The sequence below is a fragment of the Clostridium sp. CM028 genome (genome assembly GCF_030585565.1).
Lineage (GTDB): Bacteria > Bacillota > Clostridia > Clostridiales > Clostridiaceae > Clostridium_AD > Clostridium_AD estertheticum_B.
Window position 1 is genome coordinate 749,731 of record NZ_CP077766.1, and the last position, 57,671, is coordinate 807,401.

Below are 57,671 nucleotides of genomic sequence, written 5' to 3' on the forward strand. Positions count from 1 at the left end.
TAATTGCATTCGCTATTTTAGATCCATTTATGTTAAAATTACTTCCAAAAATATTAGAAAAGCAATTACAAGGAGATTTAAGTTCACTTTTTATTGCTACTCCTAAGAGTGCGATTAATAATTATATTAAAGATCTTTTTCAAATTGGAAACTTATTCATAATATTCACATTGGCAAGTACTTTAAATGATGAGATAAATGGCGAAAAACTCGTGTTTCCATATTCTAAGGGAAGTAATCCAGTTGGTATAGTGCTTGCTAAAATAATTCATTATACTATTGTGGTAACCATATTGACCTTCATAGGATTTTTGACTTGTTTTTACTATGGAAGTATTTTATTTAAAGGAGAAAAAGTTGCTTTATCAGGTGTAATGAACTCGGCTATTCTAATGTCTGTATACTATTTTTTTAATATTGCCTTGGTGACACTTTTTAGCAGCTTTGTGAAAAAAGGTGTAACAGTAGGTTTTATAACGCTTATGATAACTTTTTTGAATGCTGCACTTGTAAATTTGAATACAATTGGAAAGCTCATGCCATACAAATTAGTGGAAGGAGCAAATTTATTTACATTAGATAGCTATTTATATACTATAGGATTTTCAATTTTTTGTAGTGTAATATTTATAATAGCCACTATCTTTAACATGAGCAAAGTTGAAGTAATTTAATGGTTTTTTTATGAAAACAAGTAAAAACATTTTAAAATTTATAGGTAAGAAGGGGAATTGCCATGTTAGTAATTAAAAATTTTTCAAAGATATATAAAGGCGAAAAAAGAGCTGTTGATCATTTTAATCTTACAGTGGAACCTGGAGATATTTATGGATTTATTGGTCACAATAGAGCTTGAAAGAGTACAATGATAAAAGCGATTGCAGGGGTACTTGATTTTGAAGAAGGTGAAATTTTTGTTGATGGTAATGATGTTCAAACATCCTCGGTAATCACAAGCAGATTTTTATTGATGTATGGAATGAATGTGATTTTTTCCCTTGTTATTATGCTTCAAATGGGGGTTGCTTATTGTTTGTTATCGTGTCCCCAAATGATATTTTATGGGATGTGGCTTATCGCTATATTTATAACCCCTTTAGTGTCAATGACAATAGCCGCAGTTCTTGGTGCACTTATTAGGGCAATCTCCTCTAAATTCAAAATACTCATTATCGTTTTCACTTAATTCTTTGTAATCCATGGAATAAACTATTTCTCTTGGTTCACCTTTTACTAATTTATACCTAAACCCGGACATTTCCTTAAGAATCCAACCTTCTTTTGCCCTTTGACACAATTTTTTCATAGCTCTATCTTCGTCAAAGGCAAATCCCATATTCAAAATATACCTATTCTTCTTTTCCATCAGTATCATCCCCCTCTAAATGTTTTAAAGCTTCCTCTCCATGTCTTACCATCGTTATTCTTCTCTTAATGTCTTTTTTTAATATTTCTTTCCCCTTAAAAGTCAGTGTATAGGTTTTACGTCTCTCTTCATCATCATCTACTAATTGGATTAAATCTGCATTTTGCAATTTTTTTATAATTGTATAAAGACTTGCTGGACCTATTAACATTTCGCCTTTTGAAAATCTTTCAATCTCCTGCATTATCCCATATCCATGCATAGGTCTTACTAAGGTGAGTAAAATACAGTAGGTAGAATCCGTTAATATATCCTCGTCTAAAGCTTTTCCCCTAGCCATTTTCTTCCTCCATTCATTTGTCATTACATATATCATTAAATGATATATCTTTTAATGATATAATATTCTATTTAAGTAAAATTGTCAATATTTCATAAAAATATTTTTTTTCTTAGTTATATATTAGTTAGTACATCCTAGTTAGCATATAAATAGGGATAAAAATAAACCCTTGAAAATCAAGGGTTTATACATACTTTCTATTTACCTAAAACCTTTATATAAAAGCATCACAAACCTGGTTACATCCACCGAATTCACAATATTTGCACTGCGCGCTATATAGTTCACTATTAAAATCCAAACTAAAATCATAATTGTCTAATGAATGCGTAATCTCCATAATTTTATCTTCGTGAATTTTATGATTACTCTTTGAATAATTAATAGTAATAATATCATCTTTAAACTGAGGCTGCCAAAAATTCATACTTATATTTTCTAGGGGTATATCTTTATCAAATATTTTCAAAGAACTCTCACCCAATATATACATATAAACAATAGTTTGCATTCTTTTACACACTTCTTTATAGTCAAGTTTTCTATTTTCGGTCTTCCAGTCCCATATTTCTATTTTGTTATTTGGCTTAATAATTATCAAATCATACTTTGCCTGAATCCTGATGTTATCTTTTCTCATTTTTATTTCATATTCAGTAAAATATATATTTTCATCTAAAAGAGTAAATTTTCCCTTTAATGAATTGAACGAATTCATTAAATCGATATTGCTATTATCAATACCAGCAGGAATATTTGAAAAATATCTTTCACAAATGAGATGAAAATCGAGTCCCATATTCATATTTTCATAATAATCCTCATTATCTATTGAATCCTTTTTCCACTTAACATTATCTAAATACTTGATTTTGAATCTTAAAGGGCATTTATCAAAAGTGTTTAATAAATTTTGACTATAGTAAACGTGTTTTAATTTTCTAATATCTAACATTTACCATCGCCCCTTTGGCTGTTTATGTAGTCTTGAAGCACATAAAAGTACTTTGAAGGTTTACTTTCATTCCATTTACCTTCATTACACTTAGATGCCATTAAAATTAAATATTCTTTAGCTCTTGTTATTCCTACGTATAAGAGCCTTATTTTTTCATTTATTATCTGTATTTTCGCTTCCCCAATTGGATCCTCGCAAATATTATTACCAAGAATTTTTGCAATTTCAGCTTTACAAAGAACTGTAGGGTTTTTAAATTGTTGTTTCAAGTAATAGTACTCCCTAAATTTATCCGTTGTCATATATGGGTATTGGTAAGATGTGATGCTTAATATAAATACACAATCCCATTCCAGTCCTTTTGCTTTATGACAAGTAGAAACTGTTATTCTATCTGAGGAAGGTTCATATCCTTCTAGGTCATAAATTATACCTGAAATATGATTTAATATACCATTTTTTTCATCTAGCAACTGATCCACTATATGCTTTAAACAAAAGTCACTTTCATCTTTTGATAGAAATCTAATATACGATGCAACTGCATCTGCCATCGCTCTATCCTCAAGACTGAAATTTAAAACATCACTAATATGCAAAATCAGTCTATCTAAATGTGTTTGGGGATATTGAAATATTATTTTAATCTGCTGCATGCACTTTATAAATTTTTGATAGACCTCTGAACCTAATATTTCGCGAGGAACATCTTTCTGATCTATGACTCCTCCATTGGGATACATTAGCTTTTCTACTTTATAATCTTGTATGAAATCAAACAACCTTTCACTTTCTTCGTTGTTTTCTTCTATAAACACATTCTTTACTAAATCTTTGAATTTAAAACTATCATGTGGCTCTGAAATAAACTGCAATATATATCCTAATGTAAATGCAGCCTTACATCTTTTATCTGATTTATTTGACAATTCATCACACTCAATATTTAACTCTCTAAGTTTATCCGCTATTTCTTTAACTTGATTATTATACGGAACTAATATGGCACAGGTTTTATTAGGATATTTTTCTTTGAATTTCATTGTTAGCTTAGTAGCTTTATTAATTTCATCCTGATTTGAACTACAAACCATAGTGCTTATTCCGTAAATGTCCACATCCTGCTTTTTTAGTTTAAAAAACTCTGGTACCGTTTTAATTTCTTGATTTACTAATGCACACCTACATTTTTCTTCACCATGATGATTATTGATATGTCGAACTAATTCGTTTGCTAAATCAATAATATGTTTTGTGCTACGTCCTGCCATATACATTTCAAACTTTTTATTTGCATTTTCACAAAATTCTCTGAAAAATTTTGGATCTGAAGATGTAAATGTACCTGTTATACTTTGATTAACATCCCCTACCCTAACTAAGTTTCCGTTTTTTCCAGAAATTAAACCCAATATTCTTCCCTGAATTAAATTAGAGTCTTGGCACTCATCTTCAAATACAAAAGTATATTTTACATTTAATTTTTCGCGAAGCACATCATCAGTTTTTAGAAGCTTATATGCAAGAATTAGCAAATCGTTATAATCTATATAGCCCTCTCTTTTTAGGGTTTTAGTGTATGAATCATAAATTTCAGATATATAATTTAAAATGCTGTCTTGGTTTAAATTTTTCACTTCATCCTTTAACTTTTCTGGAGAAATATCATTTATCTTTAATTCCCCAATAATTGTATCCACCGTCGTGAAAAAATCATTCCACCAATCATTTTGTTTTCCTGGGTATTTATTTAGGGATTTATCTAATATCATAGCCTTAAATATATTTTCTCCACCGTTTCTTCTCCAATGCATAATGCACTTATTTAAATATAAGCTTTTATTTACATCATCTAATATTTTAAATTCTTCATTAACTCCCACTACATCCGGTCTATCTTTTAAAATCTTTAGTGCTAAACTATGAATAGTCATAACTTCATAATCATTACTCGCTGTTATTCCCTTATTTTGTAAAACTATTGAAATTCTATGTTTAAAGTTATTCACTGCACTATTCATAAAAGTAACTATAAGTATTTTCCCAGGTTTATGAATTTTATCTTCTATAAGTTCACATACTAGATTACATATTATGAAGGTTTTCCCTGCTCCTGGAACTGCTGGAACCGCCATGGTTCCTCCTCTATATTCCATTATATGCAATTGATCATCCCTATAACTTATTTTTACCTCTTCATTACTCATATCCCCTATCATAATTTTCACCTCTTCCGCTTAAGATTTCTACAAGGATATCCGCAAATATACTTTGTTGTTCATATCCATTTAGAGAATACTCACTGCCATATATGTATAATTTGCCCCTACATTTTCTTAAAAGGCCATCAACAACGGACATTAAAATTCTATATATATTATTGTTTTCTGTTTCCTGCGTATAGATATCATTAATATTCCAATTACTTCTTAACACGTAATAATTTGATAATTCCTTTATATTTCTTGAACACCACATATTACTGTTAATATCTGCCCATATCTGAACCACGCTACTTAAATTTGAAGTTAAATATGTATATGGCGATGTGAAAACTATACTATTCTCTTGTAATAGCATTTCTTGAATATCATTCAACGAATAAAAATCTTTTCCATCACGCCTTATAAATTCTATAAATCTCTCCTCAGATGACTTCCCTTTAAATTGTAATTTATCTAAAGTATTTACGAAGCTTTCACAATTTTCATATATACTTATATAGTCACCTACATGTTGTTTAACTTTAGGTATTGTTATAAGAACTTCTAAGAATGCTTTTCTAAAAAATTCTCCTAGTGGTATATTGCATTCCAAGTTACTTTCTTTATAATCACTTATCCATTTTTTTAATTCATTATAATTACTTGCGACCTCAATGCCTACTCTATCTTGGATGGCTTTATTAATATCTCGCATCTCTCCACTCGAATTTACTAAATCAGAAAGTAGCGAGCTCCTGATTATATCTAGCTGTAACATAAAAGAAAAAAAGTTTTTATAATCTTCACTTGTTAACTTTATGCTTGTAAAAGAATTACACAATACTGCTAATATAATTAATGGCTGTAAATATTCATTGTCAATAAATCTATATTTTTTAGAAGTCTCCATGACTGATATACCTAATTCTTTTGTTTTTTTCTGTAGTTCATGAGAAATGACAAAATCATTAAATGGACATATTACAGCTATATCCTTAGGCTTAACTCCATGATTTATTAATTCTTCAATTTTAAATGATATTTTTTCAACCATTTCGCATCGAAGCTGTGAAGTCAAATCTATATAAGCTGGTAGGTTGTCGCTTATTTTCTCCTCTTCGTAATTATTATGTGCTCGGTTTTCTATCGCACGCGAAAAATCAATAAATTCATCATTACAGCAAAAATGCTCATCTAGAATAATTTCATCATAATCAATATTTAATTTTTGTCTCAAATAATTAGTATTAGCCCCATAATAACTACAAAATCCACCGCTTGGGTTGTAAAACAAGTATGCCTTGTCTACATTATCAATAAGCTTAAATATCAGATCTAGCTCTGATGGTGAAGCCTGATCTATATCGTCTACTATAAGATATTTTATTTTATTCATATTAAAGTATCTTGCATCTTTAAGTAAATACTTATTATACAAGTAAAAACACAATCCATAATCTACAACACCATTTCCCAATAATTTTGAGATATAATATTGAATTACTTCATCCAATTGATTATATGTTTCTTTTGCACAAAAATCCTTTACCTCTAATGAATTATATAGCCTAGTTCCTATTTTATTAAAAGGCACTAATGATAGTGCAGCATTATTAATGTTAGAAATCAAATCTGAAGCTATTTTAGAAGAAGTTGATGTAATATCTATAAAGTACCCTTTAGACGTTCTAAAATGCTCCACTAGTGCTTTCATAGCATAATTTGTAGCATCAAAAGATGCGAATTCAGGTTTCAACAAACTAATTTTTAATTCCTTGCAATTTTCTACTACATATGGCCAATAAAGTGATAGTTCTTTTCTGATAAATCCATAGTAAGAGTTTTTTCGAATCTCACTAGTCATGTTAAAATCCATCTCTCTTGTCCATGTTATATTTTGATATTTATTCATAAATAAGCATAATATATTTGAACTTTTTATATTTTCATTTTCTATCATATTCTTATATTTAGAAACTGCCATAGTTGTTTTACCACTAGCAGATTTCCCTTTAACTAATATGCATCGGTGGATAAAATTATTTCCATTTATTTTGTTGTAGACTTCCGCATATTTAATAGTATCACCTCCATATAATCCATTATTTTATATTTTACCATATTTATTATGAATTAAACAAAAGCAAAAAAAGAAAATAAAAGAGAACATTTCTGTTCTCGATGTTTAACGACATTTCAGAAGGAAAGTCTCCCACTTCTATAAGTGGGAGTTACATACCTTAACAAATAGAAAACTTCAGTGGGAGTATAAATCTCCTTCTGAAGTCGTTAATGTTTCAGCTCCGCAGGAGATGATTTAATCTTTTTAATTTTCTATAATAACAGACCACTCTCCGTTATTATCTTTTAAAATATTTATATTTGCTATTTTATCTCTACTAAAATTTGACGTAAATTCTTTGCTACGAGTACTCTTGTTGTTTTTGTCTTCAAATTCCACTTTATAAGTACAATTTTCTTGTACCCCCATATCAAAATATCCATGCTGGTTAGCCTTAAGATGACTAGCTATAATATTAACTTTATCAACCCTTTGAATTACTATATCACTAATAATTTCGGAACTTTTATTTCCTATAATGAGATTATTCTTCATGTTTTTTTTACCACAAGCAGATATTAAGATGGTAACAATTATGCATCCCAGTAAGATTATATATGGTACTTTTTTCAACTTAAACCACCCCTTAAATTAAAATTAAAATATCTTCACCATCTATTAATATATTTTTTTCTGAAAGGTCGTTAAAACTGGTTATAAATTTCATTTAGTATATCTATTAACGTATCTTTATCAACACCTATATAATGTGCCTCTATAATTATTTTCTTCATATGTTCTTTTATTTCTCTCATCTTTTCTTCATTCATGATAGGTTTGAAATTTTCTACTACAAATGTTCCTTTTCCTCTTATAACTTCAATTGCCTTCATTCTTTCTAGCTCATTATATGCTTTGCTTATAGTATTAGGATTGATTGTTATAAGCGATGCAAGTTCCCTTACAGAAGGCAATTTATCTCCCGGTTCTAATATTCCTTTTATTATATTTTCCTTTACTTTCTCAATAATCTGTTCATAAATAGGTTTACCGCTTCTGCTATCAAGGTTTCACCTTCTCTCAAATAATTAACTCTTCACTATTTGCACTATGTGTACAGCGTGTACTATTGTTGTAGTACACTATAAATATAATACTATATACTTATACTGTCAAGTACTAATTAAATCATCTCCTGCGGAGCTTCAATATTAACATTTTTAGATATAGTGAGAATATAAAAAACCAGTAGGATAATTTATCCTACTGGTTTGTGGCTTTCTAGTTTTATTTATCAGAAACCTTTTTTATAAATTTTACTCATCCGAAGCATTAATAGTAGCATTACCTGAAGTTGTATTTATTTTTATTATTTTATTTCCATTACCTACATCCCCTTTTATTTCATGCTTGTCAGCTTCTCCTGTCACTGTTATAGGAAAATCATTTCTAAGATCACCTGATGTACTGTCAAAGTCTAATTTAAATTCTGATTTTTTAGGAAGTTTTAATTCCACATCTCCTGAAGTAGAGTCTATATTAATATCATTGTTAAAGTCTTTATACTTAAACTTGAACCAACCTGAAACTGATTGACCTAATATATCTCCTGTAATATTTTCTATTTTTGTGTCCCCTGAAGTTGTCTTAAATTCATTCTTCTTACTTAATAAGGATTTTACATTTACTTTGCCGGAAGTACCCTCAAATATTGTTTCATTAGTTGTTAATAAGTTTATCTTAGCATCTCCTGATGTTGTTTGAAATTTAAATTTATCTAATCGTAGGTCTCCTATAATAACATCCCCTGATGTTGTATTTATTTTTAAATCCTTTTTATAGTCTTCCGGAACATATATATCTAAATTTATTTTTGTGTTTATATTTATACCAAAAATTTTACCTGGATATTTAATTAAAACATCTAGATCATCCCCATTTGCAAATGCCTCTAAATGTGGTGCTGACTTTTTCGAATTTGAATTACCATAAAAATGAACTCTTATTTTATCTTCCTTGGTAGTGATAATGTTTACGTCTGTGCTTACTGTTTCTACATTTATGGTTTTAATATTCCCTTTACTAAATTCCTTTGTAGCCTCTATATTAAACTTATCATTAGATGTACTGCTTCCTTGTGTTATATCATTGTTAGATTTTATAATACCTAATTTATACTCAAGTACGTACCCTACTCCTCCTAGTATTATTGAACACATAACTACAATCATCAACCATTTTACAACCTTTTTTTCATTAAATTTTCTCATAGTCTTGCTCCTCTTTACCATTAATTATTTTGATATTTGTTTTTAAATATTTAATAGTTACTTTATATAGCCATTTTGTTAGATGCTTACATCCTATAAACATTAAAGCTCCTACAGCACTAAGCCCCATGCCAATTGCAATACTTATAATCCAATTTACATCCATGGATATATAACTTGGAAATATTAATTTAAGAAACGTGCCTAAAACTACCACTATTCCACTTATAGTAAATCCAAACGCCGTTGCATACAATCCTATGAGCACCCCAACAATACCTATAAACGGTCCTAACAATATTATATTAAAAAAACCTAAACCGACTGCTGCAATTATAGCTCTACCAATATTTCCTGAAGATTTTGTATTTTGTGCTTTCTCAATCATATAATTTGCTCTTAACTGTTTTGCAATAGTTCTAGGCTCTCCAAGAGATATGGCTATGTCTTCTTCACTTCTTCCTTTTTCTGCTCCTATGGTAAAATATTCATCATAATCAGTTAAAATATCTTGTTTTTCTTCTTCGCGAAGATTAGATAAATTTCTTGAAAGTTCTTTCATAAATTCATTTTTATTCATATCCTCATCTCCTTTTTCTGTTCTATCTTTAAAACTTTGCTCACTGTGATTACAAAATCCAACCACTCATCTTTTAGCTCTTCTTTTGTATTCTTACCCAGTGTCGTAATGCTGTAATACTTCCTTGGTGGCCCTTCTTGTGATTCTTGAAGATAAGTAGTTACAAATCCATCACTTTTTAATCTCCTAAGCAAAGGATATATTGTTCCTTCAGATATATCTATATCTTGTGAAATTTCATTTACAAGCTCATATCCGTAGCAATCTCTGCCATCAAGTACAGATAATACACATAATTCAAGAACGCCTTTTTTAAATTGTACATTCATTAATTCACCTTCTCTTAGATTATTTACCTTTATTATATACTAGCACATGCTATTGTACATTGCAAGATACTGATTAAAGTTCGTTACCGTTTTATACTTAGTACATATTAAATTATCTCCTACCTATATCACTTACCCCTAAGTTTCATATACTATAATTAGTATATATAGTTTTTAAGGGGGTTATTATTATATTTAAAACAATAAATTCATGTCACCCCAGAAAAGCCTTAGTAGATGGAATTAATAATGCTATCTTCAAAGCAAAACTAAAAGATATTAAATTTAACACATACCCAGCCATAATAGGTTGTATAATAGGCTGTATATTGCTAAAACCAGATTATGTATATGCTAAAGACACTGTACAAGAAAGTACAGAAGTCATTAATTTTTTATCTAAACTAGGACCACCAACATTACTTACAGCAGTAGAAATTTTTAAGGTAAGAGCTTACATTAAAAATTTAAAATCACACTTACATGAACCGTCCATATCACCATAATTATTTAAAACAAAAGAACATTCCATAATTAGTCCAACTAATTATGGAATGTTCTTTTTTACTATATTTCAACTAACGTATATTTATATTTTTGGTTTATGCAATGATTGTTATATCTATTCTATGCATATTAATGTAATATGGAATTCCTTTACTTTTTATAGAATTTCTTAATAGTTTCACAAACAAATTCTACTTCTTCCTCAGTTATCTCTGGGTATATAGGAAGTGCAATGATATCATTTGCTATTCTTTCAGATACTGGGAAATCGCCTTTTTTATATCCTAAGTATTCAAAACATTTTTGAAGATGAAGAGGTATTGGATAATAAATACTATTTCCTATTTCATTAACTTTTAGATATTCGCAAAGTTCATCTCTTCTTTCGGCTAATATATTAAATACATAATACACCGGCTTTAGATTTCCTTTAATTTTAGGTATTTTAATAAACTCACAATCTTGTAATCTATCTATATATAATTTTGCAATATGATTTCTCTTTTGAATTGCTTCGTTTATATATTTCATTTTCACTTGTAATATAGCCGCTTGAATTGAATCCAATCTTGAATTATATCCAATGTAATCATAATGATACTTCTTAGAAGCCCCATGAACCCTGTACATTTTAGTAATACGTGCTAAGTTTTCATCGTTAGTTACTATCATACCAGCGTCGCCATAAGCTCCTAAAGTCTTGGTAGGAAAGAATGAGAAAACACCAAAGTCTCCTATTGTACCTGCATGTCTAAAGTCTGATCCATTCCCTTTCCATCTCATACCAAACGATTCCGCAGCGTCTTCTAAAACCTTCAAATTATTTCTACTGGCTATGTCCATAATTTTATCCATATCACCCATTTGTGAAAATAAATGAATTGGAATAATCCCTACGGTATCCTTTGTTATTTCTTCTTCTATTTTGCCTACATCTATACTAAAAGTTTCTTCATCAATATCTACAAATACAGGTTTTGCCCTATGCTTTGCAATGCAAGATGTAGAAGCTAAGAAAGTAAAAGGTGAAGTTATTACTTCTTTCCCATCTTTAAAACCTAGTATATCAGAAGCCATTACTAAGGCATCTGTACCCGATGCAACACCAATTGCATATTTAGCTCCAGTAAATTTTCTAACTGCTTCTTCGAAGTCAGTTACCTCTGTGCCTAGCATCGATATTCCTCTTTCCATAACTCCTAGAACAGCATTGTTAAATTCCGACTTTTTATTAGTATATTCTCTTGTAGATGTATAAAATTTAACCTTCATAATAGGACCTCCTTTTATATAGTTGGCAATGTCAGTTAAATTTGAGCTTTATCCCATTATCTCTTCTACGCATCTTATTACTTTTTGCACCACATACTCTGCATCTTCTAACTTAAGCGTTGAGTATACTGGAAGTGTTATTTCATTTGCATATTGATTATATGCATTTGGATAATCCTTTATAGAATACCCAAGATTCTTATAAAGTGTAAACATTGGCAAAGGTGTAAAGTGAACATTTGTAGCTATGCTTATATCTGCAAGTTTTTGGATTACCTCATCTCTTTGCATATCATTAATTCCTTTTACTCTTAAAGGATATAGATGATATGATGTCTCTCTATTTTCATCCTTTATAAAAGGGATAATCGCCCACTGTTTAGTTTCAAGAGCTTTGGTATACACATTAAAAATATCTCTTCTTTGCTCAATCATTCCTTCATATCTTTGAAGTTGTGAAATCCCTATAGCTGCACTAATATCTGTCATATTACATTTCATCCCATCTGTTATAATATCATATTTCCAAGCTCCTGCTTTCATCTTAGCAAATGTATCCTTTGACTGACCTTGATAAGACGTTATTTTAAACTCTCGCAATAAATCTTCCTTCCCCTTAAATTTATTATCATTAAAAACAATTGCTCCCCCCTCTGATGTTGTTAAATTCTTCACCGCATGGAACGAAAAAACATTAAAATCAGCCTGTGTTCCAACTTTGTTTCCTTTGTATATTGCTCCAAATGAGTGAGCTGAATCTGATATAAATATAATATCTTCTCTATTTTTTTCCCTAAGTACTTCTTTTATAGCATCATAATCTACAGGAACCCCTGCAAAATCCACAGTTATTATAGCTTTCGTTTTAGGTGTAATTGTCATACCTAATTTTTGCTCATCTATTAAAAAACTGCCTTCTTTAACATCTACAAAAGTTGGCTTAACTCCCCTATGGATTATTACACTTGCTGTAGCTGTATATGTATAAGGTGTTGTAATAACTTCGTCACCCTCGCAAATGTTATAAACCTTTAATATAAGTTCTAAGCCTGCACTTGCACTTGAAAGTGCTACTGCATTATTTGCATGACAATACTTAGCAATTTGATCTTCAAATTCCATAGCCTTAGGCCCACTTGTAATCCACCCTGAATCTAGCACCTCCATTACAAGCTTTTTTTCTGTATCAGTTATGTCTGGAGGTGAAAAAGGAATATTCCTTATTTTCATTCATATCCTACCCTTCAAATTAAATTTTATTTTAATGTTTAACTATTCTAATTTATTTTTACTTAAATCTATAATTTATTCACAAGAATTTGCAGATATAAATCACTATAATTACTAAATGTCGTTAAATCTATTTTATCATAGTACTGCAGTATTCTTAAGGCAACACCTACTTTTTTTAAAAATTCATCAGTAGTGAAAAAAAATGCGATTCATTATTTTTCAATGTGATCACTTCTATATACGGACGCCATATGATAAAATATACTAACTATTTTCTCTATAATTATATTATCTTACGTTATACATTAATTTCTTAAATATTAAAACAACCTTTTAAAAATTATTATACATTACTACCAATAAAAAAACTAAGTGATTATGAATTTATCTTCCATAATCACTTAGTTTTCATTAAATCATCACTTTTGCAGCTACAATATTAAAGCATTTCCTGCGGAGTTGCTCATGTTCTTATAATCTGAATTAAAATATCGTTAACATTTTCCAATCAATTCTTTCCTGTCAACATTAGAATTATATATTAGCCCAAATAGAATTAATAAGCCACCAATAATTTTCCCTTTTGAAATAAAACCCATTCTGAAATAATCAATAAGTATACCAGTAAAAAGCTGACCCATAAATATCAGCAAAGTAGTATAAATAGTAGGAATTTTAGGAATTACAATGTTCGAACTTGCAACAACTATTACTCCTAGTAACCCCCCTAAAAAAGCCCATGCTGGTATTGTAGTGTAACTACTAAGTGATGTGTTTACAGTGGTTTTCACTATAACTATAAGTAATATGGTACTTAATAATCCTACAATATAGTTTATAAGGGTTCCTTGAAAAATCCCTATTTCTTTAGCTAGATGTGAATTTACAATCATGGATATTATAGTAATACAGCCACATAAAATTGCTAAAATTATATACAACATACTTCCCCATCTCCCATTTAATATATTATCATTGTGACTAGCCCTAAAAATATTATAAAAAAACCGACAACTTTTTTCTTTTTAAACTTATAAATATTTAAACCAAATAGACCATAATGGTCTATAAAGCAGGCTAATACTAATTGTCCAAATATACCTAATGATAAAGTTAGAGAAGCGCCAAGTAAATTGAAGCATAAACTATTTAAAAACACCATAAAAACTCCTATGAATCCACCGCTAAACAAATATAATGGAGTGTTTTTGGGAATCTTAAACTTTTCTTTTTTAAATAATAAAACAGTAATAACAGCAATAAGTCCAACTATGTGAATTATTAATATTGATACATACTGATCTGTATAATTTGCTAAAATCCCATTAAAAGTCACCATTATAGCAATTAATATACCTATAAATACCGCAGATGCTTTATACATTTAATTTCCTCCACTCTTTAATTTGTTCATATGTCCCTTTTATAAGGTTACCATAGAAATTAAAAAAAACACACCATTTCCAATCTAAATACAAGTGCATTAGAAAAACTTGCAGGGGATTTATACGAATAAAGGGTATATATTTATATATAAATATATACCCTTCTTGCATATATTCCTATAAGCTTATTCACTTATAATATTATATACCTTTTATTCCCAAATGGAGCTGCACAGATGATTATTAACTTAACTTCAATTAGTTCATTATTATTTATAAAATAGCAATGCTATCTATTCCCATTCATTTTACCCTTTAATGCCTTAACTCTCCCATTTACATAATTTATAAGCTCACGCATATTGTCTTTTATTTCAGTTGGGGCACTAGTAACCATGGTAATTATATCTAATTTATTACCTTTTATTTCTTTGGCAACTTCATAAGCTAAGCACTTATTTTTCATTTTCCAATATGTAATGTTAAATTGATCTGCTTGGCGCTTATTATAATATCCTTTTTCAATACCAAATTGAAATAAATCTGCTGCTGATTCTAATTCCTCTAAATCTTGAACATCTAAAGTCTCATTTACTAAATCTTGAAATGTTTTCATTATAGCTCTCCTTTTTAACAAGTAATATTATTGATAATTTATATAATACTTAATATTACCTAGTTGTTTGTTTTTTTTAAGTTACCTTGACGAAATCTTTCCCACAACTTTTATATTTTAACACATATTAAAGAGTATTTAAATTGTATTTAAAAACAATTTTATAACTCTATGTTTAATCTATAACATTAAGATATATATTATCGCGTGAAGCTCACATGACTGAAGTCACATGCTTCTAAGATTGCTCTTAGATTTTCCCACATCATCGTCCTCGTTACCTACTAACTCCATGGGTGTTAAATTTCGGATACTTCCTACCCGCTTTGTTTATATTATATTAGCAAACTTCTTCTATATCTCACTTACTGTTGCAGCGAAATATGAAGGTCTTCATAAATGGCCTCCACATAATTTCTTCTTTAGTATTATTCCATATTCTTTAATTAATAATCTAGCCGATACTCCTTTTAATGCTTTCATTATATCAGGAATATATTGTTGAGTAATGAATTCTATTAATAAATGAATATGGTCTAAGTCACCACTCATTAAAACTACAGTAAATCCATTATCTTCAGCCATTTTATACGCTATCAAACAGAAAACTTCAGTGGGAGTATAAATATCCTTCTGAAGTCGTTAATACTTCAGCTCCGCAGGAGATGATTTAATATAAAAATGAGGTGGATAATTAGATTATCTACCTCATTTTGCATTCTATAGTATTAAGTACTATTTGTTTGCTTTTTCTACCCTAATTGTTTTTCCCTTTATTGTCCCGTTTTTAAGGGCTTCTAATACTAACTTGCCTTTTCCAGCCATGATATCTACATGAGAGAAACTATCTTGAATATCTATAATACCTATATCCTCAACACTAACACCCTCAATATTGCAAATAGTTCCTACAATATCTACATTTCTTATTTTTTTCCTTTTACCTGCACTGATATATATTTTCATTATATCGCTACTAAAATTAGATGCTTTAGTCTTTTTAATAATAGGCTTGGCATCATTTTTTTCATAAAATGCTTCCCTATATGGCTCAGACTCTTCCTTTGATGGAATTGGTTTTTTAGGTATCTCCATACCAATATAGTTTTCTATGTTTTGTAAAAATCTTTTTTCATGACGCGTTGTAAAAGTTATAGCTTTTCCCTTTTTGCCTGCACGTCCTGTTCTTCCTATTCTATGCACGTAATTTTCTTTTTCTAAGGGTAAATCATAATTTATAATATGAGTTATATCTTCTACATCAATACCTCTAGCAGCAACATCCGTAGCCACTAGAAATCTAAATTCACCTTTTTTAAATCTTTCCATAGCATCTAATCTATCATTTTGAAGTAACCCTCCATGTATCTTAATACATGAATAATGGCGATTTTTCATTTGATTTGTTATTGCATCAACATTTTCTTTTGTTCTACAAAATACTATACATGAATCTGGATTTTCAACATAAAGCGTTCTCTTAAGCAAACTGAGCTTCTTATCTTCCTCTACTTCATAGCAAACTTGATCAATTTTTTCAACGGTTAATTTTTCAGGGTTTATTTCTATTTTAACAGGATTCACCATGTATTTCATGCAAATTGCTTCAATAGATTCTGGTATTGTAGCTGAAAATAACATAGTAACTCTATTTTTAGGAACAGCTTTGATAACCTCTTCTACTTGTTCTATAAATCCCATGCTAAGCATTTCATCTGCTTCGTCTAATATTAAATATTTTATCTTGTCTAAATTAATAGTTCCTCTTTCAATATGATCTAAGGTTCTTCCTGGCGTACCTACTACTACGTGCACTCTTTGCTTTAACTGTTTCTTTTGCATTTCTATAGGTTGTTTACCAAAAACAGCTACGGCTCTAATTTTCTTATATCTACCTATTTGTGTTATATCCTGGCTCAATTGAAGAGCTAGTTCTCTAGTAGGTGTTAATACTAATGCTTGAGGCTCTGTTTCCTCTATATCTGCACTTTCACAAAGTGGAATAGCAAAAGCAGCTGTTTTCCCACTACCTGTTTGTGATTTTACTATGATATCATTACCTTTTAGGGCTATAGGTATTACCGCAGCCTGAACCTCTGAAGGATTTTTATATCCTAAATTATTAATTGCTTTTAATATTTCTTCACTAATATTAAATTCCTCAAATTTTATGTTACTCATTTTAACTTCCTTTCTTTTGTTCCATATATAATTTTTAAGTATAACTTAAATATATTTTCAACTCATAAGTTTATATTATACCATGTTTAAGCTTATAATTTCTATTATAAGTTTTAATATTCGACAAATTTATTTATTTGCATGCGACTAGTTTTAATAAAAAAAGAGATAATGAAGATTAAATCTTCATTATCTCTTTTTATAGTTACATAGTTATTTTACTCACATGGAAATAAATAATTAGCTGCAATACGTACGTCTACTTCTTCTGGCTCTTCAATATCATCTGGAAGTACAAACACAAGTTTACGTCTAATCGTACCACATTGATTGCATTCATCCTCTTTACATAGTATTGTAGTAAACCCTCTAAAAGTGATTATTCTACCAGCATTATCATATATAATACATGCAACAGCTACTGTTTTGCCAAAGCATACGTTATTTACTTGTATTCTTACAGTTAATAATTTTGCACCATGTTTTTCTATACTTACTGGTTCTGCATTAATAGAATGACATAATTCACATTCACAGTTATTATTATTATTATTTTCATCTCTACTCATTTTATAAAACTCCTTTTTGTATAAATTTAGAATAAGACGATACACACAGATACCGATTTATAAGTTATTCATACTTTTATAGATACATATATCACTAAAATATATTGTGGTCATAATTTTTATGCGTTGATATATGTACTAATAAATCGGATTCATAGTTGAATTTGTCTTTATTATAAATTTACAATTTGTTTTATTAATGAGCTAAATATACTATATAATTCATATTTTTTATTATACTATACTATATTCACTGGTGCAGATATTGGTTAATAAAAATTACAATTTTTAAGAAAATTTTTCTTAAAAAACAACAAAATAGTAATTAATAAACCCTTAAGGAGTTATTAATTACTATTTTGTTAAGATTAGCTTACTTATTAAGTAAAATAATTCTAACTACATTTTCACTAGCTCTTTCAATATTTTCCGGACCTTTTTCAAGTGCCTTATCAATTGTTTCAGCTTCTGATAATATGCCTATTATTGAATTTATTCCATGTGCATATAAAGCCTCTGCTCCATCACCTATTCGTCCTGCAAATGCAATAACAGGTATATTATATTCTTTAGCTATTAAAGCCACTCCAAGAGGTGCTTTTCCATAAAGTGTTTGTCCATCTATGCTTCCTTCTCCAGTAAATACATAATCTGCATCTTGCATTTTTTCTTTGAGATTAGTATGCTTCGTAACTAAATCTATTCCCCTTTTAAGTTCTGCGCAGAAGAAAGCAAGAAGCCCTGCACCTAGTCCCCCCGCTGCTCCTGCTCCAGGAATACTTTCAATATCTAAGCCTAACTGTTCTTTTATAATTTTTGCATAATGACTTAAATTATCATCTAAAATTTTAACTATTTCACCTGTTGCACCCTTTTGTGGTCCAAAAATATAAGAAGCACCATTTTTGCCTGTTAAAGGATTAGTAACATCACAGGCTACTTCAATCTTAGTATCTTTTATCCTCTTATCTAGTCCATTTAAATCTATCTTATGAAGAAGATTTAAATATCCACCGCCTAAATTAATCTCTTCATTATCCTTTGTTAAGAGCTTTCCACCAAGTGCTTGTATCATTCCCGCACCGCCGTCATTTGTGGCACTACCGCCTATTCCTATAATCAGATGGTTAACACCTGCATCAAGAGCCGCTTTAATCAATTCTCCCGTACCATAAGTTGTAGTCAAAAGAGGGTTTCTTTTTTCCCTAGGCACAAGATGCAACCCACTGGCGCTAGCCATCTCAATTACTGCTGTTTTTTTATCTCCAAGCACTCCAAATGTAGCTAGAACTTCATCACCAAGGGGTCCTTTAACCAGCGTTTTGTATAGTTCACCTTCTGTTGCATCTACAAGAGACTGCACCGTTCCTTCTCCACCGTCAGCCATTGGAACCTTCACACATTCCGCATGTGGAATGATTTTTTTGATTCCTCTCTCCATGGCCTCCGCTACTTCTTTTGCTGTCATACTTTCCTTAAATGAATCTGGTGCTAACACAAATTTCATATATATCTATCCTTTCCAAAGTGAATTACTAATTTAAACCTGTGAGATATTCTTTATTATTAATTGTTATAATCAATTACTTAGAGCTCTATTTCATTATTCCAAATATTATAGTTGACACTAAAGTCATAGTTAAACCTACTAATGATTCATATGGTATAAGTTTTAATCTTCCCTTCATATCCATAAATATACTTCCACCTGTTGCATGAAAAAAACTCCCGTGTGGAAGATGATCTAAAACTGTTGCTCCACTATGAATCATTGCCGCTGCTGAAAGAGGTGAGATTCCTAGTTCTAATATAGTTCCACCAAATACTGTACTTGCTACTGCAGTACCAGATGTAGTTGATGCTGTAGCCGCAGACATTAATATTCCTGCTATAGGCGCTAATGCATATGCAGGAAGGCCTGAAGCACTAAGTCCTTGCACAATTACATCTTTTAACCCAGAATTAGCTATAATTCCTGCAAGCGTTCCTGTACCAATAAGTAAAATAGCTACTCCACTCATTTTTGTTAACCCAACAATTGAGTATTTATTTAAGTTTTTTATTTTTCCCATAGCAAGAGCTCCAACGGTCCCTCCGATTGGTAATGCTATTAGTGGATCTATACTAATTTTGAATAAAGGTCTAAGAGAAAGTAATACAATAGCAACTATTGGTCCAACAATTGCTGATAAAAAGCTTGGTTTTTGCTCAACTTCACAATCAACTTCGCCTTTTTCAACAAAATTTCCTTTTTTAATTAGCTTTTTCGCTATTATACATGTAACAATAAGGCCAAATACTGCTGGCACTATACCTGCTGCCATAACTGATGTTAATGGCACTTTAAATGCATCCGCTGCTGCTATAGCATTAGGATTAGGAGACATAATATTTCCTGCTTTTCCCCCACCTATCATAGCAATAAGAATCGATGATTTAGATAAATTAGCACGAATGGCAATAGACATCGCTATTGGTGCTACTGTAATAACTGCTACGTCTACAAAAACTCCTACAGATGTCAGTACTAAAGTTGCGAGTGCTAGTGCTACTAGAGAATTATTTTCTCCTATTTTATCTACAATAGTTTCTGCAATCTTTGCAGCAGCACCAGATTCTATAAGGACTCCTGCTAAAACTCCGGCAGTAAGTATTCTAAGGATTGCCGGCATTATACCTTTTGCACCATCAATCATAAATACTACAGTGTTTGTTAGTCCTACTCCACCTACTAAACCACCTATTAATGCACCTAATATAAGGGCATATGCTGGATGAACTTTTTTAATTATTAAAAAAATTGCTAATATAAGTGCAATAATTGCGCCTAATGCGGTTACTTGCATATTAACTCCTCCTCTGTTGTTCTCTTTTTTATATTGTAAACGAATTCAAAAAAATAAACATTAGGCATTTGTTTAATAATCAAACTATAATTTTTGTGCATATGAACAATTATAGTTTGGATAAGATATACGCAGTATATAATTGGAACAAGTCAATAAAGTTTTTTGGGTTTTTCCCAGTAACTTCTTCAACTTTATCTAACCTATAATTCAATGTATTTCTATGAATATGAAGTTCCTCAGAACTTTTATTTACTTGTCCATTCATATTTATATAAGTACTTAATGTCGATAGTAAGTTTAATTGATTCTCAGCTTCTAAATTCTCGATTATTTTTTTCATATCATTATTTCCTTTAAAACTTGATAACAATGAAATAAAGGCTATATCTTTGTATAAATAAATTTTTCTTTTGCTTTCAATTTTTTTCCCAATTCCAAGTGCCTTCGTTGCTTGCTTAAATGATGTACCGAAAATATTTTCACTATATCCTATTCCTATTTGAAAGCAACAGTCCTCTTCTTTGCATAAGAACCTTTCTAATCTCTTAGTAACAAAACTATCGTAATACATAAAAGTTACTATAGTAGATGGATTTAATTTCAAATAAAATTCATCATTCCTTAAAAAATTCATTAATTTACTCTTTACTTTCCCCATGTAGTCCTCTCTAAAAGTTAAAACCACAGCTACCCTTGGAATAGATACATCAATTCCCAAAGAATCTCCTCTTTCTTTAAAATCCTGACTATAGTCATTGTTTAGATAAATTAATTCATATAAAAACTCCTCTTTTAGCTGTTCATTAATTTTTCTTTGACATAAAACGTACTCCTGATTTACTAGAAGTTCCGCAGTTATTCTAACCAACTCAACAAAAGGGCGAACCTCCTTTGGTACACCTGTAATCCCTATAACGCCAATGATTTTGTCTTGAAAAATTATTGGCGTATTTACTCCTGGTTTTGTACATAATCCACCTTCTGAAATTGCAATCATCTTTTTATTAGATATAGCTTCCATAGCTCCCTCATGCAACTTATAAAGTCTATTTTTATCTCCACTTCCAATAATCATTCCCTTATCATTCATTATATTTACGTTATATGGTATTACATTCATCATTCTATCCACTATACTTTGTGCTTGTTGCTCTGTCAGCGTAATCATATGTTTATCACTCCATTCTTAAAATATATACTGATATTAATATTTTACACCAATTTTCAATGTTATTCTAAAAATCAAGACCTAAAATTTAAATTTCTAATGTAATTTTAACGTTCTACTAATAAATCTTTAATCCTCCAATCTTATAATGAAAACATAGAAAACAAATAAAAACGAGGAGGAATTAAAATGTCAATAAATTTAGAACAAATTGATGAATTAAGAAAAAGAGCTAATGTAAGTTATGAGGATGCTAAAAACGCCTTAGAGCAAAGTGCCGGAGACCTTATTGAAGCTTTAGTATATCTTGAAAAGCAAAACAAAATTAAAGCGGAGGAGAATCCTTGCAGTGAAAGCATTTTTTTTAAAGAGGTAAAAAATCTTATTAAAAAAGCCAATGAAACAAAGCTAATAGTTAAAAAAGATGATGCTGTAGTATTAAATATCTGTGTAACACTAGCCATTATAATAACTATAGTAGCTTTCCCCCTAGTAATTGGAGCATTAATATTAGCCTTAGCAACTAATCATAAAATAAGAATTCAAAAGAAAAACAATGAAGATTCAGAAGCAAACAAGATTTTTGATAAGATGTCTGTTGCTGTTAATAAGGTGACTACAAAAATTACCGAAGAAATGAAAACTGAATAAGGCACACGAAAATAAAATACTAAAAACCTACACCTTATCAATGTAGGTTTTTTAAAAAATTTAAAATATGTAGTTAATTGTCTGTAATTATATATGAAATAATATATAATAAAGCTATTAATATAATATATTTTGGAGGTACAGTCTATATATGAGTGGGCAAAAGATTTTAATAATTGAGGATGAAATAAAAATAGCACGGTTTCTTGAGTTAGAATTAAAGTATGAGGGTTATATTGTTGAGCAATGTCATGACGGACGTGAGGGTTTAGATAAGGCCATTAATGATTTTTTTGATCTCGTAATCCTTGATGTTATGTTGCCTTCCTTAAATGGCCTTGAGGTATTAAGAAGACTTAGGCAAGTGTCCTCAGTTCCTATTATAATGCTTACTGCGAAAGATGAAATAATGGATAAAGTTATGGGCCTTGACATAGGTGCCGATGACTATATGACTAAGCCTTTCGCTATTGAAGAATTACTTGCAAGAATAAGAACAGCATTAAAAAAGACACTTGTATTCAATGAAAGCAGAAATATATTGTCTATTGGAGAATTGACCATAGACTTAGATCAACATGTGGTTACATTTAAGGATAACTCTATAGAACTAACTAAGACAGAATTTGATTTACTTAAGTACCTAATGGATAATAAAAATATTGTTCTTACAAGAAATAAAATCATAGATATTGTATGGGGATATGAATATATGGGTGATACTAATGTAGTAGATGTATATATTAGATATTTAAGAAGTAAAATAGATGATAAGTTTAACTTGAAGTTTATTCATACGGTGCGAGGGGTGGGATATGTTTTAAAAGATGAATAATTTAAAATCTATCCTTAAGCTCTTATTACAATCATTACGGTTAATTTTTAAGTTAATTAGAATAATCCTTTTGTTTATGCCAACATTATTGAAAAAATTATCTCGCATAATACATAAACTGCTAAGATTTTCAATTAGTTTTAAGATGACTGCAGTCTATACTCTCATTTTTTCTATTACACTGTTACTTTTAAGTGTTGGTTTAATTATAGGCTTTAGATTCTATCTATTGAATGAAGCTAAGGGTGAACTTACTAAATATAGTGCAGTAGCTATTAAATATGCTAAATTAAACAAAGACCCTCAGGACATTAATGTTGATATTTTTTCTAATATAAAATATGTAACCTTCAGTATTTTTGATGAAAAAGAAAGTCTTCTTTTAACTACTGAAAAGGATAAAAAAAATGTATATTTTAATAAAGATAGCTCACCTAACCCAGCTACAAATGAAACAAATCAACAACTTGTTTTTGTTACTACTAAGTTAGACCAGAACAATAAAATATTTTTCCTTCAACTTTCTAAAAATCTAGAAAATGAAAACAAATATTGGGATGTTTTTGCATTTATTATTTTCATAATAAATATATTCTCTTTAATTATTACATTAGGTATTGGCTCTAAAGCAAGTAAAAAAATGCTTCTGCCTATAAAAAGTATGACAGAAACCACAAAATCTATTTCAATTAATGCCTTGGAAAAGAGGCTAAACGTTAGCAATTCTCACGATGAGTTAAAACAGCTAGCCGAAAACTTTAATGAAATGTTGGATCGCATTCAAATTTCCTATGAAATGCAAAATCAATTTGTATCAGACGCCTCCCATGAACTCAGAACTCCCATAGCCGTTATAAAAGGCTATGCAAATATGTTGTCCCGTTGGGGAAAAGATGACAAAGCGGTACTCGACGAATCTATAATCGCTATTAAAAGCGAGTCTGAAAATATGCAGCAATTAGTAGAAAAACTTCTCTTCCTTGCAAGAAGTGACAAAAATACTCAAAGACTTTCCAAACAAGAATTTTATTTCGATCAATTAGTATTTGAAATCGTAAAAGAAACAAAACTAATTGATGGCCATCATGAAATTACAACTGATATTAATGAAACTGTAATTATTTATGCAGATAAAAAATTATTAAAACAAGCATTACGAATTTTCATTGATAATAGCATAAAGTATACTCAAAGTGGTGGAAGTATTAAGTTAAATAGCTATATTAGAAAAAATAATTTAGTAATTGAAATTATAGATACGGGAATAGGTATTTTTAAAGAAGATCTCCCCTATATTTTTAATAGATTTTATAGATGTGATAAATCAAGAGCAAAAGAAAGTGGCGGAACAGGCCTTGGCTTATCTATTGCGAAATGGATTATTGGTGAACATAACGGCTCCATTATAGTAGAAAGCAAACCTAAAATGGGGACAACTATAAGGGTTGGACTTCCAATAAAGAATAAATTATAACATAAAAAAGAGATGATAATTACTACAATTAATTGTATAATTCAAAAAGCAGTAGTTCACTTTCATGTACTGCTGCTTTTTTTGTATATTAGTTGTAATAAACTCCTCAAGATTGGCTTTTAAAGTTTATCTGATTAATTAATTTTTTTTAATGAGTTAACTCTTCAATTCATCACTAAATCTTCAGATCTTACTTATAAATGTTTGGGTTCTTGTTTGCATGTTAATTATATCACAATTTTATGATAGTTGTAAATAGTTTTTATGATTTTTTTACCATTCTATTATGCTTTAGTATCAATTAGTCTCCTACAATACTTTAAAATTCTCTGAAAACGATTATATATGGGTTTTATTCTAAATAACATCAAATTTTTTTCATCATTATTAATTTATGCCAAAATGAAAGTATGTTATCTTTTAAACAAAGTGTTATCTTTTTTCATTTAGCTTAGTGTTTTATATGCTTTTTATAAAAAACCATAATTTTAAAATTTCATAAAATAAATTCTCTTACATTTGTGTTTTTATCTTTTTTATAATGAAATTCTCTAAAATATACAAATATTTATTAAATCATAGTTTATATTGTTTTACATACACTATGATTATGTGATATGATTAAATTTGAGTTTATTATTAAATCTATTCAGATATTATATTTATTTAATAAGATGTTTTTAAGGAACGTTTAAATATTGTTTATAACTTTTGAAATATGGGATTTATCTCATTAGCAAATTTTTAAACCTTTACTTAATACGTTTTTACAATAGTAAATTATCTTCGCTATTGTACTTTTATTGCTATAAAATTATGCTTATTAAAATATATTAAAAAATATCGGTTAGTAGAGATGTTTTAATTTATATTCAAATTTATAACTATATTATATGAGGAGTGATATTATGCAAATAAGATTAGGCTACGTGGCTACTGCCTTAAAGTCAGCAAAGATAACTTCTGCTAGCACAGTAACTTTTTCTACATATACCAAACAATCGACGGCTAGAGATAAGCTTGAAAAGCTACAAAAGGTAGCTGTATCAAACGTTAATGATTTGCATAAAATTCTAGAATACGTTGTAAAAAACAATGTCCATTTTTATAGAATAACTTCTGCTTTAATCCCTTTAGCAACTCATCCTGAAGTTACAGATTGGGAATTTAGAAGAATTTTAAAAATGGATTTTGAATGGCTTGGAAATTTTATTAACAACAACAATTTAAGAGTAGATACTCATCCTGATGAATCTAATGTCATAAATAGTTCTAAGGAAGAAGTAATAAAAGCTACTGCAAAAAATCTACAATTCCACGCCAATCTTTTTAAGGATATTAACTATCCCTTAGGAAAAATGGTATTACACATTGGTGGTAAAGAAGGCGGAAAGCTCGCTGCTACAGAAAGATTCTTTAAGAATTTCAATAACTTACCAAAGGAAATAACTGAGTTATTAGTATTTGAAAATGATGATAAAAGCTTTACTACTAAAGAAGTATTAAACATATGCAAAGAAATAAATGTGCCTATGGTACTAGATGTACATCATCATAACTGCAACAACGGTGGTGATGAACTAGAACCTATGTTGAAAGATATATTTTCTACTTGGGAAGGTGAGCCTTTAGCACCAAAAGTACATTTTTCAAGCCCAAAAACTAGTGAAAAAGATAAAAAGCATGCTGATAACATTGATGCAGCATCATTCATCGAGTTTATTGAAAAATGTATTCCTTTAGGAATAGACTTAGATATACTATTAGAGGCAAAACAAGCAGATTTGGCTTTCAATCAACTTTTAGAGGATGTAAGAGTTTTTAAACCTGAGTGGACTTGGCTTGATAATAGTACTTTAGAATTTCAATAAAACAGATTTATAAAAGAGAAGATTTCAACAATAGAAATATTGTTGAAGTCTTCTCTTTATGTAAAATCATTTACATATCTTAGTCGTTTCTTATCAAATGTAAATAATTCTTAATGAAAAAATTGTTTACATTTAATAATTTTAATGCTATTATTATAATAATAAATTCGTTGAACAGGAATAGTAGTTAAAGTCATGCAAATTCAGAGAGCTGAGGATAGTGTAATCTCAGTATTGATAACTTTAGTGAATGGACCTGCTAGAAGTAACCCGAAATCAAATTTTGAGAGTAGTAGTTACCGGACGCCCACTGTTAAAAGGGCTAGAGCATTTCAGTGCTCGAATTATAATATATGTTTAGTTTTTTTGTAGCATAATTTAGGTGGTACAGCGAATATCCTTCGCCCTAATACAGGGCGAAGGTTTTTTTTATTTTAAATAATAAAGTAAAGGTGGTGGTTAATTTGATGTTCTGAAAGATATTTGCTTTTAAAATAATAATAAACCATTTAACGACATTTCAGAAGGAAAGTATCCCACTCCTATGAGTGGGCGTTCTATACTATAACAAAAATAAAACTGTATAGGGAGTATAAATCTCGTTCTGAAGTCTTCAATTCATCTTCTTCGAAGCTGTGCAACACCGTAGGTGATGATTTAACTCTAAATTATTTTGAAAAGGAGCTTTTTTTATGAAAACAAATAAACTAATAATAACGTCTCTATTACTTGCAATCGGTCTTATATTGCATCAAATTGTTCCAGGTATCTTTTTAGGAATGAAACCAGATTTTTTATTAGTATTTATGATTTTGTCCCTAACATTAACTAAAGATCTTAAGATAACCATTATTACAGGAATAGTAGCAGGTATTTTAGGTGCCTTATCTACGACTTTTCCAGGCGGCCAACTTCCTAACATTATAGATAAGGTTATAACTTCAATACTTATATACGGGTTATATAAGTATCTCAATCCTAATTCTCCTCTTAAATTAGGGTGCATTTATTTTCTTGGAACTATAATAAGTGGAAGTATTTTTCTTGGTTCAGCTCTTATTCTATTTGCTTTACCTGCACCTTTTTTAATCCTCTTCGTATCCATAGTGCTTCCTACTTCAGTGATTAATTCTTTTATCGGGTTTTCCCTACATAAACTTATTATAAGTAACCCAGCAATTAAGAATTTATTTATAAACTATTAAAAATTAAAGAATCAAGCTCTAAGATCTTGATTCTTTAATCTAAAATATATATTGTTTTATTTTACCTTAAAAACTTATTTTCCATTTTATTGAAACTTTAAAGATATTATGACTTATTTTTGTTTTGGATAGTATCCTTTAAAAGCATCTTCATAATCCTCTGGTTTATGGAATTCTTGAACTTCACTCGTAAAAGTTTTTTTATCCTCACTTTGCTTTTCTTTTCTCACTTCTCTATTCTTATCGTTACCCAAAATAACATCTCCTTTTGCTTATTTTGATATCTAAACATTTATTGTATTTTCTAACTATTCTACATATAGTATTTACAAAAATACATTAATTATATGTTTTTAAGTAAAATTTTTTAAATTAGTATTAGTGCAAATGATAAATGGAACGATACTATTTACCCTAGGGACGCACTTACAATTTCAAGCATCCCATCAAGTGGACAAGTTAGCACCACAAGGCACTCTACAAAGCATTACGAAGAGCACACCTGGAGCTGTAGCCGTAAATAGGGTTCAAAGTTCACAGCAGCATCTGAAGCTTCAAAAGGAACATACCCAACTAAAGGAGCCTTGTATTTTTATGATAGTACTGCAACAAATGAGTGGTTAACCTCAAAGACAGTAGCTACTTCCGTAGGCAATTTAACCCTTGATTACTAATGAATCTATTTTGAGTATTTATTAAACATAAAAAAAACTTCCACTATCTTGGAGGCCGCTGAAAAAAGCACTCTTTATTTAGTAGAGTTTTCAAGCTTGAATAGAAAAAGCATGAGATATCCATATTTGGGATATCTCATGCTTTTTATTTTATAATTAAGTTTTAAAAGCCCTATTTCATGCTTTTCAACTTAATTATTCTCTTTAGATTCACAGTGAAGATTGATAATGCACCTTGCATTTGCATGCTAATTAAGCCTGACGATATTGCTACATCATAGCTATGTTGGTGCTTAAGTTCACTGTTTTTAGCCTCTATCATATAACGTTCCCTAGCTCGTTTTTTAAAATATTCACTTTTTTCGAACTCTATTTGATCTTTGTGAGTATTTGACTTTATTGAAACTGAATAAGTTTTAGATTTAGCGCCTTCTTTATAACACCCATCTTTATGAACACAATTTTTACACTTTTCTACATTAAAATAGTAGGTTAGCACTTGATTTTTACCAACATTCTTCTTTCCCTGTTTTGCTTTTTTAATAGCCATATGACCTGCCGGACATACAAATAAACCAGCATCTTTATTAAACTCAAATTCATCTTCTTTTTTTCGCATTCCTTGTGAAATTACAGGATTTAGTCTTGAAATTAATGCAATTTTATTTTCTTTTGTATATTCTAGGTTTTTCTTTTCAGAATAAGCTGTATCTCCAATTACTTCATTTACATCTATACCAGCCTCACGGCTTTTTTCTATTAAGGTTATGAGCTCCTTTCCATCACTTTTTTCGCCAGTTGTAATAACAGCTGCTGTAATTAAACGTTCTTCACTCATAGCAAGGTGTGATTTATATCCAAAAAAAGAACTATCCTCAGTTTTATGCCCCACTTTTGCATCCTCATCTTTTGATATTTTTAGATTTTCTAAGTCATCATTAATAGCTTCCATTAAGTAGTTTAATTTAGTTTTCACAGCTGGATTTGCTGCAGTTTCTGGCTTCTCGTTTATGGTATCAATTAATAATTTGCAGTACTCAAGAATATCTTCAAGTACTCCAGTTGTAACTTTATTAGGTAACTCTTCTTTAATACCAGGATGTACTCCGTACAATGTTTTTCTTAAGTTTTTTGCACGTTTCAATAATTCCTCGCTTGCTGACTTTTGGTTATAACGTGACTTGGTATGCGTAGCATCAACTATTATTGCTTTACTTTTTAAAACCCCCTCTTTTATAGCAAGTTCTACAGTCTTGTTTATTAATAAATCCAATAAATTCATGTCTTTAAGGCGAAGCTTTCTAAATTTAGTTAGTGTACTTGAGTTTATTAAATTTGTTTCTTCTGGGGCTAAATTTAGAAAATATTTAAAGGACATGTCATAAAGAGTTCTTTCAACAACATCTTCATCAGACAATTCATATATTACTTTCAAAAGTAAATATTTAAATAGCATTATGGGGTTAATAGCACCTCTACCCATAGATGAACTATAGTTAATCATCAATTCGTCATAAACAAATGAAAAGTCAACAAGGTCATTAATTTGCTTTAAAATGTTATCTTTCGGAATAATTAACGAATATAAGCTATGGTATGTATTTATTTTTATTTCCAATTGTCCTTTTAGCATAATAGTTTAGCCCCTTTTATTTTATTCTACTATACTAATTCGACATATCTTTTAAAATTCCTTTTTGTTTTTTAGTCTTTTATATAAAAAAATCGCCATCTTTAATTAGATGACGATTTTTCATATAGTTTTTCAGTGGCCTCCTATCTTGTGAAAGTTTTTTTTATGTTTTTTTCATATAAGTGTTAAAGTTATACTTCGCGTACTCATTACATATTATTAACCTAATCAAAAAAATGTAATGAGCAACTATAAACACCAAATAGCGCTTTTATAATTGTTCATTACATTTTTAGACTATTAGTCTCTCAAAATTAAACAGAGAATTAGGTACGATTAATTACAATAGATATTTTTGAAGAACAAATTAACATTCTTCTATTGCATCGACCGAAATCAATACATCTACTCCCTAGAAAGGAGGTGATCCAGCCGCAGGTTCTCCTACGGCTACCTTGTTACGACTTCACCCCAATCATCAATCCCACCTTCGGCCGCTGGCTCCATAAACACCTAAGTGTTAGGTTACCTCACGGACTTCGGGTGTTACCAACTCTCATGGTGTGACGGGCGGTGTGTACAAGGCCCGGGAACGTATTCACCGCGACATGCTGATTCGCGATTACTAGCAACTCCGGCTTCATGTAGGCGAGTTGCAGCCTACAATCCGAACTGGGATGAGTTTTTGAGTTTGGCTCCACCTTGCGGTCTTGCATCTCTTTGTACTCACCATTGTAGCACGTGTGTAGCCCTAGACATAAGGGGCATGATGATTTGACGTCATCCCCACCTTCCTCCCGGTTAACCCGGGCAGTCTCACTAGAGTGCTCAACTTAATGGTAGCAACTAATGATAAGGGTTGCGCTCGTTGCGGGACTTAACCCAACATCTCACGACACGAGCTGACGACAACCATGCACCACCTGTCACCCTGTCCCGAAGGACTTCGCCCATCTCTGGGTTATGCAGGGGATGTCAAGTCTAGGTAAGGTTCTTCGCGTTGCTTCGAATTAAACCACATGCTCCGCTGCTTGTGCGGGCCCCCGTCAATTCCTTTGAGTTTTAATCTTGCGATCGTACTCCCCAGGCGGAATACTTAATGTGTTAACGGCGGCACCGAGGTTCGACCCCCGACACCTAGTATTCATCGTTTACGGCGTGGACTACCAGGGTATCTAATCCTGTTTGCTCCCCACGCTTTCATGCCTCAGCGTCAGTTACAGTCCAGTAAGTCGCCTTCGCCACTGGTGTTCTTCCTAATCTCTACGCATTTCACCGCTACACTAGGAATTCCACTTACCTCTCCTGCACTCTAGACACCCAGTTTCAAATGCAGCACCCAAGTTAAGCTCGGGTATTTCACATCTGACTTAAATGTCCGCCTACGCATCCTTTACGCCCAGTAAATCCGGACAACGCTTGCCACCTACGTATTACCGCGGCTGCTGGCACGTAGTTAGCCGTGGCTTCCTCCTCTGGTACCGTCATTATCGTCCCAGAAGACAGAACTTTACAACCCGAAGGCCTTCATCATTCACGCGGCGTTGCTGCGTCAGGGTTTCCCCCATTGCGCAATATTCCCCACTGCTGCCTCCCGTAGGAGTCTGGACCGTGTCTCAGTTCCAATGTGGCCGATCACCCTCTCAGGTCGGCTACGCATCGTCGCCTTGGTGAGCCGTTACCTCACCAACTAGCTAATGCGCCGCGGGTCCATCTCAAAGTGGAATTTTCCGAAGAAAAATCCTTTGATGTTTCGATCATGCGACCAAAACATATTATGCGGTATTAATCTCCCTTTCGGGAGGCTATTCCCCTCTTTGAGGCAGGTTACCCACGTGTTACTCACCCGTCCGCCGCTAATCCACCCCGAAAGGTTTCATCGCTCGACTTGCATGTGTTAGGCACGCCGCCAGCGTTCGTCCTGAGCCAGGATCAAACTCTCAATTTAAAAGTTTACACTTTTTTAGTTGAAATGATTAATCTGCGACAACTGTTAAGTCGTTTAATCAACAATTAAGTTGATTCGCAAGCTCATTACATACTTTTAGTCTTACGACTAAATTTTACTTTATACTAAAGTAATTAACTGGTTTAACGAAATATTATTTCGCTATCTTTACCTATTTCTCTGTTTAATTTTCAAAGACCAATTCACGTTATACATTCGTCAACAAGTGACTACATTTACTATTCTATCAGTTAAAATTGTACATGTCAACACTTTTATTTGTTTTTAGATGTTTAGCAACATTTTATAAGTAAATCCCATACTTTTATAAGTGAAATAATAACAATTGATAATTGTCATCTCCCCTAGAAGTAATTGCTACAAAAAAAGAAGCCTATCAGCTTCTTTTTGTAACATATATATTTTATTACTTTTATAGGCCTAGTTTAGCAACTACTTTTTCCTTATCAAACCCAACCATTTCTTCTCCATTTATATCTATTACCGGTACAGACCTATAGCCTTTTTTTATAAGCGCTTTTTTTGCTTCTAAATTTTCAGAAATATTATGCTCTATATATACAATATTATTTTCTTCGAAAAACTCCTTAGCCATATGACAAAATCCACAAGCATTGCTTGTATAAATCTCAACTTTATTCATAAATAACCTCTCCTTTATTCTTGTTTTTTAACTTAAATTGCATATAATTAAACTTATTTTTATAGTAGCACCTTTCTTTTCTTAAGTCAATAATATTAGATGCTGTTTTTTTACAATAACTACTAAATCGTATTAATAATAATTCTTATTTAACTAGTATGGTCTAAATTTATTAATATGTTTTCTTATTTTATATTTACATATATTATTTATAATATTATGATAGTCTTAACACTATATGTTAGTGACAAAATAATTTATAATTATTTTATATTCTAGATAACTACAATAATAAATATAAGGAGATAACCGATAATGATGAAATTATTAGAAATAATAAACATGGCAAAAACAGAGCATAAATTGTGTAAAGAAGAAATCATTGCTCTTTTGAGTTGCAATGATATAGACCAAGAACTATTTAATGCAGCTGATGAAGTTCGAAAAAAATATTTAGGGGATGAAGTTCATCTTAGAGGACTTATTGAATTTACGAATATATGCAAAAGAAATTGTCATTACTGCGGACTAAGACGAGATAATAAAAATTTAGTTAGATACAGATTAACGCAGGAACAAATTTTAGACTTTGCCACTAAAGCTAAGTCATTTGGCTATAAAACTATAGTACTTCAAGGTGGTGAAGATGATTATTACACAAGAGATAGAATTATCAGAATAATAAAGGGAATAAAGGCTTTAGATTTAGCTCTAACTTTAAGTATAGGTGAAAAAACTTATGATGAATATAAAGCTTTTAGAGACGCTGGTGCTGATAGGTATCTTTTAAGAATTGAGACAACGGATAAAAACCTATATGAAGATATAGACCCAGGCATGAGCCACGAAAACAGACTGAATTGCTTAACGATATTAAAAGAATTAGGCTATGAAGTTGGAACTGGTGTTATGGTTGGTCTCCCAAACCAAACTATAGAGTCCTATGCGAATGATATATTATTTTTCAAAGAAATAAATGCTGACATGCTAGGCATAGGTCCTTTTATTCCAAATGAAGACACCCCACTTGCAACTGCCAAGGGTAAGGAGCTAACTATGGCCCTTAAAGTTATGGCTATAACACGTTTGCTCCTACCAGACATTAACATACCTGCGACAACTGCTATGGAGTCCTTAAACAAAAATGGAAGACTAATGGCTCTGCAAAGCGGCGCCAATGTAGTTATGCCTAATGTTACAGAAGGCGAATACAGAAAGCATTATGCACTGTACCCTGGTAAAATATGTACTGGGGATACTCCCGCTCATTGTCGTGGATGCATAACCGGTAAGGTTAATAGTATTGGAAGAACGATTTCAACTAATTATGGTTTTAGAGGAGATCAACCTACTAAGTAATTTTACAATGCAAAAGAGCCCTAAGGCCCTTTTTTTAACGAAATGTTTTTTTAGCTTCTTTTATTGGTTTATTATTGACTGGTTCGCCTTCTGCATCCACAATTCCAGGCTTATTATGTTTTTTATTTAAATCATGCTGTATATTCATTTTTGTAGCTTTATTTGGCATTAAAAACTCCCCTTTCTAAGATTATATTATCCTAGAAAGGTAGTTTTTATTCTATACTTTTGATTTTTAAAACTTCAATATATTAAAACAACTTCAAAATTAGTAAATGGAGTAATAGATCTAATTCTGTAAACAAAATGGAAAAGAACTGCTCAATTTAAATGAGGCCACTGAAAAACTATATGAAAAATCGTCATCTAATTAAAGATGGCGATTTTTTTATATAAAAGACTAAAAAACAAAAAGGAATTTTAAAAGATATGTCGAATTAGTATAGTAGAATAAAATAAAAGGGGCTAAACTATTATGCTAAAAGGACAATTGGAAATAAAAATAAATACATACCATAGCTTATATTCGTTAATTATTCCGAAAGATAACATTTTAAAGCAAATTAATGACCTTGTTGACTTTTCATTTGTTTATGACGAATTGATGATTAACTATAGTTCATCTATGGGTAGAGGTGCTATTAACCCCATAATGCTATTTAAATATTTACTTTTGAAAGTAATATATGAATTGTCTGATGAAGATGTTGTTGAAAGAACTCTTTATGACATGTCCTTTAAATATTTTCTAAATTTAGCCCCAGAAGAAACAAATTTAATAAACTCAAGTACACTAACTAAATTTAGAAAGCTTCGCCTTAAAGACATGAATTTATTGGATTTATTAATAAACAAGACTGTAGAACTTGCTATAAAAGAGGGGGTTTTAAAAAGTAAAGCAATAATAGTTGATGCTACGCATACCAAGTCACGTTATAACCAAAAGTCAGCAAGCGAGGAATTATTGAAACGTGCAAAAAACTTAAGAAAAACATTGTACGGAGTACATCCTGGTATTAAAGAAGAGTTACCTAATAAAGTTACAACTGGAGTACTTGAAGATATTCTTGAGTACTGCAAATTATTAATTGATACCATAAACGAGAAGCCAGAAACTGCAGCAAATCCAGCTGTGAAAACTAAATTAAACTACTTAATGGAAGCTATTAATGATGACTTAGAAAATCTAAAAATATCAAAAGATGAGGATGCAAAAGTGGGGCATAAAACTGAGGATAGTTCTTTTTTTGGATATAAATCACACCTTGCTATGAGTGAAGAACGTTTAATTACAGCAGCTGTTATTACAACTGGCGAAAAAAGTGATGGAAAGGAGCTCATAACCTTAATAGAAAAAAGCCGTGAGGCTGGTATAGATGTAAATGAAGTAATTGGAGATACAGCTTATTCTGAAAAGAAAAACCTAGAATATACAAAAGAAAATAAAATTGCATTAATTTCAAGACTAAATCCTGTAATTTCACAAGGAATGCGAAAAAAAGAAGATGAATTTGAGTTTAATAAAGATGCTGGTTTATTTGTATGTCCGGCAGGTCATATGGCTATTAAAAAAGCAAAACAGGGAAAGAAGAATGTTGGTAAAAATCAAGTGCTAACCTACTATTTTAATGTAGAAAAGTGTAAAAATTGTGTTCATAAAGATGGGTGTTATAAAGAAGGCGCTAAATCTAAAACTTATTCAGTTTCAATAAAGTCAAATACTCACAAAGATCAAATAGAGTTCGAAAAAAGTGAATATTTTAAAAAACGAGCTAGGGAACGTTATATGATAGAGGCTAAAAACAGTGAACTTAAGCACCAACATAGCTATGATGTAGCAATATCGTCAGGCTTAATTAGCATGCAAATGCAAGGTGCATTATCAATCTTCACTGTGAATCTAAAGAGAATAATTAAGTTGAAAAGCATGAAATAGGGCTTTTAAAACTTAATTATAAAATAAAAAGCATGAGATATCCCAAATATGGATATCTCATGCTTTTTCTATTCAAGCTTGAAAACTCTACTAAATAAAGAGTGCTTTTTTCAGCGGCCTCATTTAAATTAAGCAGTTCTTTTCCATCTTATAGAACACTCTATTAGCGAATAAAGTTCATGAATATTTTTTCTTCTCTTTCTGGCGCTTTAATATTTTCTTTTCCATTTTCAACTAATTTCATAAGCCATGCCATATTCTTCCCAAGCACTCTCATAATTTGCACCCCTTCTTCATCTTGTAATGCCTCACCGGGGCTTGTACCGTGAATAACATTCCAATAATTCGAAGTTGGCATTAACATTTCCGAATAATTAATATAATTGTTTATCTGATTAAAAGTTGGAATTCCACCAGAACGCCTTACAGCAATAACGGAAACACCAACTTTATGTCTTAGCATTCCCTCATTATTACCCGCAACATAGAAAGCTCTATCTAGAAATGATTTCATAGTTCCTCCAATTGATGCGTAGTGTACAGGAGATCCTAAAATTATTCCATCTGCTCCATTCATTTTTTGAATCCACTCGTTAACATCATCACCTGGAAGCACACATTTTTCATTTTTATTTTTTGCACATTGATTACAAGCAGTACATCCCCTAATTGACTTGCCACCTACATGAATGATTTCCGTTTCTATTCCTTCTTTTTCAAGTTCATTTGCAACCATTTTTATTGCATGATAAGTATTTCCTTCTTTATTGGGACTACCATTAATAGCTACAACTTTCATTTATTCTACCTCCTAATTTTATTCTCCGAATAAAATATTTTGTTATATCAATTTATATAAATTAACCTCTGACTGACTTTCTTGTAAATCTTCAAATTGGGGAACAATGCTAGTGAAATGTTCTGAGATGTTATGACTCTTAATTACATCTTCATTTTCCCACTCTTCTATAAATGTTAATACATTACATTTGTTAGCGTCTTGATATAAATTGTACGATATATTTCCTTTTTCTTTTCTGCTTTCTTTTATAAGTTTTTCTGCTAAACGCTTGAATTCTTCTACTTTGGCTTGTTTAATTGAATTTTTTGCGACTATAGTAATCATTAAATTTTCACACTCCTTAGTATTATATTAAATACATTTCTACTTGAAAGTATACGCCATTAAAAAACATAGAACAAGTACACATTTTTTTGTAATATAACTTACCAAAAGGTATGAAATGTTGCATTGTTTTTTTACTTTAATGAATTTTCAATAGCCTTTAAATATGCTTTGGAAGTTACTGTTGCCCCTGAAATAACATCTACATTTGTATTTTGTTTTTCTAGAACCTTACTTAGCAGGGCTTTTGTAACCTCTGGTTTTGAGAAAAAAACATCCTTTACCACATCTATTTTAATAATTTTATGTTCTTTAATTATTATATTCATCTCATTAGACCATCTTCCAGCATTATATTTCCCATTGTACATTCCATCACTTAATGATGACAAATTCACATCATTAACGACTAGATTGATACCCGATTCGAGCCCACGAGTAACAAAAAGCACTCCGACTATAGCAATTAAAAATAGGAGAATGGATATAGATACTGTAACTTTTAAAATTTTCTTCATTTAATCCCACCCTCCCTCAACTTAACCATTGTTTATTACCTGTGCAAATTTATTAATATTTTCCTTTGAAAGCGTTGATGTATCCTTATTAGTTTTACTAATCTTCTTAATAATAAATCTTTCAAGGACATTCATTTTTTTAAATATGAACTCTCCTCCGAAGTATTGTGTTGCAATTGCATCTGTTAACAATTCTTCGGGAAAAGATGTGTGTATCTGTTTTTCTGCCATCTCATTTTCACTCATACAACAAATAAAAAATCCAAGTTTCTTCTTTTTTAATGCACTAATATTTTTTAAACAAAACGAATTTACCTCCTTTTGAATTCTCCCCATGTAGATTGATCCGCCGATAATAATGTTATCAAACAAAATCATTTCCGGCATACTTTCCTTTTTTATATCTACAATTTTCACTTCACCATGTAGCTTACCTTTTAAAATATTGCTACATTTTTCTGTGCAACCATGCTTAGATGCATAAATAATAACTGTTTTCATACTTGCCCCCCCCCTTTATTTTAATAATCCATTAATAAGAATTTCAAAATGATGATTTATAAGTCTCTCTTTTTGTTGCTTAGTAATATTTTTTTCTAATATTAATCTAGAAACAAGCCCATGAGTAGATGTCCATATTATTTGTGCAGTAAGCTCAATATCCATTTTTCTGAAAATGTTTTTTCTGATCGCCAACTCTACTAACTTACAAAGCCCTTGTATACTTTTTCTTTCCTTTGAAATACCCTCCTGCAGCATATTTACCTTTTCTTGTATAGTTTCAATATCATTCATTAAAACAACCCTAAATTGCTGTGGATTTTCTAGCATAAGTTCAATATAAGACCTCATCCCATTTACTATTGTCTTATCTGGGTTTTCAGTATCTATAGGAATCTCACTTATAATTTTTAATATGTTTCCATACCCTTCCGCTACAACAAAAGACACTATTTCAGCCTTATCCTTAAAATAGTGATAAATAATACCTGGAGAATACTCAATCCTACTAGCAATCTTACGAATAGATAAATTTTCATAGCCTTCTTCCACTAATATATCATTTGTGGCATCTATTATTTTTTTTCTTATGATCTCTTTTTCTAATTGTCTTCTTTCTGTTATTCCCATAATCCCTCCAATAGTTAATGTTTTATTAATCACTGTAATTATATTAAACATCGTTTAATGTAATTTTACCATTGTCTTGATTATAAGTAAATAGATTGAAACATATAATTTTTGCGTAATGACGATCCAAAGAGATTTCTAGAACTTCAACGAATAACTTACAGAGTCAGCCAAAAATAGCCTCTCCCATTATTAGGAAAGGCTATGCTTTGTTTTAAACTCATTAACTAATTGTATAAAAAGCATTTATTTCTACAAAGAAGCTATCACATTATAAACGCCATCTTCATTATTGCTTCCTGCAATAAAGTTAGCATGTTTTTTCACATCTTCTGGAGCATTCTTCATTGCATAACTATAATGTGCTGCTTTAAACATAGTCAAATCATTATAATAATCCCCAAAAACCATTGTGTTCTTTTGATTTATTTTAAATTTTTCTTGAATCATATTTATAGCCTTTCCTTTGCTTATACCTTTGTTCATTATATCTATCCACTTGTCGCCGGATACAACAAATTCAAGCTTATCACTCAAATTCCCCTTTATATAATCCACTATAGATGGTTTAACTCCATCAGTCATATAATAAGTAATCTTATATATTGGATTTTTTATTTCGCTAAAAGATTTTAATATTACCACAGGCACCTCAAAAGATGTAAAGTTATTCAACATATCTTCTGATGGATTTACTATATATGCCTCATTTTCTCCAGCTAAAAATAATTCCTCTCCTAGCTTTGGATTTAAATTCACCACAGAGTCTATTTCTTCTCTATCAATACTGCTTGAATACAACGTCTTACCCTTATTATTATACTTAACAAGGGCTCCATTATGAGCAATAAATATCATATCTGTATTGACCTTTTCAAAATTTTTGCTTAGTTGAGAGTAAAATCTGCCACTTGCTGCTGCAAATTTTATATCCTTTTCATTAAACATATGTATTAAATCAAATATTTTTTCATTTATATTTCCATTGTCATTTAATAAGGTACCATCCATATCTGTTGCGATGAGTTTTACCATAAGTATTTTCTCCTTTGTTTACCAGAGCATTCACGAAAACTCCTTAGAGCCTGTGATTTGAATGGAATAAACATACCCTCTACCATGATATATTTTACTCACATGTTATTACTCCGTTTTTTTATTTGATATATTTATAATAACATATGTTTATAAATAAAATAATCATGTATAACGATTTATCTATATTTTTTTCGACATATGCGTCCGCCACTAACTCATGACTGAAGTCACGAGAGTGCGTGGCGAGTCGGATGTTAAGAACATTTTTAGTACAAAACTACTCCCGCCTATTGTAATTAGCATATAATACATATTTTGGACCGTAAGTCGTTATACAAATTAACTCAACTTAAAATATTACATAATTTACTTATTGTTGAATAATTATTTTAATTTTATATAAAAGATAATGGAATATGCTCTTCTCGAACGAAGGAGAGATATGCTTATGATAATATCTTGACCAATAGGACTGCATAATTCGGATTATTATGTTACAATATGTAATAATCAGTGTTGAAATAACTTTAGGAGGGTATACAATGCTTGGTATCATAATTTGTGAAGATAATGAACATCAAAAAAAACAAATTGAAAACATTATAAAAGATGAATTAATAAATTTGAAAATTGATTTAGAAATAGAATTATCAACAAGAAAATATGAAGAAGTCATTGCTTATGTAAAAAGCAATAAAGAGAGAATCTTTATTTATTTTCTTGATGTAGACCTAAAAGATCAAATATCAGGAATAGAACTTGCTAAGATTATAAGAAAGTATGATTCAAAAGGATATATTGTTTTTATTACAGCACATTCTGAGATGTCTCTTTTAACTTTCAAATATAAAGTACAAGCTTTAGATTATATTTTAAAAGGTGATATTAAAAGTATTAAGAATAAAATTAATGAGTGTATTTTAGAATCATGTAATGATTACAACAAAAATAATACTAAAGAAAAAGTAACTATAGCGATAAATTTAGGAAATAGAATAACTAATTTCTCTTTATGCGACATGTTATTTTTTGAAACAACAACTATAACTCATAAATTGAGGCTCCATACAAATAATGGACAATTTGAGTTTTATGGAAAATTGAAAGATTTTGAGGTTGAATTAAACTCATGTTTTTATAAAGCTCATAAATCATATTTGGTAAACATAACTAACATAAACTCAATTGATAAACAAAATCGTATTATATATTTTGTAAATGATGAAACTTGTTTTGTTTCTGCAATGTATCTAAAGGGACTGATAAAAAAATGCTTAGCTTAGTTTTAAATATAAGTACTATAATTTCTACTATTGTAATGGCACTCTATTTATATCCAATTTTTTTAAAAGTCATTTAAATATCTTCATAAAATTATTCATGATAAATCTATTTATTGTATTAAATTCTTTAGTTTTAATAATTATACTTACAGAATTAAATAATGAAAATGTAAAAAGAAATTTTGAACAAGAATGCAGAAACGAAGAATTGTCTAAACTTATGGAATACACAAATATGTTAGAATATGTTTCAAAAGACTACGAATCTTTAAACATGATTATAAATATTTTAAATTATTCACTTTATTCCTTTAATAAACAAATTGAATATATATAAATAAGGAGTTTAGTTGGTTAACCAGGGTACTCATAAATTTTCATCCATTACTCTTTATATTATTTTTATCATGAGAAAATACCACTTTTATTTTTTAGTGGTATTTCCTCGTGAATTAACTAATTGATTCATGCTTTATTTTCACCACGATGATATATGGTAGCACAAGAGTATCGCACAATAACATAACGGTAACTAATTGATGACCATAAACTGTTTTACCTTTTAAATGAGAATGGTGGAATCCACATTTTTCATTTGAAGTTTAAATGTTATCCCTCACTAAATTTAGTCTCTAATATGTTGAATTCATCTTGTAAGATTTTTTCTAAATTATTAATGCATTTCTTATAAATAGGAAATGATATAACTAGATAGTTTGAATAACAATTAACAAAAATTTCTGTTGCCCTTCTTATCTTATCTAAACTTAACATTTTTTGTACTATATCATATGTTAATTCAAAAATACCATGATAATTGATTGACAAAACAGATGCAGTTAATAAATAAAAATCTTGCTGTTGCCTGTTAAAAAGTTCTAAATAATTAATATTTTCATCTTTTTTAATATTTTGAACTTTTTCTACGTATTTTTGCATATCGCATTTAATTGCATCTTGTGAGCAATCTATTAATATTGGTAATATATCTAAAAATTCACCCATTGTATTGGTATAATTTCTCTCCTTACCTCTTCTATCTTCTTGTAAAATAAACATTGGTATAATAGTTTTATCTAGTGAGATTAATTGATTCTCCCTTGCTACAATTCTCAATACATGAGTTAATAAATTCCATGGCTTTTCTTTTAAAACCTTCAACGATTTTGGTCCCATTTTTATTGTTAAAAGTATTGATTTTTCGAGATTATTATCTATATTACCTCGAACATATTCATTAACATTTTCTATAAAATCTTCAATTTTTAATTCTGCCATATATCCAATATTTTTTGTAAATCCATTACAATTTTTAATCTCTTCAATATAATTTTTATACGTTGTTTTAATTAATGTTTCAGTTGAATCAGATTTAATTAAATCATTTAACCTATCATTTAAAATTTGTGTACTGGCTTTATCCCATCCACTATGATGTGCTATAATATGGAGTTTATGACATACTTCCGACTCTCTAGTAATCACCATTCTAATCAAATTATTTCGACCATCACAGTTACCTTCTCCATTTTTCATTCCGTAAATATCTTTATGAATGGTAGTGATATATTCATAGGAACTGTATCTTAAGTCAACATATGGAACATACCATGAAGTATCATATTTATGTTCGGAAATAATATATTCTCTATCACACTTCTCATATGAACTTCTTAATACACTTTGTTCTTGAACAACTAATTTAACTGCTTCCATAATTTTATCTTGGCTATAAATTCCATTAATTGTTATCACTTCTTCTATTATAGTGCCCGTTGCTTCAAGAAAAGATTTTTGCATACAAGAAGCTATATATTGGTCTATAATTTTGTTATTCAAATTATTATTAAAGTTCTTTAATTCAATCTGTGAAAAATCTTTATTGCTTAAAGAGTTATTATCGCTACACATCTCTCTAAACATCTTTTCATCCATTATGCTTTGTGAGAGTTGATGTTTTCTCATATTAATACAGTAATGTGGCATATGTTTTATTGACAATTTTTCAGTTATTGTGTTAATAATTTCATTTCTGATTTTTTGATCCATGTTTTCTACAAATAATATAGAATATGCTTGCTTATCTACACTAATAACCTTAAGAATACTATCAACACTAAATCTTGACCAAATAAACTGATTCATATCGTAATTATTGTAACTATTATTCATTTCTAGTCCATTTACTTCTATACTCTCTCTTTTTCTTACCTTTACACAGTGCCCTATGATATCAAGTAATTGTTTTTCATACTGTCTTTTGAAATCTTCTATGAAACATTTACTGAATCTCTCCTTATCAAAATTGATAATTAGATTAAGTTCTTTGTTAATAATAGCACCATTAACTGAAATAGGTGTTCCAAATCTATTTTTTTCTGATATCTCTTGTCCACAAGAGATATTGCTTAATAAAAAATCCTCAGTATTATTTTCCTGTCCAAATTCCCCTAAATAATTAAATGTGATATCAGGCTCTATTCCCTCCAGCACATCATCTCCTAATACTTTTAGCACTCCATATCCAATTCCATGATTAGGAATTTTTCTTAGAGTCTCTTTTATTTTACATATGTCCTTTACTATTGTTTCTCCGATTTCATTTATTGCTACAGGATAAACGCTTGTAAACCATCCTACAGTTCTGTCAATTGCCATGGAGAACCCTATTGGCTCTCTTCCATGCCCTTCAACGCTTACAGACACACTCTTAATTCCTGTAACTTTATTAACTGCTCTAAATAATGCTGTTAAAAGCAAATCGTTAATTTCTGTCCCATAAGCTCGTCCCGCTTTATACAGTAAATCATTTGTTTGTTCACTAGTTAAATGAACAATAACATCATTTATTCCATGTTCGACGTCATTTACTGTAAATCCCATCTTACTCTCTTTAACCTTTTGTTCAATATCTTTCCAATAAACAATCTCTTTCTTCAAATCATTGCTCTCTCTATATCTTCTTAATGTCTCACTCCATTTCTTGAATGAAACAGTTTTTGCTGGAAGTATAATTTCTTTTTTCTCTTTTGATGCTAAATATCCTCTGCTTAAGTCTTCTAAAATGATTCGCCACGACACTCCATCTACCACTAAATGATGAATGGAAATGAATAAATAGTCTTTGTATTCTGTACAGAATACTCCTACTTTCATTAATGGTCCAGTTGAAATATTAATACTCGATTGTATTTCATTTGCACTTTCATCTATTTTTCTGTATAATATTTCTTCTTCTTTAATATCAGAAAAATCATAATACTTAAAGTTATACAAGCTACCTTCAGAATTTGACCTTATTGTTAGTTCATCATCTTTGTACACTGCTCTAAGTATATCATGATGCTCTACAATTGCTGTGAGTGCCTTTTTAAGACTTTCTTGCTTTATTCTTTCTTTACTTTCAAGAATAAAGGATTGATTAAAATGATTTGGAACTTCAAGCTTATTTGTAAAGATGTCTATTTGTATTGGCGTTAACCCAACTTTACCTACTATTTCTGATTGTTCTGCATTACTTATTTCTACTTTACTAATTCCTGTACGAATTGCTCGAATAGTTCTATCTCTCATAATATTTCTTATACCTATCTCATAACCGTATTCTCGCAGTTTCGATATCATACGAATGGCTTTAATTGAGTCTCCCCCTAATTCAAAGAAACTGTCATCAATTCCTACTTTTTTTACTCCTAATACTTCAGACCATACCTTTACCATTTTCTCTTCTATATCATTTCTTGGTACTGCATATTCTACTCCTGTACTTATTTCTCCATCTGGCTCTGGCAGTGCTTTTCTATCTATCTTTCCATTTGGTGTTAGTGGTATCTTCTCTATCTGTATAAAATACGCCGGTATCATGTAGTCTGGTAGTTCTTTTGACAAACTTTCTCTTAATTCTGCTACTGTCATTTCTTTTTTTAATACTATATATGCACATAAGTATTTATTCCCTTTTTTGTCTTCTCTATCTACTACTACTGCTTCTTTTATATTTTCTTGCCTTAATAACTGATTTTCTATTTCACCAAGTTCTATTCTAAAGCCTCTTATTTTCACCTGATGATCTCTTCTACCTAAAAATTCAATATATCCTTCTTTACGAAATCTCCCCCAATCTCCAGTACTATACAATTTACCCAACTCAGGATGATTAATAAACGCATTTTTCGTCTTTTCTATATCATTCATATACCCTTTTGCTAATCCAACTCCTCCAATATATAACTTTCCAGGGATTCCAAATGGACATAACTTCATTTCTTTGTTTAACACATAGAAACTTTGATTAGATAAAGGCATTCCATATGGAATGCTATTCCATTCGATTTTAACTTCCGTAACCGGATAATAGATAGACCAAATAGAAGCTTCTGTTGCACCACCTAAACTTATTATTGCTGCATTTGGAAAATATTTTTTTATTTTTCCAGGCAATTTTAAAGGAATCCAATCTCCACTTAACATTACTAGTCTCAAATTTTCATTTTTAAATGGCTCTGTTATACTTTCTATTAACATATCCATAATAGCAGGAACTGAGTTCCATATAGTTATACTTTTATCCTTTAATACCTCAATAATTTTATTTACATCTCGTTGATCTTTAATTTGCACAAGCTTTGCTCCTGTACTCAAAGCCCCAAAGATATCATATACTGATAGATCAAAACACACAGAAGAAAGTCCTATGATTTTATCATTTTCTTTTACTGCAAATTTACTATTTATATCCTGTATTGTATTTAACACTGCCTCATGCGTAATTACAACACCTTTAGGTTTTCCAGTACTCCCTGATGTATAGATTATATAAGCTAAATCTTGGGGTATATTTACTTTCCCCAAATTCTCTTTATCAGTATTATAGATTTCAGTATTATCCATGTCTATTATTTCTACCTCAATGTTAAATAGATCCATATATGCTGACTTTGTAATAAGTATAGAAGACTTACTGTTTTCCAATATGTATTTTATTCTCTCTTGTGGGTAACTTGGTTCTATTGGTAAATAGGCTCCTCCAGCTTTTAAAATTGCAAGTATTCCTACTATCATCTCCGGGGAACTCTCTATCATTATTCCTACTACACTGTCTGGTTTAACGCCTTTTTCCCTCAATATTCTTGCTAAACTATTGGCTTTCTCATTTAGTTCTCTATAAGTTAGCTTCTCATCTTCAAATACTACTGCTATATTATCTGGCGTTTTTTCAACCTGTTCCTCAAACAATTCATATATTGTCTTATATTTTTGATATTCTGCCTTTGTATCGTTAAAATCACATAATATCTGATGTTTTTCTTGTTCTGTAATTATTTCAATATCATTAATACTTTTTTCATCACTATCTATAATATGTTTAATTAAATATTGGATATGTGTAATTACATCTTTTATAGGCATAAATTTTTTAAATACTTCAATATTATAGTCAAAGTTAATCTCAACATCTTTACACTCGTCAAACTCTCGTATAAATACGCTCATGGAATTTCTTTCATGATGATTACTTAACGTTTTTATATTCGTTTTTGCCCCATTAAAATTTGCTGCGTAATTATGATGTTCATAGGATAAAGTTATATCAAATAAGCCGTCTTTTCTTTCTTTATAAATGCTACCGCAAATTTCACCAAAAGAAAGTTTTTGATGTCTGTAACACTCTCCTAATTCCATCCTTATTTCATTTATCATATATGAAAATGTCTTTTCTTTTATTATAGCTATCTTTAATGGTATAACATTGGCAAAATGTCCTACTATTTGCTTATTGCTAGCTTTTGTTCTGTTTAATATGGGAACTCCTATTACTACCTCTTCTTTATTGCAAACCTCTCCGAAATATACAGCTAATATACCAAGAAAAAAGTGAAATACGGAACATTTTCTTTTGTTAGAAAATTCAATTATTTCATCATACACTTTTCTTTCTATTACTAGGCTTTCTCTATTACTAACTATACCTCCATTACTATTCACACCCTTAGTAAATAGAGCTTCTGGAATATGTTTGAATTTATCCTTCCAAAACATTTTGTTTTTTAAATATGTATCTGATTCTTGGTATCTTTTATTTTCTTTTATAAATTCTAAATAGGAATACTTTTCTAACTTGCTTTTTGTCTCAGTTATATTGTTATAATTATTAACTGTCTCTTTAAATATTAGTGAAAATCCCCATCCATCTGATACTATATGATGCGATTCCATAAAGTAGAAATACTTATTATTATTTACTTTAATAAGAACAAATCGAAATAAATTCTCACCATTATCAAAAATAAATGGTTTTAAAAATTCCTTTTGCATCCAATTCAAAGAAAATTTCTCCGCATATTCTTTTATGGAAAAATCATAAAACGGTACCTCATATTTCAATTCTTTTAATATTTTCTGCGAAGGTTGTCCATCATTTTCAAATATTCTAATTCTTAAACTATCATTGTCTTCAATTAGCTTTTGTACCGATTTTTGAAACATTTGGTATTCGATAGGACCATTAATATTTGCATAACCACCAATATTATATATTGGTTTATCTTTATATAAGCATTGTTCAACCCATACATCTTTTTGATATAAACTTAACGGATAAATTTGTATTTCTTCTTCATTTAATTGTTTTTTTACCATTTTTATACCACCTATTCTTCTTATTCAGTGATTAACCACTCCTTCTATGAACTACAATATGCTGCTTGCTCATTGCACTCCATACTAAATAATAGTTTTGTAAGACATGTTAATACTCTTTCATACATAGGGCATTACTTTATAATAATCATTTTACACAGATGTACAAATAGTGTAAACTCTATTACCATGAAATACATATTTTAGACCATAAGTCGTTATATAATTTAAATTTGTTAGCTTTGAGATAAAAAAATGTATTCACGATATATTATTCAACTTAAAATATCACATGATTTTTCAGGCGGTAGCCTGCTATTCTAAAAGCGTAAAAAATGAAATTAAGGACTATGCGAACTATTATAATAAAGATAGATATCAATGGACTCTAAAAAAGCCCCTATGGATTTCTTTAGGCATTGTGGATTTGACATATCTATAATAGAAAAGCGAAACCCAGTCAATACGCTGGCTCGCTGGAGAAAAATCTATGATCATTTGGGGGAAGCTGGATTAATAAATGAACGAATCACAAACGTATAAGAAGGCTTATGAAAAAATATAGTTTAATTACTAAGGTAGGAAGGGCAAAGACTTATGCTAAGATGTTAAAAGCAAACCATGAACATAAAACACTATCAAACCTATTAAAACGAGAATTTAAACAATATCAGATTGAGTATAGTGTTAAAAACGCTTAATAGGTTAGAATGTAACCTTAATTTGGAAGATAATTCAGATACAATTATACACCCTGATCAAGGATTTCATTATACAAATGCAGATTTTCAATCTCGTGTTAAAGAATTAGGACTGACACAATCAAAGTCTAGAAAAGGTAATTGTTTAGATAATGCTCCTATGGAATCATTTTTCGGGCATATGAAAGACGAGATGGAATATAAACAAGCTATGTCATTCGGTGAGTTAGTAGAAATAGTTGATAATTATATGAGTTACTATAATAATGACAGATACCAGTGGGGATTAAATAAAATGAGCCCTGCTCAATACAGGACTCACTTTTTAGTGCTAACATAGGTCATTTTTTTTAAACTGTCCAGTTTATGGGTTATATTTCACAATACAGAAACCATCTTCCAAATATAGCATATGCTTTTTTTATATATTTGTAACGCTTTTGCAAAGCTCTCTTAAATTTTTATTGAAAGCGTATTTTTCTTATATCATTACTTTACATATATTGTTTGTGAATTCTACCGGATCGTTAATCGGTAATCCTTCAATAAGTAGCGCCTGATTATATAATATATTAGTATATAAATCTAACTTAACTTTATCTTTTTCGAAAGATTCCTTAAGTACTTTAAACATATCATTATTTATATTTATTTCTAAAACCTTATCTGCTTTTATGTTTTCATTGTTAGGCATAGAATTTAATGTTTTTTCCATTTCTATTGTAAGGTCACCATCATTTGATAAACATACTGGGTAGTTCTTAAGTCTTTTTGATGCCCTAACATCCTTAACTCTACCTGTTAAAACACTTTTCATATGTTCAAATAATTCTTTATTGTCTTTTTCATCAGTGCTAGAAGGATTTTCTTTTTCATCTACTTCTATACCTAAGTCACCACTTGATACAGATTTAAATTCCTTTTCTTTGTACTTCATTATCATTTTCACAGCGAATTCGTCTACCTCATCCGTGAAATATAAAATTTCGAATCCCTTATCTGATACCATTTCAATTTGTGGTAATTTTTCAATTCGCGCGTTTGATTCTCCTGAAGCATAATAAATATATTTTTGATCCTCTGGCATTCTAGAAACATATTCATCTAAAGTAACATTCTTTTTCTCCTTTGATGAATAAAACAACAATAAATCTTGCAAAACATCTTTGTTACTTCCAAAATCGCTATAAATACCATACTTCAATTGTCTTCCAAATGCTTCATAAAATTCTTCATATTTTTCTCTTTCATTTTTAAGTAAACTATCTAACTCATTTTTAATTTTAGTTTTAATGTTTTTAGCTATAAGTTTAAGTTGTCTATCATGTTGCAGTACTTCTCTAGATATGTTAAGCGACAGATCTTCTGAATCAACTATTCCTTTTACAAAACTAAAATAGTCAGGCAATAAATCTGCACACTTATCCATGATTAAAACACCACTTGAATATAATTCTAAGCCTTTTTCATATTCTTTTGTATAGAAATCATAAGGCGTTTTTTCTGGAATATATAAAATTGAATTATAACTTATAACACCATCAACACTAATATGGATATGCCTTGCTGGTTTGTCAAATCCATAGTGCTTTTCAGCGTAAAAATTATCATAATCTTCATCAGTAAGTTCGCTTTTATTTTTTCTCCATATAGGAACCATGCTGTTTACAGTCTTTTCCTCAACGAAGTCTTCGTAGTCTGTTTCACTACCTTCTTTAAGTCTTGACTGACTTATATCCATTTTAATTGGATACCTAATGAAATCGGAGTATTTCTTTACAATAGATTTTAGTCCATTTTCATCAAGAAATTCATCAAAGTTATCATCTTCTGTATTCTCTTTTATTTTAAGTATAATTTCTGTTCCAACAGTATCTTTTGCGCAAGGTTCTATGGTATAACCCTCTGCACCATTAGATTCCCATTTATGTGCTTCATCACTACCAAAAACTTTACTTATAACAGTAATATTATCCGCTACCATAAATGCAGAATAAAATCCCACTCCAAATTGTCCAATTATGTCGTACCCATCTTTTATTTCATTTTCTTTTTTGAATGCTAAAGAGCCACTTTTAGCTATAACTCCTAGGTTATCACTAAGTTCAGCTTCTGTCATTCCAATTCCTGTATCAGAAATTTTTATTGTTCTAGTTAACTTATCACTGGCTATTGTAATATAGTAATTACCCTTATCAAAATTCAATGAATCATCCGCTAATGTCTTATAATAAATTTTATCAATAGCATCACTAGCATTAGAGATAAGTTCTCTTAAAAAAATATCCCTATGAGTATATATTGAATTTACCATCATATCGAGAATTCTCTTAGACTCCGTTTTAAACTGCTTTTTTTCCAATTAAAATTTCCCCTTTCGTACCAAATCTTCTTATTTTTTATTTTGTTAGCACTCTATGTTATCGAGTGCTAACGCTAGTTATAAACTACACCTTTTTTTATAATTTGTCAACGTACATAATATATTTTTCTTCCATCTCAAACATTTATTAATTTACTCCTGATTTGACTCTCCATTTTAAATATAGATAATTTGTTGTTTTGAATTTAATCTTATATATATATTACTTTATTTGAATTCATTTCACAATAATAATTTCCATATTACTCAATGCTAAATGATAAAAAACTTGTTTACAATTATTTTTCAACGATACTGTTTAATAATCAACAGCTTTTTTTCTGTGTTAAGTTATTTAATTAACGACATCTCATTTATATATATTTCTATGATATTATTCACTACATCGTAAATATCACTAGTATTCATAACCTCATAGTCACAATATTGTTTGTACAAGTGACCTCTCTCCTCAAACAATCTATAAAGCTTAGATGGATCTTTTGCTAGTAAGGGGCGGGTCTCAACATCTATATCCGCTACTATATTTTCAATAGGACGGTTTATGTAAATTATAATACCATTTTTCTTTAAATTTAAAATATTTTCATGTTTTTTAATCACTCCACCGCCAGTTGAAATAATTACTCGATTTTTTTTAGATAATTTCTCAACTACTTTAGATTCTATGTCTCTAAATCCAGCCTCACCATTTTTAAACATTTCAGTAATCGTAAGATTTGTACTAGCTTCAATATATGCATCTATGTCTATAAATGCCATTTCTATCTTTTCTGCGATTATTTCTCCAATGACACTTTTACCACAACCGGGCATCCCAATTAAAACTATATTTTTCATCTTTTAATTTTCTACCCCTTTTCTAGTTCATCATAAATTTCATCAATTATTATCTTTGGGATCTTAATATCATTCCAGATTTCCTGAGCAGCAATTGCCTGGCCAACTAGCATATAAAGACCATTAACTGCTTTTAAACCCGTCTCCTTCGCATACTTTAAAAATAGGGTTTCCTTAGGATTGTAGATCATATCTACAGCGGCGCCAAATTTACCAATATGTTTCTTTTCAATTGGAGAATTGTCCAAATTAGGATACATTCCAAGTGGTGTACAGTTTACCACTATATCTGACTCTTTAAGCCCTTGAATTTCATTATAAGAAATCAATTTACAACCATTAAATTTGCTGTTTTCCTTAATCCTTGAGATATCTCTTGTAACTACAGTAATTTCAGTTATTCCCTTATTTAATAAATATTGAACCACAGTAACTGCTACTCCACCGTTTCCAAGTATTGTTGCTTTTTTATTTTTCACTTCAATATCATACTTATTGAAAAGCATTCCAATTCCAAAGTAATCTGTGTTGTATCCAATAGTTTTGTTTTCCTCAAACTTTAGGGTGTTTACAGATCCTATCGCTTTTGCTTCTATGCTAACCTCATCAAGTAATTCCATAACCTTAATTTTATAAGGAATAGTTACATTAATACCTCTTGGTTTAATAACATTAAATCCGGCCATTGCTGCTTTCAGATCTTTGCTTTTAAATTCGAAGAGATGATAATAACCCTTCATATTCAATTTATTAAATACCATTGAATGTATTTGCGGCGAAACACTATGTGATAGTTTTTCTCCAAGTAAACCATATAACCCTGACATAACTCACCCTCATTTCTTAAGTAAAACTTACTAATATCATTTATTCATTGTCAATCATTTCACTTTTATAATTGCCCAATATTTTAAAATAACGGCTATTCTTTTTAATTAACTTAATTGAAGATATAATTTTATCTTCATCTATGTTTCCGTGGAAATCTATGTAAAAGAAATATTCCCATGGCTTATCCTTTATTGGTCTAGATTCAATTTTCAAAAGGTTTATACCATTTTCTTCAAAATGCTTTAAAACATGATAGAGCGAACCTGCCTTGTGGGTAGTAGATAAAACTAAGCTTGTTTTATTGTTTCCGCTAGTTGACTCCAACTCTTTACCAATAACAACAAACCTAGTCATATTTGTTGCATTTGAATTTACATTTTTCTGCAAAATCTCAAGGTTGTATATTTCCGCTGCCTTAGCGCTAGCTATGGCTGCCAAGGTTTTGTCCTGTCTATCTTTAACTAACTGCGCACTTTTTGCAGTGCTGTTATAGGGAACTAACTTCCACTGATTGTAGCCTTTTAAAAATTCCATACTTTGCTCTAATCCCTGTGGATGAGAGTAAACCTCTTTGATATCATCTAGTGTTGATCCTCTAATTCCCATTAAGTTTTGGCTTATTTTAAGATATTTTTCTCCTGTTATATAAAAATTATATTTATTTAGAAGGTCATAAACCGCGGATATTGCTCCTGTGGAAGAATTTTCTATAGGGATAACACCATAATTTATCTTCCCATATTTCAATTGCAAAAATATATCTTCAAACTCACTTATTGCTTTTGCGTCCACATTTTCACCGAAATATCCCTTTAAAGCTTGTTCGCTAAAGGAACCTGTTACGCCATAAAAACCAACTGTTAGCTTTTTCTCAGTAGCAAAAGCCCCCTCCCGATTTAAATTTTTGTTTTGAAACCCTCTACTTATTTCCATAACGGATTTGAAAAATTCTTCTACCTCTAAAAACAAATTTTTATTTTTAACTAAGTCTAAATTCTTCTTTATAACTATTTCTTCTCTAGCCTTATTTAAAACTTCCATATGATTATTTTTTTTATATTCAGCTACCTTTAAAACTACTTCCATACGCTTTTCAAATAATGATACAAGGCTTGAGTCAATTTTATCAATTTCACTTCTTAAATTATCTATATTAAAATCATCTAATTTACTCATTAAAGCACATCCTTCAAATAAAATCTAAAATACTCATTGCAGCGCAAGCTTCTATCACTGCTAGCGCTCTTAAAACTATGCAAGGGTCATGCCTTCCTGTAACAGATACTTCCGAATTTTCACAAGTCACCATATCAATGGTATCTTGAGTTTTTGCAATAGAAGGTGTTGGTTTCATAGCTACCCTAAAAACTATCGGCATTCCATTAGAAATACCACCATTAATTCCACCATTATTGTTAGTTTTCGTCAATACACTCCCATTTTTAATGCACGGTACATCATTTGATGCGCTTCCCCGAAGTTTTGTTATTTGAAAGCCCATGCCAAATTCTACCCCCTTAACTGCAGGCACAGAAAATAGTAATTGAGCTAAATTGCTCTCTATAGAATCAAAGAATGGTTCCCCCAGTCCACAAGGCACATTTAATATAGTAGCTTCAATTATACCTCCAACCGAATCTGTTTCTTCCTTCGCCTTTAATATAATGTTCTTCATTTCTTTTCCCTTTGAATCATCAATTACAGGAAAATCTTTCTTTAGAATATCTGCTAATATCTGTTTCTTTAAATTGACCCCATCAAAATAACTATCAAACACATTCCCAATACTTAAAATGTGACTTCCTATTTCGATTCCCTTATCAAAAAGTATCTGTTTCGCAACAGCACCTGCAAAAACAAGTGGTGCTGTAATTCTTCCTGAGAAATGTCCGCCACCTCTATAATCGTTAAAGCCTGAATATTTAACCTTTCCTGTAAAATCAGCATGACCCGGTCTTACTAAATCCTTTAACTTATCGTAATCCTTCGAATTTTGATTTTCATTAAAAATAACGCTACAAAGAGGTGTCCCTGTGGTATATCCATTAAAATATCCACTTAGTATTTCAAATTTATCACCTTCTTTTCTTTTAGTTGAAAATTCATCTCGTCCTGGAGCGCGTCTTTGCATTTCACTATTAATAAAATCCATATCAAGCTTTATACCTGGCGGTAATCCATCAATAATTATTCCTATTCCTCTTCCATGCGATTCTCCAAAGATGGAATACTTTACTTTTTTACCCCATTGTCCGCTCATTAACTTTTCCTCCTAACCCCTTAAAATCCTCATAAAACTCTGGATAGGATTTTTTCACTGCCCCACTATCCTCAATTGTGAGCTTCTGCGTGCATCTAATTGAAGCAATTGCCATAGCCATAGCTATTCTATGATCATTCCAACTGCTTACAATTCCGCCCTTAAGCCATGGTTTACCATGAATTAGAAGTGAATCCTCTCTTTCAATAACCTCTGCTCCAATTTTATTTAGCTCTGTTGCTATAGCTTTTAATCTATCAGATTCTTTTATTCTAACTCTAGCAGCATTAATGATCTCTGTTGTTCCATCGCTTAAAGCACCAAGCACCGCAGCAATTGGTACAAGGTCAGGACATTGTGATGCATCAATAACGGTGCCTTTTAAATTTGATTTTGAAGCCCTTATAATACCATCTTCAATAGTAATCTTTCCGCCCATATTTTTAATTATGTCCAATATTACTTTGTCTCCTTGAAGTGATTCCATATTTAAATCAATGCATTCAATTTCTCCACCTAAAACACCAGCAGCAAGGTAAAATGCAGCTTGAGAAAAATCGCCCTCAACTCTATAATCTCTTTTCATGAAATGTTGATTTCCTTTTATTTTAAATTCTCTATAATTATTATTTTCTACCTTTATCCCAAATTTAGAAAGCACATCTAGGGTTAAATCTATGTACCCAATAGATTCTATGGAACTAGTAATTTTAACCGTTGACTCTCCATTTAATAGAGGCAGCGCATAAATAAGACCGGTAATGAACTGAGAGCTTACATCTCCTCTTAGTTCAAAAATCCCAGGTTTAAGGCTCCCGTGTATTGTTAAAGGAAGACAACCATTGTTAGTAGTGTACTTTATATTCTGCTTATCAAAAATTTCATAATAAGGTTTAAGTGTTCTTTGTACTAGTTTGGACTTCCCTTTAAAGATTATTTTTTCTCCAGTTAAAATTGCTATAGGAATTAAAAAACGTAGTGTTGATCCACTTTCATTGCATTGTAGCTCGCTTCCCAAAGTTCCACCGCATGCAAGCTGAAGCTTACCTTTTCCACATACCACAAGATTGTTTGGGAATTGTTTAATCTTAACTCCAAGTTTCTCCATTATTTCACAAGTAGCTATTATATCCTCAGACATACTAATATTATTAATGGCACATTCATCGCCACTTAATCCTGCAGCTATAACCGCTCTATGGGATAATGATTTTGAAGGCGGAATTTTGACTTTTCCATTCAAAGAAAAAGGTTGAATTATAACTGACTTCATCGACGAACACCTCAATTCAATATAATAATTATTTAAGAATTTTTTGCAGATAACCCTTAATATTAGCTTCATTAATTTTTTCAATAAAACTATTTCCAATGGATTCTATTAATATGAAATTCATGGATTCCCCAATGTTTTTCTTATCATGACTAATAGTCTCAATTATATTCTCACTTTTTATTTCAGGTAACATCCAAGGCAAATTATACTTAATTAAAATATCTTTTATAGCACTTGCTGTTCCAGTTTTAGTCATTCCTAGTTCTTCTCCTAGTTTTGTTATAGAATACATCCCCATTGCCACTGCTTCTCCATGGGAATACACCTCAAAATTAAAGAATTGCTCAATTGCGTGACCGATGGTATGACCATAGTTTAATAACATTCTGCCCCCAGTATCCAACTCATCATCTTCAACAATAGCGGCCTTAATACTAAGGCAAGTATAAATGATTTTATCTATCTCTTTTAAAAGGGCTTCTTTGTTTTCATAATTCATTAATGTATAAAATAGCTCACTATCTTTTATTGCTCCATATTTTATAACTTCACCCATTCCATCACTAAAAAACTTGTCATTAAGTGTTCCAAGCAGTAATGGATCAATAAAAACTGCTGTAGGGCTATAAAAACTTCCCACAAGGTTCTTTCCACGAGGCAAATCTACTGCAACCTTACCACCTACACTACTATCCACCTGTGCTAGTAATGTAGTTGGAATTTGTATGAGTGGAATCCCTCTTAAAAAAGTTGCGGCTGCAAAACCACTCATATCTCCAACAACTCCACCACCTAAGGCAATTATAATATCTCCTCTGTTTATCTTAAAATCTAAAAGTTTATCATACACCTCTAAAAGAGTTTCGAACGACTTGCTTTCTTCACCAGCTTTTACAACAATTTTAAAAGTTTCAAATCCTGACTCTTTTAATGAACAAATAAGCTTTTGCCCATAAAATCCATTAACATTAGAATCTGTTACTACGGCTATTTTTCTTCCTTTATATATCTTCTTAACTTCTGCTCCAATTTCCTCTAGTAATCCATTCTTAATGTATATTGGATAGCTTCTGCTAGAAGCTTTAACTTCTATACTATACACCTTTACTTATCTCCTTTCTCTTATTAGTTGCATTCTCAAACCTTTTCTTTAGAAAAGCTTCATCATGATTTATTATTGCATCTTTTATTTCTTTTATATTATTTTCAAAGTCTTCAATTTTGCTAACTATATTTTCTTCATTATAAAAAAGTAATTCAGGCCATAATTCACCATTTATAGTAGCAACTCTAGTGGTATCCTTAAAACTTCCTCCAACAAACTGGGGTATTCCGACAATTAAACTATTACAATCTATTAAGGAAACAGCTATAACATGTGGTAACTGGCTTGTATAAGCAATTATATCATCATGCTGATTCGGTGTAAGTCGTACCACACTTTTACACCCCATTCCCCTAACTATCCCCGTTACTAAATTTATATTCTCCTCTTTATTTCCA

At 30.4% G+C, this 57,671-nt stretch carries 52 protein-coding genes, 1 rRNA gene and 1 other annotated feature (2 of these 54 only partly in view); of the genes, 12 read left to right on the top strand and 41 right to left on the bottom strand.

The features are described 5' to 3' along the window. Window positions 1-674 carry the 3' portion of a hypothetical protein gene (locus KTC94_RS03645; protein ID WP_220319752.1) on the top strand. The gene continues 82 nt to the left of window position 1, outside the view, so the window shows 674 of its 756 coding nt (coding positions 83-756); its start codon lies off the left edge, out of view; the stop codon is at window positions 672-674. A 428-nt stretch (window positions 675-1,102) separates the two neighbouring features. On the opposite strand, the gene KTC94_RS03655 is transcribed toward KTC94_RS03645, so the two are convergent. The 10 genes from KTC94_RS03655 to KTC94_RS03700 all read right to left on the bottom strand — a co-directional run bounded on the left by KTC94_RS03655 (window position 1,103) and on the right by KTC94_RS03700 (window position 10,112). Further along, window positions 1,103-1,366: a DUF2812 domain-containing protein gene (locus tag KTC94_RS03655; RefSeq protein ID WP_216303590.1), complete on the bottom strand. Its 264-nt coding sequence runs from the start codon at window positions 1,364-1,366 to the stop codon at window positions 1,103-1,105. Continuing rightward, window positions 1,350-1,706, bottom strand: coding sequence for a PadR family transcriptional regulator (locus tag KTC94_RS03660; protein ID WP_216303591.1), 357 nt, complete (start codon window positions 1,704-1,706; stop codon window positions 1,350-1,352). The genes KTC94_RS03655 and KTC94_RS03660 overlap by 17 nt, the downstream gene beginning before the upstream one ends. A 217-nt stretch (window positions 1,707-1,923) precedes the next feature. After that, complete coding sequence (locus KTC94_RS03665) at window positions 1,924-2,664, bottom strand: PD-(D/E)XK nuclease family protein (protein WP_220319753.1); 741 nt, start codon at window positions 2,662-2,664, stop codon at window positions 1,924-1,926. Continuing rightward, window positions 2,658-4,886 carry an ATP-dependent helicase gene (locus KTC94_RS03670; protein ID WP_220319754.1) on the bottom strand — a complete coding sequence of 743 codons (2,229 nt, stop codon included), beginning with the start codon at window positions 4,884-4,886 and terminating at the stop codon, window positions 2,658-2,660. Before KTC94_RS03670 ends, KTC94_RS03665 begins: the two co-directional genes overlap by 7 nt. Next, a complete protein-coding gene (locus KTC94_RS03675) occupies window positions 4,867-6,951 on the bottom strand; it encodes a UvrD-helicase domain-containing protein (RefSeq protein WP_369811896.1) in 2,085 nt (694 codons plus the stop codon). The genes KTC94_RS03670 and KTC94_RS03675 overlap by 20 nt, the downstream gene beginning before the upstream one ends. Before the next feature lie 246 nt (window positions 6,952-7,197). Further along, entirely contained in the window at window positions 7,198-7,566 is a 369-nt protein-coding gene (locus tag KTC94_RS03680) for a hypothetical protein (RefSeq protein WP_220286785.1), read from the bottom strand. A gap of 71 nt (window positions 7,567-7,637) precedes the next feature. Continuing rightward, window positions 7,638-7,976, bottom strand: a complete 339-nt coding sequence (locus KTC94_RS03685) for a GntR family transcriptional regulator (RefSeq protein ID WP_220319766.1) — start codon at window positions 7,974-7,976, stop codon at window positions 7,638-7,640. A 273-nt stretch (window positions 7,977-8,249) separates the two neighbouring features. Next, window positions 8,250-9,203 carry a DUF4097 family beta strand repeat-containing protein gene (locus KTC94_RS03690; protein WP_220319756.1) on the bottom strand — a complete coding sequence of 318 codons (954 nt, stop codon included), beginning with the start codon at window positions 9,201-9,203 and terminating at the stop codon, window positions 8,250-8,252. Then, complete coding sequence (locus tag KTC94_RS03695) at window positions 9,190-9,783, bottom strand: HAAS domain-containing protein (RefSeq protein ID WP_220319757.1); 594 nt, start codon at window positions 9,781-9,783, stop codon at window positions 9,190-9,192. Before KTC94_RS03695 ends, KTC94_RS03690 begins: the two co-directional genes overlap by 14 nt. Further along, on the bottom strand, window positions 9,780-10,112 hold the full coding sequence (locus KTC94_RS03700; protein ID WP_216304302.1) for a PadR family transcriptional regulator: 333 nt from the start codon (window positions 10,110-10,112) through the stop codon (window positions 9,780-9,782). The genes KTC94_RS03695 and KTC94_RS03700 overlap by 4 nt, the downstream gene beginning before the upstream one ends. Window positions 10,113-10,441: 329 nt before the next feature. Here KTC94_RS03700 and KTC94_RS03705 point away from each other — a divergent pair, with 329 nt between their 5' ends. Beyond that, window positions 10,442-10,618, top strand: a complete 177-nt coding sequence (locus tag KTC94_RS03705; RefSeq protein WP_220319758.1) for a hypothetical protein — start codon at window positions 10,442-10,444, stop codon at window positions 10,616-10,618. A 151-nt stretch (window positions 10,619-10,769) separates the two neighbouring features. Here the strand turns inward: KTC94_RS03705 and KTC94_RS03710 are convergent, their stop codons facing one another. The 11 genes from KTC94_RS03710 to KTC94_RS03760 all read right to left on the bottom strand — a co-directional run bounded on the left by KTC94_RS03710 (window position 10,770) and on the right by KTC94_RS03760 (window position 21,892). Beyond that, window positions 10,770-11,891: a DegT/DnrJ/EryC1/StrS aminotransferase family protein gene (locus KTC94_RS03710; protein WP_220319759.1), complete on the bottom strand. Its 1,122-nt coding sequence runs from the start codon at window positions 11,889-11,891 to the stop codon at window positions 10,770-10,772. A 48-nt stretch (window positions 11,892-11,939) separates the two neighbouring features. Continuing rightward, a complete protein-coding gene (locus KTC94_RS03715) occupies window positions 11,940-13,115 on the bottom strand; it encodes a DegT/DnrJ/EryC1/StrS aminotransferase family protein (RefSeq protein WP_220319767.1) in 1,176 nt (391 codons plus the stop codon). Between the two features lie 503 nt (window positions 13,116-13,618). Further along, window positions 13,619-14,068 (bottom strand): DMT family transporter, encoded by a 450-nt coding sequence (locus KTC94_RS03720; protein ID WP_165413497.1) that lies wholly within the window; start codon window positions 14,066-14,068, stop codon window positions 13,619-13,621. A 17-nt stretch (window positions 14,069-14,085) separates the two neighbouring features. After that, window positions 14,086-14,508: a DMT family transporter gene (locus KTC94_RS03725; protein ID WP_220287660.1), complete on the bottom strand. Its 423-nt coding sequence runs from the start codon at window positions 14,506-14,508 to the stop codon at window positions 14,086-14,088. 290 nt (window positions 14,509-14,798) lie between these two features. After that, entirely contained in the window at window positions 14,799-15,125 is a 327-nt protein-coding gene (locus tag KTC94_RS03730; RefSeq protein WP_165413495.1) for a hypothetical protein, read from the bottom strand. Between the two features lie 393 nt (window positions 15,126-15,518). After that, a complete protein-coding gene (locus tag KTC94_RS03735; protein WP_165413494.1) occupies window positions 15,519-15,725 on the bottom strand; it encodes a transposase in 207 nt (68 codons plus the stop codon). Window positions 15,726-15,860: 135 nt separating this feature from the next. Continuing rightward, window positions 15,861-17,306 carry a DEAD/DEAH box helicase gene (locus KTC94_RS03740; protein WP_165413493.1) on the bottom strand — a complete coding sequence of 482 codons (1,446 nt, stop codon included), beginning with the start codon at window positions 17,304-17,306 and terminating at the stop codon, window positions 15,861-15,863. A 218-nt stretch (window positions 17,307-17,524) separates the two neighbouring features. After that, window positions 17,525-17,875 (bottom strand): hypothetical protein, encoded by a 351-nt coding sequence (locus KTC94_RS03745; protein WP_220287658.1) that lies wholly within the window; start codon window positions 17,873-17,875, stop codon window positions 17,525-17,527. Between the two features lie 373 nt (window positions 17,876-18,248). Then, window positions 18,249-19,382, bottom strand: coding sequence for a glycerate kinase (locus tag KTC94_RS03750; protein ID WP_220287656.1), 1,134 nt, complete (start codon window positions 19,380-19,382; stop codon window positions 18,249-18,251). An 88-nt stretch (window positions 19,383-19,470) separates the two neighbouring features. Then, on the bottom strand, window positions 19,471-20,721 hold the full coding sequence (locus tag KTC94_RS03755; RefSeq protein WP_216304296.1) for a GntP family permease: 1,251 nt from the start codon (window positions 20,719-20,721) through the stop codon (window positions 19,471-19,473). 109 nt (window positions 20,722-20,830) lie between these two features. Beyond that, window positions 20,831-21,892, bottom strand: coding sequence for a sugar diacid recognition domain-containing protein (locus KTC94_RS03760; protein ID WP_216304295.1), 1,062 nt, complete (start codon window positions 21,890-21,892; stop codon window positions 20,831-20,833). Between the two features lie 189 nt (window positions 21,893-22,081). On the opposite strand from KTC94_RS03760, the gene KTC94_RS03765 reads away from it, so the two are divergent. The 5 genes from KTC94_RS03765 (at window position 22,082) to KTC94_RS03785 (ending at window position 27,928) form a co-directional block, all read left to right on the top strand. After that, complete coding sequence (locus KTC94_RS03765) at window positions 22,082-22,543, top strand: DUF4342 domain-containing protein (RefSeq protein ID WP_216304294.1); 462 nt, start codon at window positions 22,082-22,084, stop codon at window positions 22,541-22,543. Window positions 22,544-22,694: 151 nt separating this feature from the next. Beyond that, window positions 22,695-23,378: a response regulator transcription factor gene (locus KTC94_RS03770; RefSeq protein WP_216304293.1), complete on the top strand. Its 684-nt coding sequence runs from the start codon at window positions 22,695-22,697 to the stop codon at window positions 23,376-23,378. 229 nt (window positions 23,379-23,607) lie between these two features. Continuing rightward, the gene (locus KTC94_RS03775; protein WP_258876403.1) at window positions 23,608-24,852 is read left to right on the top strand and encodes a HAMP domain-containing sensor histidine kinase; all 1,245 of its coding nucleotides are present in this window, start codon (window positions 23,608-23,610) and stop codon (window positions 24,850-24,852) included. Window positions 24,853-25,760: 908 nt separating this feature from the next. Continuing rightward, window positions 25,761-26,723, top strand: a complete 963-nt coding sequence (gene uvsE / locus KTC94_RS03780; protein WP_216304291.1) for a UV DNA damage repair endonuclease UvsE — start codon at window positions 25,761-25,763, stop codon at window positions 26,721-26,723. A gap of 161 nt (window positions 26,724-26,884) precedes the next feature. Next, window positions 26,885-27,135: a binding site (T-box leader), on the top strand. 280 nt (window positions 27,136-27,415) lie between these two features. After that, entirely contained in the window at window positions 27,416-27,928 is a 513-nt protein-coding gene (locus tag KTC94_RS03785; protein ID WP_216304290.1) for a tryptophan transporter, read from the top strand. 113 nt (window positions 27,929-28,041) lie between these two features. On the opposite strand, the gene KTC94_RS03790 is transcribed toward KTC94_RS03785, so the two are convergent. The 4 genes from KTC94_RS03790 to KTC94_RS03805 all read right to left on the bottom strand — a co-directional run bounded on the left by KTC94_RS03790 (window position 28,042) and on the right by KTC94_RS03805 (window position 32,847). Next, window positions 28,042-28,182, bottom strand: a complete 141-nt coding sequence (locus KTC94_RS03790; RefSeq protein WP_216304289.1) for a hypothetical protein — start codon at window positions 28,180-28,182, stop codon at window positions 28,042-28,044. A 592-nt stretch (window positions 28,183-28,774) separates the two neighbouring features. Beyond that, window positions 28,775-30,235, bottom strand: coding sequence for an IS1182 family transposase (locus KTC94_RS03795; RefSeq protein ID WP_220287894.1), 1,461 nt, complete (start codon window positions 30,233-30,235; stop codon window positions 28,775-28,777). Window positions 30,236-30,651: 416 nt separating this feature from the next. Next, window positions 30,652-32,183, bottom strand: a 16S ribosomal RNA gene (locus KTC94_RS03800). A gap of 433 nt (window positions 32,184-32,616) precedes the next feature. Further along, the gene (locus tag KTC94_RS03805) at window positions 32,617-32,847 is read right to left on the bottom strand and encodes a glutaredoxin family protein (RefSeq protein ID WP_165414326.1); all 231 of its coding nucleotides are present in this window, start codon (window positions 32,845-32,847) and stop codon (window positions 32,617-32,619) included. A 315-nt stretch (window positions 32,848-33,162) separates the two neighbouring features. On the opposite strand from KTC94_RS03805, the gene hydE reads away from it, so the two are divergent. Beyond that, window positions 33,163-34,206 carry a [FeFe] hydrogenase H-cluster radical SAM maturase HydE gene (gene hydE / locus KTC94_RS03810; RefSeq protein WP_216304031.1) on the top strand — a complete coding sequence of 348 codons (1,044 nt, stop codon included), beginning with the start codon at window positions 33,163-33,165 and terminating at the stop codon, window positions 34,204-34,206. Between the two features lie 34 nt (window positions 34,207-34,240). Here hydE and KTC94_RS03815 read toward each other — a convergent pair whose 3' ends face one another. Beyond that, entirely contained in the window at window positions 34,241-34,375 is a 135-nt protein-coding gene (locus KTC94_RS03815) for a hypothetical protein (RefSeq protein WP_258280693.1), read from the bottom strand. A gap of 306 nt (window positions 34,376-34,681) precedes the next feature. Here KTC94_RS03815 and KTC94_RS03820 point away from each other — a divergent pair, with 306 nt between their 5' ends. Then, window positions 34,682-36,142, top strand: coding sequence for an IS1182 family transposase (locus tag KTC94_RS03820; RefSeq protein ID WP_220287894.1), 1,461 nt, complete (start codon window positions 34,682-34,684; stop codon window positions 36,140-36,142). Window positions 36,143-36,305: 163 nt separating this feature from the next. Here the strand turns inward: KTC94_RS03820 and KTC94_RS03825 are convergent, their stop codons facing one another. From KTC94_RS03825 to KTC94_RS03850, 6 genes are all read right to left on the bottom strand, one after another. Beyond that, window positions 36,306-36,941 (bottom strand): flavodoxin family protein, encoded by a 636-nt coding sequence (locus tag KTC94_RS03825; protein ID WP_216304032.1) that lies wholly within the window; start codon window positions 36,939-36,941, stop codon window positions 36,306-36,308. 42 nt (window positions 36,942-36,983) lie between these two features. Further along, complete coding sequence (locus KTC94_RS03830) at window positions 36,984-37,268, bottom strand: putative quinol monooxygenase (protein WP_216304033.1); 285 nt, start codon at window positions 37,266-37,268, stop codon at window positions 36,984-36,986. 134 nt (window positions 37,269-37,402) lie between these two features. After that, on the bottom strand, window positions 37,403-37,786 hold the full coding sequence (locus KTC94_RS03835; protein ID WP_216304034.1) for an FMN-binding protein: 384 nt from the start codon (window positions 37,784-37,786) through the stop codon (window positions 37,403-37,405). A 21-nt stretch (window positions 37,787-37,807) separates the two neighbouring features. Then, window positions 37,808-38,287 (bottom strand): flavodoxin domain-containing protein, encoded by a 480-nt coding sequence (locus tag KTC94_RS03840; protein WP_216304035.1) that lies wholly within the window; start codon window positions 38,285-38,287, stop codon window positions 37,808-37,810. 15 nt (window positions 38,288-38,302) lie between these two features. Further along, on the bottom strand, window positions 38,303-38,917 hold the full coding sequence (locus KTC94_RS03845; RefSeq protein WP_220320506.1) for a TetR/AcrR family transcriptional regulator: 615 nt from the start codon (window positions 38,915-38,917) through the stop codon (window positions 38,303-38,305). A gap of 252 nt (window positions 38,918-39,169) precedes the next feature. Continuing rightward, complete coding sequence (locus KTC94_RS03850) at window positions 39,170-39,952, bottom strand: HAD family hydrolase (RefSeq protein ID WP_216304037.1); 783 nt, start codon at window positions 39,950-39,952, stop codon at window positions 39,170-39,172. Window positions 39,953-40,497: 545 nt separating this feature from the next. Between KTC94_RS03850 and KTC94_RS03855 the strand changes: the two genes are divergently transcribed. Continuing rightward, window positions 40,498-41,238: a LytTR family DNA-binding domain-containing protein gene (locus tag KTC94_RS03855; protein ID WP_216304038.1), complete on the top strand. Its 741-nt coding sequence runs from the start codon at window positions 40,498-40,500 to the stop codon at window positions 41,236-41,238. A 609-nt stretch (window positions 41,239-41,847) separates the two neighbouring features. On the opposite strand, the gene KTC94_RS03860 is transcribed toward KTC94_RS03855, so the two are convergent. Continuing rightward, complete coding sequence (locus KTC94_RS03860) at window positions 41,848-47,877, bottom strand: non-ribosomal peptide synthetase (protein WP_220320507.1); 6,030 nt, start codon at window positions 47,875-47,877, stop codon at window positions 41,848-41,850. Window positions 47,878-48,169: 292 nt separating this feature from the next. On the opposite strand from KTC94_RS03860, the gene KTC94_RS17720 reads away from it, so the two are divergent. Both KTC94_RS17720 and KTC94_RS03865 read left to right on the top strand, forming a co-directional pair. Then, window positions 48,170-48,319, top strand: coding sequence for an IS3 family transposase (locus KTC94_RS17720; RefSeq protein WP_369811885.1), 150 nt, complete (start codon window positions 48,170-48,172; stop codon window positions 48,317-48,319). Window positions 48,320-48,600: 281 nt separating this feature from the next. Next, complete coding sequence (locus KTC94_RS03865) at window positions 48,601-48,918, top strand: IS3 family transposase (protein ID WP_220320508.1); 318 nt, start codon at window positions 48,601-48,603, stop codon at window positions 48,916-48,918. A gap of 141 nt (window positions 48,919-49,059) precedes the next feature. On the opposite strand, the gene htpG is transcribed toward KTC94_RS03865, so the two are convergent. The 8 genes from htpG to KTC94_RS03905 form a co-directional block, all read right to left on the bottom strand. Further along, the gene (gene htpG, locus KTC94_RS03870) at window positions 49,060-50,940 is read right to left on the bottom strand and encodes a molecular chaperone HtpG (protein WP_216304044.1); all 1,881 of its coding nucleotides are present in this window, start codon (window positions 50,938-50,940) and stop codon (window positions 49,060-49,062) included. Window positions 50,941-51,291: 351 nt separating this feature from the next. Further along, complete coding sequence (locus KTC94_RS03875) at window positions 51,292-51,801, bottom strand: shikimate kinase (protein WP_216304045.1); 510 nt, start codon at window positions 51,799-51,801, stop codon at window positions 51,292-51,294. 11 nt (window positions 51,802-51,812) lie between these two features. Beyond that, window positions 51,813-52,628 carry a shikimate dehydrogenase gene (gene aroE / locus KTC94_RS03880; RefSeq protein WP_220320509.1) on the bottom strand — a complete coding sequence of 272 codons (816 nt, stop codon included), beginning with the start codon at window positions 52,626-52,628 and terminating at the stop codon, window positions 51,813-51,815. 40 nt (window positions 52,629-52,668) lie between these two features. Then, window positions 52,669-53,808, bottom strand: coding sequence for a prephenate dehydratase (pheA, locus tag KTC94_RS03885; protein ID WP_220320510.1), 1,140 nt, complete (start codon window positions 53,806-53,808; stop codon window positions 52,669-52,671). Window positions 53,809-53,821: 13 nt separating this feature from the next. Continuing rightward, window positions 53,822-54,892: a chorismate synthase gene (gene aroC, locus KTC94_RS03890; RefSeq protein ID WP_220320511.1), complete on the bottom strand. Its 1,071-nt coding sequence runs from the start codon at window positions 54,890-54,892 to the stop codon at window positions 53,822-53,824. Further along, on the bottom strand, window positions 54,873-56,165 hold the full coding sequence (gene aroA, locus KTC94_RS03895; protein WP_220320512.1) for a 3-phosphoshikimate 1-carboxyvinyltransferase: 1,293 nt from the start codon (window positions 56,163-56,165) through the stop codon (window positions 54,873-54,875). Before aroA ends, aroC begins: the two co-directional genes overlap by 20 nt. A 28-nt stretch (window positions 56,166-56,193) precedes the next feature. Further along, window positions 56,194-57,270: a 3-dehydroquinate synthase gene (gene aroB / locus KTC94_RS03900; protein WP_216304050.1), complete on the bottom strand. Its 1,077-nt coding sequence runs from the start codon at window positions 57,268-57,270 to the stop codon at window positions 56,194-56,196. Further along, window positions 57,263-57,671, bottom strand: the 3' end of a protein-coding gene (locus KTC94_RS03905; protein WP_216304051.1) for a prephenate dehydrogenase. Its footprint extends 452 nt past the window's final position; only the last 409 of its 861 coding nucleotides appear in the window; its start codon lies off the right edge, out of view — the gene reads right to left on this strand; its stop codon occupies window positions 57,263-57,265. Before KTC94_RS03905 ends, aroB begins: the two co-directional genes overlap by 8 nt.

Excerpts from the sequence above, each read along its gene's own strand:
- KTC94_RS03655 (WP_216303590.1), bottom strand. The coding sequence starts at position 1,366 with ATGGAAAAGAAGAATAGGTATATTTTGAATATGGGATTTGCCTTTGAC.
- KTC94_RS03660 (WP_216303591.1), bottom strand. The coding sequence starts at position 1,706 with ATGGCTAGGGGAAAAGCTTTAGACGAGGATATATTAACGGATTCTACC.
- KTC94_RS03665 (WP_220319753.1), bottom strand. The coding sequence starts at position 2,664 with ATGTTAGATATTAGAAAATTAAAACACGTTTACTATAGTCAAAATTTA.
- KTC94_RS03670 (WP_220319754.1), bottom strand. The coding sequence starts at position 4,886 with ATGATAGGGGATATGAGTAATGAAGAGGTAAAAATAAGTTATAGGGAT.
- KTC94_RS03690 (WP_220319756.1), bottom strand. The coding sequence starts at position 9,203 with ATGAGAAAATTTAATGAAAAAAAGGTTGTAAAATGGTTGATGATTGTA.
- KTC94_RS03695 (WP_220319757.1), bottom strand. The coding sequence starts at position 9,783 with ATGAATAAAAATGAATTTATGAAAGAACTTTCAAGAAATTTATCTAAT.
- KTC94_RS03700 (WP_216304302.1), bottom strand. The coding sequence starts at position 10,112 with ATGAATGTACAATTTAAAAAAGGCGTTCTTGAATTATGTGTATTATCT.
- KTC94_RS03710 (WP_220319759.1), bottom strand. The coding sequence starts at position 11,891 with ATGAAGGTTAAATTTTATACATCTACAAGAGAATATACTAATAAAAAG.
- KTC94_RS03720 (WP_165413497.1), bottom strand. The coding sequence starts at position 14,068 with ATGTTGTATATAATTTTAGCAATTTTATGTGGCTGTATTACTATAATA.
- KTC94_RS03725 (WP_220287660.1), bottom strand. The coding sequence starts at position 14,508 with ATGTATAAAGCATCTGCGGTATTTATAGGTATATTAATTGCTATAATG.
- KTC94_RS03730 (WP_165413495.1), bottom strand. The coding sequence starts at position 15,125 with ATGAAAACATTTCAAGATTTAGTAAATGAGACTTTAGATGTTCAAGAT.
- KTC94_RS03740 (WP_165413493.1), bottom strand. The coding sequence starts at position 17,306 with ATGAGTAACATAAAATTTGAGGAATTTAATATTAGTGAAGAAATATTA.
- KTC94_RS03745 (WP_220287658.1), bottom strand. The coding sequence starts at position 17,875 with ATGAGTAGAGATGAAAATAATAATAATAATAACTGTGAATGTGAATTA.
- KTC94_RS03750 (WP_220287656.1), bottom strand. The coding sequence starts at position 19,382 with ATGAAATTTGTGTTAGCACCAGATTCATTTAAGGAAAGTATGACAGCA.
- KTC94_RS03755 (WP_216304296.1), bottom strand. The coding sequence starts at position 20,721 with ATGCAAGTAACCGCATTAGGCGCAATTATTGCACTTATATTAGCAATT.
- KTC94_RS03760 (WP_216304295.1), bottom strand. The coding sequence starts at position 21,892 with ATGATTACGCTGACAGAGCAACAAGCACAAAGTATAGTGGATAGAATG.
- KTC94_RS03765 (WP_216304294.1), top strand. The coding sequence starts at position 22,082 with ATGTCAATAAATTTAGAACAAATTGATGAATTAAGAAAAAGAGCTAAT.
- KTC94_RS03770 (WP_216304293.1), top strand. The coding sequence starts at position 22,695 with ATGAGTGGGCAAAAGATTTTAATAATTGAGGATGAAATAAAAATAGCA.
- uvsE (WP_216304291.1), top strand. The coding sequence starts at position 25,761 with ATGCAAATAAGATTAGGCTACGTGGCTACTGCCTTAAAGTCAGCAAAG.
- KTC94_RS03785 (WP_216304290.1), top strand. The coding sequence starts at position 27,416 with ATGAAAACAAATAAACTAATAATAACGTCTCTATTACTTGCAATCGGT.
- KTC94_RS03795 (WP_220287894.1), bottom strand. The coding sequence starts at position 30,235 with ATGCTAAAAGGACAATTGGAAATAAAAATAAATACATACCATAGCTTA.
- KTC94_RS03805 (WP_165414326.1), bottom strand. The coding sequence starts at position 32,847 with ATGAATAAAGTTGAGATTTATACAAGCAATGCTTGTGGATTTTGTCAT.
- hydE (WP_216304031.1), top strand. The coding sequence starts at position 33,163 with ATGATGAAATTATTAGAAATAATAAACATGGCAAAAACAGAGCATAAA.
- KTC94_RS03815 (WP_258280693.1), bottom strand. The coding sequence starts at position 34,375 with ATGCCAAATAAAGCTACAAAAATGAATATACAGCATGATTTAAATAAA.
- KTC94_RS03820 (WP_220287894.1), top strand. The coding sequence starts at position 34,682 with ATGCTAAAAGGACAATTGGAAATAAAAATAAATACATACCATAGCTTA.
- KTC94_RS03825 (WP_216304032.1), bottom strand. The coding sequence starts at position 36,941 with ATGAAAGTTGTAGCTATTAATGGTAGTCCCAATAAAGAAGGAAATACT.
- KTC94_RS03830 (WP_216304033.1), bottom strand. The coding sequence starts at position 37,268 with ATGATTACTATAGTCGCAAAAAATTCAATTAAACAAGCCAAAGTAGAA.
- KTC94_RS03835 (WP_216304034.1), bottom strand. The coding sequence starts at position 37,786 with ATGAAGAAAATTTTAAAAGTTACAGTATCTATATCCATTCTCCTATTT.
- KTC94_RS03840 (WP_216304035.1), bottom strand. The coding sequence starts at position 38,287 with ATGAAAACAGTTATTATTTATGCATCTAAGCATGGTTGCACAGAAAAA.
- KTC94_RS03845 (WP_220320506.1), bottom strand. The coding sequence starts at position 38,917 with ATGGGAATAACAGAAAGAAGACAATTAGAAAAAGAGATCATAAGAAAA.
- KTC94_RS03850 (WP_216304037.1), bottom strand. The coding sequence starts at position 39,952 with ATGGTAAAACTCATCGCAACAGATATGGATGGTACCTTATTAAATGAC.
- KTC94_RS03855 (WP_216304038.1), top strand. The coding sequence starts at position 40,498 with ATGCTTGGTATCATAATTTGTGAAGATAATGAACATCAAAAAAAACAA.
- KTC94_RS03860 (WP_220320507.1), bottom strand. The coding sequence starts at position 47,877 with ATGGTAAAAAAACAATTAAATGAAGAAGAAATACAAATTTATCCGTTA.
- KTC94_RS17720 (WP_369811885.1), top strand. The coding sequence starts at position 48,170 with ATGATTTTTCAGGCGGTAGCCTGCTATTCTAAAAGCGTAAAAAATGAA.
- KTC94_RS03875 (WP_216304045.1), bottom strand. The coding sequence starts at position 51,801 with ATGAAAAATATAGTTTTAATTGGGATGCCCGGTTGTGGTAAAAGTGTC.
- aroE (WP_220320509.1), bottom strand. The coding sequence starts at position 52,628 with ATGTCAGGGTTATATGGTTTACTTGGAGAAAAACTATCACATAGTGTT.
- pheA (WP_220320510.1), bottom strand. The coding sequence starts at position 53,808 with ATGAGTAAATTAGATGATTTTAATATAGATAATTTAAGAAGTGAAATT.
- aroC (WP_220320511.1), bottom strand. The coding sequence starts at position 54,892 with ATGAGCGGACAATGGGGTAAAAAAGTAAAGTATTCCATCTTTGGAGAA.
- aroA (WP_220320512.1), bottom strand. The coding sequence starts at position 56,165 with ATGAAGTCAGTTATAATTCAACCTTTTTCTTTGAATGGAAAAGTCAAA.